At 33.8% G+C, this 57671-nt stretch carries 50 protein-coding genes (2 of these 50 running past the window's edge); 24 read left to right on the forward strand and 26 right to left on the reverse strand.

Annotated features, from left to right (window positions below; all coding sequences use genetic code 11):
• Positions 1-645, forward strand: partial view of a hypothetical protein gene (locus ACXHHC_RS03245; protein WP_458228217.1) — the 3' portion only. Its footprint begins 39 nt before the window's first position; only the last 645 of its 684 coding nucleotides appear in the window; its start codon lies off the left edge, out of view; the stop codon is at positions 643-645.
• An 18-nt stretch (positions 646-663) separates the two neighbouring features.
• Here ACXHHC_RS03245 and ACXHHC_RS03250 read toward each other — a convergent pair whose 3' ends face one another.
• The 5 genes from ACXHHC_RS03250 to ACXHHC_RS03270 form a co-directional block, all read right to left on the reverse strand.
• On the reverse strand, positions 664-1128 hold the full coding sequence (locus ACXHHC_RS03250) for a DUF1456 family protein (RefSeq protein WP_458228218.1): 465 nt from the start codon (positions 1126-1128) through the stop codon (positions 664-666).
• A 3-nt stretch (positions 1129-1131) separates the two neighbouring features.
• Positions 1132-2067: an NAD(P)H-dependent flavin oxidoreductase gene (locus ACXHHC_RS03255; protein ID WP_458228219.1), complete on the reverse strand. Its 936-nt coding sequence runs from the start codon at positions 2065-2067 to the stop codon at positions 1132-1134.
• Between the two features lie 2 nt (positions 2068-2069).
• Positions 2070-2450: a RidA family protein gene (locus tag ACXHHC_RS03260; RefSeq protein ID WP_458228220.1), complete on the reverse strand. Its 381-nt coding sequence runs from the start codon at positions 2448-2450 to the stop codon at positions 2070-2072.
• An 11-nt stretch (positions 2451-2461) separates the two neighbouring features.
• Positions 2462-3652: a tRNA 2-thiouridine(34) synthase MnmA gene (gene mnmA, locus ACXHHC_RS03265; protein ID WP_458228221.1), complete on the reverse strand. Its 1191-nt coding sequence runs from the start codon at positions 3650-3652 to the stop codon at positions 2462-2464.
• An 87-nt stretch (positions 3653-3739) separates the two neighbouring features.
• Positions 3740-5677, reverse strand: coding sequence for a hypothetical protein (locus ACXHHC_RS03270; protein WP_458228222.1), 1938 nt, complete (start codon positions 5675-5677; stop codon positions 3740-3742).
• A 157-nt stretch (positions 5678-5834) separates the two neighbouring features.
• Here ACXHHC_RS03270 and purB point away from each other — a divergent pair, with 157 nt between their 5' ends.
• The 4 genes from purB to ACXHHC_RS03290 all read left to right on the forward strand — a co-directional run bounded on the left by purB (position 5835) and on the right by ACXHHC_RS03290 (position 9045).
• Positions 5835-7178 (forward strand): adenylosuccinate lyase, encoded by a 1344-nt coding sequence (gene purB / locus ACXHHC_RS03275; RefSeq protein WP_458228223.1) that lies wholly within the window; start codon positions 5835-5837, stop codon positions 7176-7178.
• Between the two features lie 4 nt (positions 7179-7182).
• On the forward strand, positions 7183-7554 hold the full coding sequence (locus ACXHHC_RS03280) for a hypothetical protein (protein ID WP_458228224.1): 372 nt from the start codon (positions 7183-7185) through the stop codon (positions 7552-7554).
• Positions 7555-7936: 382 nt separating this feature from the next.
• A complete protein-coding gene (locus ACXHHC_RS03285; RefSeq protein WP_458228225.1) occupies positions 7937-8503 on the forward strand; it encodes a Crp/Fnr family transcriptional regulator in 567 nt (188 codons plus the stop codon).
• A gap of 65 nt (positions 8504-8568) precedes the next feature.
• Positions 8569-9045, forward strand: a complete 477-nt coding sequence (locus ACXHHC_RS03290) for a DoxX family protein (RefSeq protein ID WP_458228226.1) — start codon at positions 8569-8571, stop codon at positions 9043-9045.
• A gap of 100 nt (positions 9046-9145) precedes the next feature.
• Here the strand turns inward: ACXHHC_RS03290 and ACXHHC_RS03295 are convergent, their stop codons facing one another.
• The 9 genes from ACXHHC_RS03295 to ACXHHC_RS03335 all read right to left on the reverse strand — a co-directional run bounded on the left by ACXHHC_RS03295 (position 9146) and on the right by ACXHHC_RS03335 (position 19015).
• Positions 9146-10303, reverse strand: a complete 1158-nt coding sequence (locus ACXHHC_RS03295; RefSeq protein ID WP_458228227.1) for a hypothetical protein — start codon at positions 10301-10303, stop codon at positions 9146-9148.
• A gap of 8 nt (positions 10304-10311) precedes the next feature.
• On the reverse strand, positions 10312-11304 hold the full coding sequence (locus tag ACXHHC_RS03300; protein ID WP_458228228.1) for a hypothetical protein: 993 nt from the start codon (positions 11302-11304) through the stop codon (positions 10312-10314).
• A 94-nt stretch (positions 11305-11398) separates the two neighbouring features.
• Positions 11399-11938 carry a hypothetical protein gene (locus ACXHHC_RS03305; RefSeq protein ID WP_458228229.1) on the reverse strand — a complete coding sequence of 180 codons (540 nt, stop codon included), beginning with the start codon at positions 11936-11938 and terminating at the stop codon, positions 11399-11401.
• A 15-nt stretch (positions 11939-11953) separates the two neighbouring features.
• On the reverse strand, positions 11954-12304 hold the full coding sequence (locus tag ACXHHC_RS03310; RefSeq protein WP_458228230.1) for a hypothetical protein: 351 nt from the start codon (positions 12302-12304) through the stop codon (positions 11954-11956).
• Positions 12305-12333: 29 nt separating this feature from the next.
• Positions 12334-13554, reverse strand: a complete 1221-nt coding sequence (locus tag ACXHHC_RS03315; protein ID WP_458228231.1) for an adenylate/guanylate cyclase domain-containing protein — start codon at positions 13552-13554, stop codon at positions 12334-12336.
• Between the two features lie 184 nt (positions 13555-13738).
• Positions 13739-14656: a PGN_0703 family putative restriction endonuclease gene (locus ACXHHC_RS03320; protein ID WP_458228232.1), complete on the reverse strand. Its 918-nt coding sequence runs from the start codon at positions 14654-14656 to the stop codon at positions 13739-13741.
• Between the two features lie 789 nt (positions 14657-15445).
• Positions 15446-16312 (reverse strand): hypothetical protein, encoded by an 867-nt coding sequence (locus tag ACXHHC_RS03325; RefSeq protein WP_458228233.1) that lies wholly within the window; start codon positions 16310-16312, stop codon positions 15446-15448.
• Between the two features lie 86 nt (positions 16313-16398).
• A complete protein-coding gene (locus tag ACXHHC_RS03330; RefSeq protein WP_458228234.1) occupies positions 16399-16659 on the reverse strand; it encodes a hypothetical protein in 261 nt (86 codons plus the stop codon).
• A gap of 751 nt (positions 16660-17410) precedes the next feature.
• On the reverse strand, positions 17411-19015 hold the full coding sequence (locus ACXHHC_RS03335) for a hypothetical protein (RefSeq protein ID WP_458228235.1): 1605 nt from the start codon (positions 19013-19015) through the stop codon (positions 17411-17413).
• Positions 19016-19318: 303 nt separating this feature from the next.
• On the opposite strand from ACXHHC_RS03335, the gene ACXHHC_RS03340 reads away from it, so the two are divergent.
• The 3 genes from ACXHHC_RS03340 to ACXHHC_RS03350 are packed head-to-tail and all read left to right on the forward strand — an operon-like array spanning position 19319 to position 22188.
• On the forward strand, positions 19319-20131 hold the full coding sequence (locus ACXHHC_RS03340) for an SDR family NAD(P)-dependent oxidoreductase (RefSeq protein WP_458228236.1): 813 nt from the start codon (positions 19319-19321) through the stop codon (positions 20129-20131).
• Between the two features lie 33 nt (positions 20132-20164).
• Complete coding sequence (locus ACXHHC_RS03345) at positions 20165-21430, forward strand: NTP/NDP exchange transporter (RefSeq protein WP_458228237.1); 1266 nt, start codon at positions 20165-20167, stop codon at positions 21428-21430.
• Between the two features lie 35 nt (positions 21431-21465).
• Positions 21466-22188 carry a ThuA domain-containing protein gene (locus tag ACXHHC_RS03350; RefSeq protein WP_458228238.1) on the forward strand — a complete coding sequence of 241 codons (723 nt, stop codon included), beginning with the start codon at positions 21466-21468 and terminating at the stop codon, positions 22186-22188.
• A gap of 59 nt (positions 22189-22247) precedes the next feature.
• Here the strand turns inward: ACXHHC_RS03350 and ACXHHC_RS03355 are convergent, their stop codons facing one another.
• Positions 22248-23117 (reverse strand): helix-turn-helix domain-containing protein, encoded by an 870-nt coding sequence (locus ACXHHC_RS03355; protein ID WP_458228239.1) that lies wholly within the window; start codon positions 23115-23117, stop codon positions 22248-22250.
• Positions 23118-23248: 131 nt separating this feature from the next.
• On the opposite strand from ACXHHC_RS03355, the gene ACXHHC_RS03360 reads away from it, so the two are divergent.
• From ACXHHC_RS03360 to ACXHHC_RS03380, 5 genes are all read left to right on the forward strand, one after another.
• On the forward strand, positions 23249-26491 hold the full coding sequence (locus ACXHHC_RS03360) for a DUF1553 domain-containing protein (RefSeq protein ID WP_458228240.1): 3243 nt from the start codon (positions 23249-23251) through the stop codon (positions 26489-26491).
• A 25-nt stretch (positions 26492-26516) separates the two neighbouring features.
• The gene (locus tag ACXHHC_RS03365) at positions 26517-28034 is read left to right on the forward strand and encodes a DUF1501 domain-containing protein (protein ID WP_458228241.1); all 1518 of its coding nucleotides are present in this window, start codon (positions 26517-26519) and stop codon (positions 28032-28034) included.
• An 84-nt stretch (positions 28035-28118) separates the two neighbouring features.
• Positions 28119-29255, forward strand: a complete 1137-nt coding sequence (locus tag ACXHHC_RS03370) for a twin-arginine translocation signal domain-containing protein (protein WP_458228242.1) — start codon at positions 28119-28121, stop codon at positions 29253-29255.
• A gap of 128 nt (positions 29256-29383) precedes the next feature.
• Complete coding sequence (locus tag ACXHHC_RS03375) at positions 29384-30760, forward strand: c-type cytochrome domain-containing protein (RefSeq protein WP_458228243.1); 1377 nt, start codon at positions 29384-29386, stop codon at positions 30758-30760.
• A gap of 7 nt (positions 30761-30767) precedes the next feature.
• Positions 30768-31919 (forward strand): cytochrome-c peroxidase, encoded by a 1152-nt coding sequence (locus ACXHHC_RS03380; protein WP_458228244.1) that lies wholly within the window; start codon positions 30768-30770, stop codon positions 31917-31919.
• A 7-nt stretch (positions 31920-31926) separates the two neighbouring features.
• Here the strand turns inward: ACXHHC_RS03380 and ACXHHC_RS03385 are convergent, their stop codons facing one another.
• Positions 31927-32313, reverse strand: coding sequence for an SRPBCC domain-containing protein (locus tag ACXHHC_RS03385; protein WP_458228245.1), 387 nt, complete (start codon positions 32311-32313; stop codon positions 31927-31929).
• Positions 32314-32601: 288 nt separating this feature from the next.
• Between ACXHHC_RS03385 and ACXHHC_RS03390 the strand changes: the two genes are divergently transcribed.
• From ACXHHC_RS03390 to ACXHHC_RS03410, 5 genes are all read left to right on the forward strand, one after another.
• Positions 32602-33180, forward strand: a complete 579-nt coding sequence (locus ACXHHC_RS03390) for an RNA polymerase sigma factor (protein ID WP_458228246.1) — start codon at positions 32602-32604, stop codon at positions 33178-33180.
• 172 nt (positions 33181-33352) lie between these two features.
• The gene (locus ACXHHC_RS03395; protein ID WP_458228247.1) at positions 33353-34471 is read left to right on the forward strand and encodes a FecR family protein; all 1119 of its coding nucleotides are present in this window, start codon (positions 33353-33355) and stop codon (positions 34469-34471) included.
• Between the two features lie 115 nt (positions 34472-34586).
• A complete protein-coding gene (locus ACXHHC_RS03400; protein WP_458228248.1) occupies positions 34587-37940 on the forward strand; it encodes a TonB-dependent receptor in 3354 nt (1117 codons plus the stop codon).
• Positions 37941-37957: 17 nt separating this feature from the next.
• Positions 37958-39547, forward strand: coding sequence for a RagB/SusD family nutrient uptake outer membrane protein (locus ACXHHC_RS03405; protein WP_458228249.1), 1590 nt, complete (start codon positions 37958-37960; stop codon positions 39545-39547).
• Between the two features lie 178 nt (positions 39548-39725).
• Entirely contained in the window at positions 39726-43037 is a 3312-nt protein-coding gene (locus ACXHHC_RS03410) for a VCBS repeat-containing protein (RefSeq protein ID WP_458228250.1), read from the forward strand.
• A 54-nt stretch (positions 43038-43091) separates the two neighbouring features.
• On the opposite strand, the gene ACXHHC_RS03415 is transcribed toward ACXHHC_RS03410, so the two are convergent.
• The 9 genes from ACXHHC_RS03415 to ACXHHC_RS03455 all read right to left on the reverse strand — a co-directional run bounded on the left by ACXHHC_RS03415 (position 43092) and on the right by ACXHHC_RS03455 (position 50802).
• Positions 43092-45191, reverse strand: coding sequence for a thioredoxin domain-containing protein (locus ACXHHC_RS03415; RefSeq protein WP_458228251.1), 2100 nt, complete (start codon positions 45189-45191; stop codon positions 43092-43094).
• A 71-nt stretch (positions 45192-45262) separates the two neighbouring features.
• Entirely contained in the window at positions 45263-45511 is a 249-nt protein-coding gene (locus ACXHHC_RS03420) for a hypothetical protein (RefSeq protein WP_458228252.1), read from the reverse strand.
• A 343-nt stretch (positions 45512-45854) separates the two neighbouring features.
• Positions 45855-46676, reverse strand: a complete 822-nt coding sequence (locus ACXHHC_RS03425) for a prohibitin family protein (protein WP_458228253.1) — start codon at positions 46674-46676, stop codon at positions 45855-45857.
• Positions 46669-46950, reverse strand: a complete 282-nt coding sequence (locus ACXHHC_RS03430) for a hypothetical protein (protein ID WP_458228254.1) — start codon at positions 46948-46950, stop codon at positions 46669-46671. The genes ACXHHC_RS03425 and ACXHHC_RS03430 overlap by 8 nt, the downstream gene beginning before the upstream one ends.
• Positions 46951-47016: 66 nt before the next feature.
• On the reverse strand, positions 47017-47481 hold the full coding sequence (locus ACXHHC_RS03435) for a MaoC family dehydratase (protein WP_458228255.1): 465 nt from the start codon (positions 47479-47481) through the stop codon (positions 47017-47019).
• Between the two features lie 20 nt (positions 47482-47501).
• On the reverse strand, positions 47502-48095 hold the full coding sequence (locus ACXHHC_RS03440) for an NUDIX domain-containing protein (RefSeq protein ID WP_458228256.1): 594 nt from the start codon (positions 48093-48095) through the stop codon (positions 47502-47504).
• Positions 48096-48178: 83 nt separating this feature from the next.
• A complete protein-coding gene (gene fabG / locus ACXHHC_RS03445; RefSeq protein ID WP_458228257.1) occupies positions 48179-48928 on the reverse strand; it encodes a 3-oxoacyl-[acyl-carrier-protein] reductase in 750 nt (249 codons plus the stop codon).
• Between the two features lie 25 nt (positions 48929-48953).
• The gene (sucD, locus tag ACXHHC_RS03450; RefSeq protein WP_458228258.1) at positions 48954-49838 is read right to left on the reverse strand and encodes a succinate--CoA ligase subunit alpha; all 885 of its coding nucleotides are present in this window, start codon (positions 49836-49838) and stop codon (positions 48954-48956) included.
• A 178-nt stretch (positions 49839-50016) separates the two neighbouring features.
• The gene (locus ACXHHC_RS03455; RefSeq protein WP_458228259.1) at positions 50017-50802 is read right to left on the reverse strand and encodes a 3-keto-disaccharide hydrolase; all 786 of its coding nucleotides are present in this window, start codon (positions 50800-50802) and stop codon (positions 50017-50019) included.
• 150 nt (positions 50803-50952) lie between these two features.
• Between ACXHHC_RS03455 and ACXHHC_RS03460 the strand changes: the two genes are divergently transcribed.
• From ACXHHC_RS03460 to ACXHHC_RS03485, 6 genes are all read left to right on the forward strand, one after another.
• Entirely contained in the window at positions 50953-51972 is a 1020-nt protein-coding gene (locus tag ACXHHC_RS03460; protein ID WP_458228260.1) for a helix-turn-helix domain-containing protein, read from the forward strand.
• 157 nt (positions 51973-52129) lie between these two features.
• Complete coding sequence (locus ACXHHC_RS03465; protein WP_458228261.1) at positions 52130-53290, forward strand: MFS transporter; 1161 nt, start codon at positions 52130-52132, stop codon at positions 53288-53290.
• A 42-nt stretch (positions 53291-53332) separates the two neighbouring features.
• Complete coding sequence (locus ACXHHC_RS03470; protein WP_458228262.1) at positions 53333-54475, forward strand: Gfo/Idh/MocA family protein; 1143 nt, start codon at positions 53333-53335, stop codon at positions 54473-54475.
• A gap of 12 nt (positions 54476-54487) precedes the next feature.
• Positions 54488-55540: a sugar phosphate isomerase/epimerase family protein gene (locus ACXHHC_RS03475; protein ID WP_458228263.1), complete on the forward strand. Its 1053-nt coding sequence runs from the start codon at positions 54488-54490 to the stop codon at positions 55538-55540.
• Between the two features lie 2 nt (positions 55541-55542).
• A complete protein-coding gene (locus ACXHHC_RS03480; protein ID WP_458228264.1) occupies positions 55543-56277 on the forward strand; it encodes a 3-keto-disaccharide hydrolase in 735 nt (244 codons plus the stop codon).
• Positions 56278-56302: 25 nt separating this feature from the next.
• Positions 56303-57274, forward strand: coding sequence for a ThuA domain-containing protein (locus ACXHHC_RS03485; RefSeq protein WP_458228265.1), 972 nt, complete (start codon positions 56303-56305; stop codon positions 57272-57274).
• A 44-nt stretch (positions 57275-57318) separates the two neighbouring features.
• Here ACXHHC_RS03485 and ACXHHC_RS03490 read toward each other — a convergent pair whose 3' ends face one another.
• Positions 57319-57671, reverse strand: partial view of an AraC family transcriptional regulator gene (locus tag ACXHHC_RS03490; protein WP_458228266.1) — the end only. The gene runs 559 nt beyond the window's last position; only the last 353 of its 912 coding nucleotides appear in the window; its start codon lies beyond the right edge, outside the window — the gene reads right to left on this strand; its stop codon occupies positions 57319-57321.

Consider the following 57671-nt stretch of genomic DNA (forward strand, 5'->3'; position numbering starts at 1 on the left):
TTATTTTCGTGTAAAAAGAAAAGTAGCAAGCCTAAAGTACAACCTGGACAAGCTACATTAATTTCACCTGCAAACAACGAAAGCTGTAACCAAGGAAACGTGTTAAGCGATCCTGATTTAAGTACCGTTAGTTTTAGTTGGTCTGCAGCTACCGAAACAGATAGTTACACCATAGTAGTAACCAACTTAGGAGACAATTCTAAAACTGAAAAAAGCTTTACTACCAATTCTGCACAATTGGATATAAAAAGAAATGCCAACTTTTCTTGGTATGTAATTTCTAAAACTTCAGAAAGTGATTTAACAGCACAAAGTGCTACTTGGAGTTTTTACAATGCTGCGGAGGGAGCAGTAAACCACGTTCCTTATCCTGCCTCATTGGTAAGCCCAACAATGAATGAAACCACTACTGGTAAAGACGTTACTTTAACATGGTCTGGAAGCGATAATGACAACGACATTGACGAGTATGAAATCTTTTTAGGAACTAACAAAAACAACTTAACATCTCAAGATACTAGTACCAACGAGACGTTAGCGGTTTCTTTAATCGCAAATACAGATTATTTTTGGAAGGTACACACCAAAGATGCTGCAGGAAACATATCCATTTCCTCAATTTTTGAATTTACAACAGGAAACTAAACATAAAAAAAACAACCCTTATTTAGGGTTGTTTTTTCTATATAAACCATTTAAAAAGTTTCTTAACACCTGATCCTGACATCTCTTATAATGATGATGGCTTGGTTTTCTAAAGAAAGCAGACAACTCCGACTTTCCAAAATTCAATCCAGCTAGATTTAACAAGGACAAGATGTCTGTATCTTTTAAATTTAAAGCTATTCTTAATTTTCTAAAAATTATATTGTTATTCAACTCCTTTTCTGCAACAGGAGTTACCCCTTCTTTTTTTCCTCGGTAGTGAATAATCATACCATTTAAAAAATGTGCCAATTGCTCGTCTTCTAACGAGTTATTCTCTTTCTCTTCTGTATCCTTTTCTAAATACTTAGATATATGTTCCTTTTGTACCGTTACTCCTACATGTCCAAAAAAAGAAATTAAGGTCTCTGGAGTATAGTTAAAAGCATATTTTAGTCTACGAAAAACATCGTTATTTGTCATCTTCTATAAGTTTTGTTTCACCCAATTGTATTCGTTAATCATTTCCTCTATCAATACTTTGGTAGTAGGAATAGAATGAATCAACCCGGCAATTTGTCCAATTTCTAATTTACCATTTACTACTTCTCCATCAAAAATCCCTGTTTTTAATTTAGCAGCATCGTAAAAGCTTTTTAATACCTCTTTAGAAGGATTTGTTAGATACAACTCTAACAGCTTTTGGTAATAATCATTTTTTATAATTCTAACAGGAGCTAATTCTTTAAATGTTAACTGCGTATCCCCATCTTGCAACTGGGTAATTAACTTTTTAAAATTCTGATGAGCCGAAGACTCTTGCGTTACCGCAAATCTACTTCCAATTTGCACACCATCTGCTCCCAGTACTTGTGCTGCCAATATCCCTTTTCCACTTGCAATTCCTCCAGCGGCAATTAATGGCACATTTATCTGCTCTTTAATCATAGGAATTAAAGTAAACGTTGTGGTTTCTTCTCTTCCGTTATGCCCACCAGCTTCAAATCCTTCGGCTACAATGGCATCTACACCAGCCTCTTGTGCCTTTAAAGCAAACTTTATGCTACTTACCACATGTACTACTTTTATTCCTAAAGCTTGCAATTTGGCTGTCCATAACTTAGGATTCCCTGCAGAAGTAAATACTATTTTAACCCCTTCCTCTATTACAATCTGCATCAATTCATCAACCTGAGGGTACATTAGTGGTATGTTTACTCCAAAAGGCTTGGACGTATTTTGTTGGCACTTTTTAACGTGTGCTCTAAACACATCAGGATACATAGAACCGGCACCTAACAAACCTAATCCTCCTGCATTGCTAACAGCAGTCACTAGTTTATGTCCACTTACCCACACCATTCCTCCTTGAATTATAGCATAGTCTATTCCAAAAAGTTCCGTTATTCTATTGTTTTGCATCCTTACTTCTTAAGTGCAGTTACCTGAATCTCTATTTTCATGCTCTTATCCGCCAAACCCGCAGCAAACATTGTAGCAGCAGGCTTTATAGCTCCCAAATACTTTTTCGTAACTGGCCAACAAGCTTTAAAATCATCGGCATTGGGCAGAATATAAGTAACTCTTACCACATCTTCTAAAGTAGCATCTGCTTGTGTTAAAGCATCTATAATATTCTTAAAACACTGTTCTGCTTGCGCTACCACATCATTACTAATGGTCATAGTAGCATAATCGTAGCCTGTAGTACCAGAAACAAAAATCCAGTTTCCTTGTACCACCGCTCTTGAATAACCAATGTTTTCTTCTAAAGGTGAACCTGAACTAATTAATTTCTTTTCCATTTGGATTTTTTTTATGCTATTACTCCAGAACCTAACAATTCTTCGTTTAAATACCAAGCCACAAATTGCCCTTCTTGAATAGCAGATTGTGGATTTTTAAACTCCACATACATACCACCATTTACTTGGTGTAAAGTTGCTTTTTCTAAAGGCTGACGGTAACGAATTCTAGCTTCTACTTCCATACTTGCTCCTTCTTTTAAAGCTAAATCTTCTCGTACCCAATGTAATTCATCGTTTCCAACAAACAACACCTTTCTATACAGTCCAGGATGTTGCTTTCCTTCTCCTGCAAAAATTATATTTTCTTTTACATCTGTTTCTATAACAAACAAAGGCTCTTGGGTACCTCCTACAGCCAATCCTTTACGTTGACCTTTGGTAAAATAATGAGCTCCTTGGTGCTTGGCTACCGTTTTACCACTCTCTAAGTTATACGTATATTTTTGTCCATAAAAAGCCAACTCTTCCTCTTTGCTCTCAAATTGAGGAATTTCTCTTTGATAGCTCTCATAATCTTTAGCCACCTGTACAATAACTCCCTCTTTAGGTTGTAATTTTTGTTGTAAGAATTCTGGCAAACGTACTTTCCCAATAAAACACAACCCTTGTGAGTCTTTCTTTTCAGCGGTTACTAAATCTAGTTCTTTGGCAATTTCTCTTACCTCTGGTTTGGTTAACTCCCCTATAGGAAACAACGCTTTAGACAACTGCTCTTGAGACAGCTGGCATAAAAAGTAAGATTGATCCTTGTTGTTATCTACCCCTGCTTTTAGTTGGTAAATTTCATCTCCATTGACATTGGTTTCTACCGCTCTACGGCAGTAATGTCCCGTAGCTACATAATCTGCTCCTAAGTCCAATGCTATTTTCATAAACACATCAAACTTAATTTCTCTATTACATAGTACATCTGGGTTTGGGGTTCTCCCACGTTCGTATTCGTTAAACATATAGTTAACAATACGCTCTTTATATTCTTCGCTTAAGTCTACCACTTGGAAAGGAATCCCTAATTTCTCTGCCACTAACATGGCATCGTTACTATCTTCTAGCCAAGGGCATTCATTAGAAATGGTTACAGAATCGTCGTGCCAGTTCTTCATAAAAAGACCTATTACTTCGTATCCTTGTTGCTGTAATAAATAGGCTGCTACACTACTATCTACTCCTCCAGAAAGACCAACGACTACACGTTTCATATTCAAAAAATTTAAGTGCACAAAGATACGACAAAAAAGTAGGAACTTAAAACAAGTAGAAAGCTGTCTTAACCAAACTAAAAGATGTTATTTCTTTGATTTATTTTTTTTACCAATATTCTCCAAAATCTGTTCGTCTGTAAGTTTTTGTGATTCTTTTTTTACAGGAATCTTCTTCTTTTTTTTCTGTATGTTCTCTAGAATTTGTTCGTTGGTCAATTTTTGTGTTTCCTTTTTTACAGGAACTTTCTTCTTCTTTTTCTCTATGTTTTCTAAAATCTGTTCACTGGTTAACTTTTGTGCAGATTTCTTCTTGTACTTAGCCTCGTTCTTCTTTTTTATATTCTCTAGAATCTTCGCATCTTCCAACTTCTTTTCTTTGATAGCCTCATCCATTTTAGAAGAAAGACTTTTTAAAATATCATCATCCGATCTCTTATCGTATTTAGGTCTGGTTTCTTCTATACGCTTTTCTTTAATTTTTGCCAGAATCTCTTCATCAGTCATTCTTTCATATTCAACTTGCTCTTTTTCTTTAGATTTTATATTGGCTAGAATTTCATCATCAGTTAGCTTAGAATACTCTTTAATTTCTTGTCTTTTAGATTGAATACTTTCTAGAATTTCATCATCAGACATTTTAGCATAATTATTTGTTTGAGCTTCTACTTTTTGTTTTGACTTGATACTTACCAAAATTTCTTCATCACTTAACTTGCTGTAAGATGTACCTACTTCTCCTCTTTTAGCTTTAATATTATCTAAAATTTCTTCATCCGTTAGATCATCGTACACCATTTCATCTACCACTTGCTTGGCTCTGATGTTTGCTAAGATTTCTTTATCCGTAAGTTTACTAAACTTCTTACCTGTGTCTTCTTTACGTTTCTCCTTTATATTCTTTAAAATCTCATCGTCTGACAAGGCTTCATATTCAATTTCATTAACTACTTGTTTGGCTCTAATATTAGCTAGTATTTCCTCGTCTGTTAATTTAGCATAGGCAGATTTTTCTTCTTTTTTCTTTGAACGAATATTCTCTAAGATCTCCTCATCAGAAAGTTTAGCATATTTTTCATCCTCTTCTTTTTGTTTCGCTCTAATATTAGCTAAAATCTCATCATCCGTTAACTTTTCGTAGGTAATTGCCTCTTTTCTTTTTGCTTGTATGTTCGCCAGTATTTGAGCATTGGTTAACTTTTTGTAGCCTTTGGTAGCGTTTTCCTGTTGTTTGGCTCTAATATTGGCTAAAATTTCTTCATCGGTTAACTTTGCATACCTTCTAGGAGCATTCTCTTCTGCCTTACCTTCTATGCTTCGCATGATTTCATCATCTGAGGGCTTATCTCTTTTAAGATTGGGTTCTTTGTATCCCATATACTCCCCATCTATATAATAATCCCATCGTCCTACCTTATAATCTTTATAATACAGCCCAGACTCTTTAATCTTACCATTGGCTTCGTAAAAATTACATCTTCCGTGTAGAATTCCATTTTCATAAGTCATTTCGTGCAACTTAACTCCTTGGTTAGACCACCTGGTGCTTACACCATTTATAATTCCGTTCTGATAATGGATTTCTTCGGAAACTTTTCCATTCTTATGATAGACTGTTTTTTTCCCATTTAAAATTCCATTCACATAATTCTCCTCTAAAACTAATTTGTTTTTGTGTCCAAAAAACTGCCAAAGCCCTTCTCTTTTCTTTCCCTTAAAAGCTCCTTTGCTCTGTAAATTCCCGTAAAAATCATAAAAAGTTGTTTCGCATAGGTTAGAACCTTTGGTAAAAACTCTTTTAATAGAAGGAAAGTTGTTTTCTATTTTGTTTTTATAGAACAAAAAAGTCCCTACTTCTTTTCCGTGTTCAAACACCCCAGTGTAACGCACTCGTCCGTTGGCATATCTTTTCTCCCAGTATCCGTCACGTTTTCCTTGCGCATCTAACTGATTGATGTTTTCTTTTTGGGCTGAAGAAGATGTTGAAAAAAGGATAAACAACACTAAAAACTGTAGTAATTTCATGCAGTATCTATTTTGAAATTTTAGTTTTATTTGACACTTAAAATCAAATGAATTTAAGCTTTGATTGTTTGCTAAAAGTACAAAGTTACAGGTATATAAAAAACATCTTTTTACTTTTCTTAATTTGATGTACTTTTGCATCCTAAACAAAAAGAAAATGAGTTTATCAAGTTTAAATGCCATTTCTCCAATTGATGGAAGATATAGAAGTAAAGTAGCTTCTTTAGCCGCTTATTATTCTGAGGAAGCATTAATTAAATACAGAGTAAAAGTAGAAATTGAGTACTTTATTGCATTGTGTGAAATTCCATTACCACAACTAGAGGACTTTGATACTTCTTTATATGATGCTTTAAGAAAAATTTACGAAGATTTTTCTGCTGAAGATGCTCAAAAGATAAAAGATATTGAGAGTGTTACCAATCACGATGTAAAAGCTGTTGAATATTTTATTAAAGAAAAGTTTGATGCTTTAGAATTACAAGCATACAAAGAATTTATTCACTTTGGTTTAACATCTCAGGATATTAACAACACTGCTATTCCATTATCTATTAAAGATATGTTTACAGAAGTTTACAACGATTCTTTACAAGGAGTTGTAGACAAGTTAAAGGAATTGGCTATAGAATGGAAAGATATTTCTATGTTGGCTCGTACCCATGGACAACCTGCTTCTCCTACCCGTTTAGGAAAAGAAATTATGGTGTTTGTAGAACGTATAGAGCAACAAGTTAAATTGTTAGAAGCAATACCACACGGAGCTAAATTTGGAGGTGCTACAGGAAACTTTAATGCACACCATGTTGCTTATCCAAACATAGACTGGAAGTCTTTTGGAAGTGATTTTGTAGAAAATATTTTAGGGTTACACCACTCTTTCCCTACAACTCAGATTGAACACTACGACCATATGGCTGCTATTTTTGATGCCGTTAAACGTATTAACACAATCTTAATTGATTTAGATAGAGACGTTTGGACTTACGTTTCTAACGATTACTTTAAGCAAAAAATTAAGAAAGGTGAAGTAGGTTCTTCTGCAATGCCACACAAAGTAAACCCTATTGATTTTGAAAACTCTGAAGGAAACCTAGGAATTGCAAATGCTATTTTTGAACATTTAGCGGTAAAACTACCTGTTTCTAGATTGCAACGTGATTTAACAGATTCTACCGTTTTAAGAAATGTTGGAGTTCCTTTTGGACATACTTTAATTGGTTTTGCATCTACTTTAAAAGGATTAAACAAGTTGTTAATTAACACCGATGCTTTTGCAAAAGACTTAGAAAACAACTGGGCTGTTGTTGCAGAAGCAATTCAGACAATTTTACGTAGAGAAGCTTACCCAAGTCCTTACGAGGCATTAAAAGGGTTGACTCGTGTAAATGAAAAAATTACAGGACAAACTATTGCAAACTTTATAGATACTTTAGAAGTATCTGAGGCTATAAAACAAGAATTAAAAGCCATTACTCCAAGTAATTATACTGGAATTTAATTCTATGAAAGGTCTTATCTACACTCTAGTAACATTCGTTTTTATTTCCTGCAACACAGGAAGTAAAACGGATGTTACTGTTTTTAAAGAAGGATATTTTAAGACCTATTTGGGAGAACGTAAAGACAGCTCTTACTTTTACAGAGATGCACACTACCAAATAGAAACCTACCGTAACCAAGTAGATACTTTTAAAATATCTTGGACCTCTAATTTTGAATACGAGTTAAGAAAACTGAATCCTAACTCTAAATTAGATAGCATTCCTTTTATTGTTAAAATAACCGGTTTAAAAGAAAACTCTTATCAGTTTAAAGGATCTTACAAAGGAAGCAACTTTAAACAAGAGGGAATCACCTATAAGCTAAAGAAATAGCATGTAACTCTTCTTTTTATTTCTTTAAACTTTATACAAAAAGAATAGGTCCTTTAAAGCCCCACCTTCATAAAACTAAAAGAGGTTATTTGTGTTTACTTTTACTACAATATTACACTTATAAGAGTTGTTAAAAACTCGTCAGCAAAAATATCCCCCAATTAGTGCATTTTCGACTTTGTTTCTAGCCTTTAGTTCCCTACTTTTAAACTGGGTTGGCCAAATACCTAAGTTATTAAACCTGTTGGTGGATAATGTAAATACTAAATACAAAAACTGCATAAGTAGTTCTTTAGTATAGATGATTACGATCATTTCCAGTATAACATCTAAATCAATTCCTTTACAGCCTTTTTAGTAACTTGTCTTTTAAAGAATAGAAATGGAAAGACTAAAACTTTTTTTTGATGAAATAGCACCTATGTCTGTTGCCGACTGGGAATTATTCTCCTCCTATTTACACAAAGAAGTATTTCCTAAAAAAAGTAAGTTGCTGGCACAGGGAAATACAGAAAAATACATTTCGTTTATAGAAAAAGGAATGGTTAGATATTACATCCCTAAAATAGACAACGACCTTACTTTTAGTTTTGTATTTGAAAATGAATTTACAACAGGGTACGACTCTTTTATCTCACAAAGTCCCTCTTTATACGAGATTCAAGCATTGGAAGAAACTACCGTTTGGAGAATCTCTTTTGCAGATTTACAAAAAGTATATAAAAACACGCTTGTGGGAAATACCATAGGAAGAAAAATGGCTGAAGCTATATTTCTTGTAAAAGCAAAAAGAGAACTTGATTTATTAAACAAAAGCCCCGAAGAAATGTATCTGGAACTTTTAAAAACACGTCCAAGGTTATTCCACGACATTCCTTTAAAATACATTGCCTCTTATATAGGAATTACACCACAAGCCTTAAGTAGAATTCGCAAACGAATTACTTAACCCAGATTCATTGTTTGCACTTTAAAAGTATCTGAATTTTGTAATCAATCTTAAAATCAGATACAATGAAACCTTTATTCGTTCTTTTAATTAGTTTTTTAGCAGCCTTATTTATTTTAAAACGTAAAAACAAAACAAACTCATTATCTAGAGCTGCTAAAATTGCCATGTGTATTATGTTAGTCTTTACAGGAGTTGCTCATTTCCCTTTTGCCAAAGGAATGACTGGTATGCTACCCAAATTTATTCCCTTTAGAGAACTACTTATTTATGCGACTGGTGTTTTAGAAATTCTCTTTGGAATTGGCTTGCTTGGCAAATATTCTAAACAAACCGCATGGCTATTAATAAGCTTTTTGATTTGTGTACTACCTGCTAATATTTATGCTGCCGTACACACCATTAACTACCAAACTGGTGCCACCAACGGACATGGTCTTAGCTATCTATGGTTTAGAGCTCCCTTACAGCTTTTCTTTATAGCATGGGTGTATGTTAGTGCTATTAGAAAAAGCACTAACAAATACACCTTCTTTATCTAAATGTTTAAAGTCAAAAAACTTTTCTCCTTATTAAGAATACTTATCTTAAAAAGTCAAAATAATGTTTTACCTTTTTTACACTACATAAAAAGCAATGCTACTATTTCAATCTCAAAATCCTTTCCTTCAACTCAACTTCGGTGATAGGTTTTAATTCAAGTTCTACAATACTATCAGTACTAAAATCAACACCCTTCTCTACATACAAAGGTTGCTCATTTTCTAAAGCAATTGCAACAATGGTTATCTCTTCGTTAAGAGGAATACTGGTAAACTCTATATTTTTCTTGGTGTGCTTAAAATAAGTTTTAGAAACAATACTATTTAAATTTTTAAAGACAACATATAACTTAGCTTCTGCTATTTCGTTTTCAATTTTAAAAAACAAGGTACGTTTTGGAGTTTCAGGTCTATAAAACCGATCTACATTTATCCAGCCGAAATTTAAAATTTTAATGGCATTATAGGTTTTTAATTTTTCCTTTCGTTCTTTCAATTTTCGATAGTAATTATTCAATGCTTTTAAATAAACTTGATACTCTATATCTGTAACATCTTCCTTTCTAACCTTTTTTGGTTTCCTTACTATTTGCTCTTTTATACTTCCAGATTCGTTATAATCAATCGTTGCAATTTCTGCTGCTATTTCCTCTTTTGCTCGAATCGGTTTCTTTGGCACAGGAATTCTCTTAACTAAAAACTTTTCTTTTACAGGTATCCAGTTCATTTGATTCAAGCTATCTCTCTCCCCTAAAAACAAAAACATCTCCTTTTTTGATAGTTTAGGGAACTCAACTTTTAAACCAGCTTTATTCAGTTGTAAGTTTTCTCCGTTTAAGGTCATATTTATATAGTATGCACCTCCGGAAACCAATAAATTATTGTTAGATACCGTTGGAGCATTATTCCATATAAATTCTGATTTCTGGTGCAATTCTATCAACTCAACAGTAACGGTTACATTGCTTGGAATCTTTCCTCCATTAGCTGTACGTAAGTTTTTAGGTTCAAAATAGATAATGGTTCCTCTTTTTCCTCTAATTACCGAGCTCTTTCCTGAGTTTACCATAAACCGTTGTATCTCTTTTTGTTTACTCAACAAGCTATCAATCAACTTAATTGAAGTTAACGGCTTAATCTCCTCCAATTCTTCCTGTATTGTTCTTGTGAGTTTCTCTTGTTTTTTGGCTTCCTTTTTACAAGAAACTACTAATACGAGCAAAACGAATACAAAGCCTATTTCTTTTAAAAGTTTCACAGCATTTTTTATTTAAGATTCAACAACTCCTTCAATTCAGACAATTCAATTTTCTCTAAAACAACTTTTAGCTTTTCTTTCTCCTCTAGCCTTACTTTTGTAGCATACAACTGTTCGTTTTTGCAAGCTGCAATAATCACATAGGTTTCTCCTTTTATTACTGGAATATTTTTAAACGTTACTTGATTATTCAGATGGTAACTAGACACAAAAGAGTTTAAATTTTCATAAATAACATACGAATTAAGCTGCTCAAAACTATTTTGCATAATTACTAGAGTATACGACCTTTTCTCAGTTGTTCTTACAAAACGATCTATATTAATCCATTTTAACTTTTTTAGAAAAATAGGTGAACGACCTAGAGCATATACTCTTTTTTTCCTGATGATTCTCGAGTAATCTCCATTACTAAATCCAACTGTGTCTACTATTTTTCTTTCTGACTCAACGAAAATTGGATTCAAAGTTGTTCCCCTATTCTCTACCCAAATTTCAGTGCGTTCACCTAATACAGGCTTTGCCTCTTCTAATGTATTCCATTTAAACTGTCCTAGGGAATCTACACGAGCAGCAAACAATTGGTTATCTTTTAATTTTGAATCCGGTATAACAACCTCCAACGCTCGTCCTTCCTTTAATATCACTTCTTTTCCTTCACTTTCAAAAGATATATATAAAACTCCAGAGCTTTCTAACAACTCTCCATTATCCGTTAAGGTTTGTATATTGTTTAGAATTAACTCTTCTAGCGTATAAAGTTCTTTTAACTTTAATTGAATTGGCTGTCCGTCTTTTATGTTAAAGTCTTCTCGTTTAAAAATTATTTTTGTGCCTAGTGTTCCTGTAATTTCCTTTACAGCTAAAGTGTCTAAATCGAACTCCTGCAATGTGGTTTTAGATATTTCTTGGAGTTTATCTACTGTAATAATTCTATTTGAATCTGTAGCACAGCTAATAAGTATAGTGAGCATACCTAAAAAAAAGACAATCTTTTTCATAACAAGCAACGGGGTTTAAATAAACAATTTTATACGAAAAGTATGAATACTTTTTTTCAATCTCTCAAAAATAAAGCCAAGAAAACACATTAAATCACTTAACCGCCTTACTTCTAACCCTCTCCTTCACAAAAGCATAAAGAAACACTACACTCAAAAACAAACAGATTTTAAACAAAAAGCCCAGAATGAATTCTCCCAAATAAACATCCCAAACAACACCATCCGCACGCATCCAAGTGCTAGGTAAACGACCTTTGCTTAATAGAATGACTATAATATCAAAGATTTCTAAGTTGACGAGTAACAAAACAGCCACTAGAAACCTAGGGAATAAATACTTTTGTACAAATTGAATTCTAAGTAATTGACTGGCCAAAAACCAAAACACACCTTGTATCCATATAACAAACCAATACTGAGATTCATTTGTTAGCAACCAAAAAAACATTTCTAAAGAAAATAGCACTATCCATAATACACCTCCATAAATCACAACTTGAATAGCATTGGCATCAAAAGCTTTTAATTGTTGGTTCTTTCTAAAAAATGGAAGTAATAAGAAGTAAAATAATGAATATACTCCTATGGTAGCGAGTAGATCTATTCGAATAAAGTCTGTTATAAACACCATAAAACCTAGCTAATATTAATTAGTTTTAGTAACTAAATCCCAACCTAGCTCTTCTATATTTCTTAGAATCCAAAAAACTTTTCTATTGAAATTATTTTTTTGCTCTATTTCTGCATAATGAGCTACGATTTCACCCATTTGCTTTTTCATTTCTATTTTCTTTTGCTCCTTGGACAATTCACTACCTTCAATACTTGCCTGTATCAAAAATACACTTGGACCATCAACACTAGGTTTCAACTGACACCTAATTTCATTTCCAAATTTATTACGAACCATTTCATGATTGATTCGTTTATATAGATATATCGAACAATACAAAACAACCAGAAGTAAGGTAAAGCCAAAAATTGTTCTCTTTTTCATTTCACTGCAATTTTAAATATAGCGTTCTTTTACTCCACAAAATACATTTCCAAGTCCCCTTTTCCTTTGGCAAAAACCTTTCCACGAGAAAGACAACTGAATTTCTGTTTTACAAGTTTAAAAGTAGATGACGATATGTTTATTTTACCAGATGCTCCTGCAGATTCTATTCTACTAGCTGTATTGATAGTATCCCCAAAAAGGTCGTAGGCAAACTTCTTTTTACCCACCACACCAGCTACTACCGTTCCTGAATGTATTCCGACTCTCATTTTCCATTGTAACTCATGGTTTTGATTCCTTTCCTCAAGGTAGGATAGCATCTTTCTTGCAGCTATTACACAGTTTACAGCATGATTTGTGTTTTCATCTTCCAACCCACAAGCAGCCATGTAGGCATCTCCAATGGTTTCTATTTTTTCAATACCTGTTTCCTCCATAATTTCATCAAATCGTCCAAAGATTTCATTGAGTTCATTCACCAAAGTAATTGCCGAGGTAGATGTTACCAACTCAGTAAAACCTTCAAAATCGGTGAATAATATGGATACGTTTTTATGCCTTTTAGGAATGGTCTTTCCACTTTCCTTTAAGTCTTTTATAATGTTTGCTGGCAGGATATTATGTAAAAGATCATCCGATTTTTTTTGTTCTGCAATTAATGAATCTTCGGATCTATCAATCAGCACAGACAAACTCCAAATTAAAGCAAGACAAATAAATGCCGTCATCCCTACATTTACAATTTGTGACAAATAAGTATTCATTCCCTTATTATGCGCATAGAATTCTGACTGAAAGACAACTGTAACTAATAAAGTAACGCAAGCCAATAAACCAAACCCATGAGCAATTGCTCTTGCCTTTCGTGGGAAAGTCATATAAGGAGAGATAATAATTAAGAAACAAACCGTTGTAATGCCCGAATGATATCCTGACAAATACAAAAATACCAGTACTGATGCGTAAGCGGAAACAGCCAACCAAACAGAAGCAGCAACGCGTTTTCCTTTATGGTTTAACACCAATACTAGTAGAAATAAAATGCTTAATAGTACATTCCACACCGCACTGATAGTTTCCGAAATAGAGATCGCTATAAATAGCCACAAGATGTTAAACAACACTCCTAATATTGCTGCAATATTAGAAACCTGTAAATACCTTTTCTCGGTTCCTAAGAATCCTTCTTTAAGACCAATATTAGCCACTCTTTTAAAAAGACTTCCTTTTGTAGTATCAACAGCCATTTTGTTATTCTTGTTTTGTTTAAAAGTAGTAAACTTTAAGGAAGTAGTAAAGTGCTACCCTCTACGAATTCATTCTTAATTACCCCGTCAAAAACGTATTTAAGAACAAGCCACCGCGTGGCGATATATTACTAACAACAACATACCACATGTAAAAAAAGCTCCAGAGGAGCGACATGTTTCTTTAAGAAACTTTCCCAAAATACCTTCTTTCAAATTTCTCCATGATGGAGGTTATTTCTTCTACCTCACAAGAAACCGCCCTATCAACTATGTCCTCTAGAGAGATTTTAAAAATTGATTCTTGTTTTTTTAAAAGTTCTGACTGTAATTTTTGAATCTCTTTTAACGAAAGTTCATCTTCTTTAGGAGACACAACTACATTTGCAAAGTATTTAAAATTGTTCTTTTTTGCATAAGTATAAGTCAACAAATAATTACGATGTATCTGTTGATAACCTTTGGTTTTTAATTCATTTACCAGATGAGTACTGAAAATTTTATGATTAGAAATTAACTGATTCTTAGTCTCAACATTAGAAGAAGAATTACTCCCAAGCAAGTCGGTGTATTTAGTTTCTACACTAATTAATCCTTTTTTTCCTTTACTATCTTCAACCAATATCATTGCATCAAACGCAGATTTATCATTTGTATAATCTGATATAGGAACAGGAATAAACTCTACATCTATAAAGGTAACCTTATGAATCCATGCTAACTCTTTAAACATAGCAGCAATAACTTTAGATACTATTTCCTCATTACCTATCAACAAACTTCTTAAATCACTAAACAAGTTAAAACACATAGGCATGCTGCTTAACATATTATTAAACAGCCTATATTCTTCTATGGTTAAATTCTTATTAACCTGTTTATCTAACACTTTTTGTTGGGCAAAACGAAAGGCCGACTCTGATATAAAATTAGCTCCTGTAACTTCTCCATTTACAAGCATGTTTCCATACTCGTTATCCGAATTTCTGGCAGGTCCTTTCCCATAAGGTTGTTTTAAAACATTTGCTCTATACTCCGACTGTATGAGCCTATATTTCTTTGTAAAAGAAGTATCGGAATCTACCTGATTTCCTATTTCCATAATAAAATATATATTCGTTAAAAATAATGGGGGAAAGGACCAGTTTTAGAACCTCTAAAGCCTAGCTTCCCTAAAAATAGAAAACTTTAATAAGATTTTCAAATAGAAGTTTTTGTTATTTGTTTCTTAGCCCACCAATAGCCACTTCTAAAAGCCACAGCGTGGCGATACATTACTAACAACAACATACGACATGTAAAAAAGCTCCAGAGGAGCGACATGTTTCTTTTTACCAAAACCAAAACGCTAGCTGTCGCTCCTATGGAGCTATACATTAACAACATTACAAATTGCTATTTATATTTCGCTCCTAACGGAGCTAACAAGACGAACTTCCCTCTCTCTAGACATCGGGATTATTTTAAATACTTTTTTATTCACTTCACAGCAAAAGCTACAGCGTAGCGATATATTACTAACCAAACAAGCCTCAACATATAAAAGCTCCAGAGGAGCGACATATTTCTTTTTACCAAAACCAAAACGCTAGCTGTCGCTCCTATGGAGCTATACACTAACAACATTATAAATTGCTATTTATATTTCGCTCCTAACGGAGCTAACAAAGCTAACTTCTCCTCTCTTTAGTCATCGGGATTATTTTAAATACTTTTTTATTCACTTCACAGCAAAAGCTACAGCGTAGCGATATATTACTAACCAAACAAGCCCCAACATATAAAAGCTCCATAGGAGCGACATATAGTTTTGTGGGAATATAGGCTATACGCTTTAAAATAGTAAATCTTCAATATTTTGAGAGAGAGCTAAATTGAAAGTATTATACTTTTAAAAACACAAATAAATTCCATATTTATTTTCATAACCTAACAACTTCTCAGAATATATAGGAGGAAGATAAAGTATTTCATTATAAACTTTCAAATCCTTGTTTTTAATAAAATCTGTAAATAAAATTTCTTCACCTTTAAAGAACACCAAAGGCAGATAATCTGAATCAAATAAATAATCCGCAGAACCTACATAAAAGATATCAGGTGTAGATTCAAAAAGAAACGGCTTAGATATATCCTCTTTATTTAACACTGTAAACTGATTATGGTTAAAACAGATAGCGCAAGAATCATTGCTTGCATCTTCAATGGATTTATATTCGGGGATAATAATATCCTCAAAAGAAAACCTAACAATATTACTATTTGCTATAATCTCATTAGGTATAATCAAACTAAACCTACCCTTTTTATCCGTGTATGTTGAATAAATTTTGTTTAACGTAATAAATTCAACTTTAGCATTATAAATCTTCCTTTTATATAAGGTATCATAAACAGTTCCTGTAAAATTTGTTATTTTCTCTTGTATTATACTCGCAACATTATGACTATCTATTCTTTGTAGTTGATTTGCATGTAAATCATTTATAGAACTTGCCATAATAATTGAAGCTGTTGTTATAATTCCTATTTCTTTTAATGAATAAGTTATCAAAGGAGCTTCAATCTGTGAATTTGTTATTCTAGCACAAAGAGTTTCTTTATTATTTCTAAATTCATTTAAAATCTCTGAACTGTTGAGCTTTGTGAAATCAATTACCTTGGTTGAACATTTCTTACAAAACTTCCCTTTTTCTTCATTAGTCATTTTGTCCCAATCTTCAGAACAAGATTTATTTTTAACTTTAATAAGTTTCATAGTTTTTTTTGTTGTTACGTGGTATAAGCTTTTAAACAGTATAGGTTCTCAAAGAGATTCGAGAACCAGAATGGTATAACATGAAGTTAAATGTTAATAGTTAGTCCAGGAAACTCTGTTTCGATTGTCTCAATAAGACCATGAAAATCTTCAAACCATCTAAGTTTTTCATCTTTATAATTTTTTTCTTCAAATACATCATTACCATCGAAATTGAAAGTGTGCAATTGAAATAATTCTCTTTTAAAATCTAATCGAATTGTATAACTTTTATTATTTAGAGTGTGGTAGAAAGTCTCTATCCCTTTTCCGTTTTTAAGCCTATTATAAATTCTTTTTTTGTTCATTTCAATAATCTACAATTACTAAACAAGCATAGCATTACCCTTATTCGTTTTATTCTCCTCATAAATATACCACATCCAACCAAAACGAATAACAATTATCAAAAAAAACCATTCATATTTTATCAACAGTATTGTGTAAGTACACTTTTTTGTATATCTTTAGGTAAAACCCCAAGACCCCAATTAACTTATGAAAAACACTACCTCTAACCCAGCCAACAATACCAATACTACTGTAGAACAACCAAAAGGAACCTATTTTCCTTTTTCGGTGCAAGCCATAGACGACCATTTGTCTTAGGGATGGTATTACACTATGCTATCTATTAGAAAGACTGCATAGTTAGTTATTTCTAAATACTTCGGCAAGCTCTGTACAAGCTGCTTAAAAACCGAACGAATAAGAACTCTAAAAGCAGATTTCGATACTTCGGAAAAAGATGCTGAATACAAAACAACCAAAAAACTTGAATTTAAGAATGGTTTTCTCTCAAGAATTGGGATGCCAGAACACCATTAAAAATATTTTTTCACCTCTATATTTAAATTACCGCAAGGTTCCGGCAAGCGTGTCGCAAGGCAGCAATTGGGCAACCGGAACCTTGCTATCTTTTTGCCCCAACGTTGCGGCAATCAAGTTGCAGCCTTGCAACTATTCAACCGGAACGTTCCCGTTCGTCCCAGCCCTTTGTTTAACTGGGTTCTTTAAAAAGTGGAAAAAAATGGAATCTAGCTATATTCTTAGCTAGTTTTAAGACAAACGCATAATCAACTCAGACAAATCTTCTTCCTTAGACAGGTTCATTTTTTTACGCAATCTATAACGAGACGTGTTTACACTTTCGTTAGAAATCCCCAATAACAAAGCAATTTCTTTGCTAGAGAAATTCAGTTTAATCAATGCACACAATCTATGATCTTTACGAGTTAGTTTTGGGTATTGCTCGCTCAGCGTTTTGTAAAAAGACTTATTTACCATGCTAAAACGCGCATTAAACTCATTCCAATCGTAACTTTTATTTACTTTTATCTTGGTTAAAATAGTGTTTATAGGTGTTCTGTCTTGGGCATCTACCCCCACAATTAACTCCTTAATTTCATTAATCAACTCGTCTTTATGAATTAGCTGTAAGGCAGAAGATGTCAGTTCTTTGTTTTTAAAGTTCACCACCTCATCGTTCTTTTCTTTGGTTAACTGCTGTTCGTTGGTAAAAGACAAATGCTCCGATTTTCTTTTTTTATTTACATACCACACAATAGCCAAAGCAATTACTGCTATAAACACCACAGAAATGGAAAGTATGGAGTTTCGTAAAAACAAAATCTTCTTTTGCTGCTCCAGCTCATGGTTTCTTACTTTCTCTAAGCGAAATTTTTGGTTCTGTACCTCTTTTCTATAATCGTCCTTAATTTCTATAACACTTTTGTTATTGGTTCCCTTAGCTCCAAAAAGTTCCTCGTTTAAATCTTTGGCTTTTTCTAAATACTCATAAGCCAAGGAGTACTTTTTTGTTTTTAAATAGATTTTAGAAAGTTGGTAATAATCGTTAGGAATGTAATTTTGATGAGACTTGTAAGTATCAAAAGCTTTTAAAGAGTTTAAGTAATACTGCTCACTCTTTTTAAAATCTCCTTTGGTTAGGTACAAATCTCCCAAGAAAGAAAACAATAGTACTTGGTAAGGTTTATTGTCCTCTCCTATCATACTTTCGGCAGCTAACAAGTTCTCTTCGGCCTTTTTTAAATCTCCTGCCCCCAAGTGTATATAACCTTGGGTAGCATTTACTGTGGCTGTATTTATATCTCTATTTAAACGAATACGAATGTTTTTACAACTGTCTAAATAGGTTTGTGCCAATCCATAGTTTCCATTCTCTCGGTTGTAATTGGCAAACACATAATAGGCATCGCTTAATCCTTCTTGTGCCTTTACGTGTTTTTTACCAAAAGCATTTAAAACCTTTAAAGAAGAGGTAAAGTACTTTTCAGCATCGGCATTTCTACCAAACACTCCATACATCATTCCCAAACTTCTGTAAATCTTCCCCAAACGAAGTGAATCTTTATATCGACTTGTATAAATCAATGCTTCCCAAAAACCATCGTACGACTTTGCATAGTTTCCATTTCCTCCATACAATCTAGAGGCTGCTACAATAACATCTACGGCTTTTAGCGTATCTCCTTCTTGCAGTAACTTTTGCTTTAAAGCTTCTAATCTAAGTATTTGTCTATCTGAATTTAAGTCTAAAACAGTTTTTGTTTTATTAGTTGTTAAATCCTGAGAAGAAAGCTTTGCAGAAAAAACCACAAAGAATATTAAGAAAAGAAAAGTATTTAAAAGTTTTAAACTCATTTCATTAGTAAATAAATAACAATCTAAAATAAAACTGTTATATCAAAAACTCGTGTTTATTGGGTTAAAATTCATTTTGTCTATTGAATTTCTATTAAAAACACCCTTCTGTCTATAGGGTTACCATCGCTTTTTAACTCCTACAGCTTAGAAACGAGATAATTTTGTGAATATCAGAAACGAGTTTTTCTATCCATCTAAAAACCGTATCCCAAAATCAACGCACAGCTTACCAAACAGGATACCTTTTTTACATAGCAGTAAAACTCAAAAAAATATTCACTAACACATACTTAATTAATTATGTTACAGATTAAAAAAATCGTTCGTCGAAACGCTCCCTTAGCGTTCGCAATTATTATGGGGCTTTCTCTTTGTTCTTTTGGAACCAAGAATACTCCAGAAACTGCAGCTGCAAAAAAGGATTCCAAAACAGCTATTGTTACCGGTTCTAACAGAGGAATGGGATTAGGTTGGGTAAAGTACTTTTTAACAGAAGGATACCAAGTAGTTGCTACGGCTCGTAAACCAGACAAAGCAACCGATTTAATTGCCCTTAAAAAGAAATACAAAAAGCAATTACATATTGTAAAGCTAGATGTTACCAACGAGGAAGACCAAAAGGTTTTAGGAAAATTCTTACAAAAAAAGAAAATTAAAATTGATGTAGCTATTAGCAACGCAGGGGTTACCATACAAGAAGAATTTGGAAATTGGACCGCCAAAGGAATTGCCATCAACTTTAACGTAAACACTATGGGGGCTGCTTTATTTGCACAAACCATTGCCCCTAGTTTAAAAGACGGTGCTAAGTTGATACAATTGTCTTCTGGTGCTGGGAGTATTACCTATCAAAAGAAGAGTAACGGATTGGATGCCTACTGTATTAGCAAAGCGGGTGTAAACATGTTAACTAGAAAACTTTCTGCACGTTTAAAAGACCGTAACATTATTGTAATCTCTATTGTTCCAGGAGGTGTAAAAACGGACATGAACCCTAATGGAAAACTTTCGGTTCCCCAAGCTATTGGTATTATGTCTAAAACAGTGGCTGGCTTAACTATGGAGCACAGCGGTACTTTTATGAATAATAAAGGGAAAAAAATGCCTTGGTAAGACTTTTCTTACCTCATCTTTAAAAATCACACCATGATTAAAAAAATATTACACAAAGCTTCTGACATTGAGCCCAATGAAATAAAGTCTACAGCACTTTCATTTCTGTTCATATTCATACTAATGCTTTCTTATTACATTCTAAGACCCTTAAGAGATGCATTGGCCAGTGATTGGTCCGATACAGAAGTGAGCCAGTTATGGTCTTTAAACTTTTTTATTAGTGCTGCAGTAGTAGCCATTTACGGTTTTATTGTTTCTAGAGTAAAACTACAATACCTTGTTCCTGGGGTGTATACCTTTTTTGCGGGTGTATTCTTCTTGTTCTATTTCTTTATGACTTCGTTTTCTGATGTAGTTTTAATAGAAAAAACATTCTATGTATGGTTAAGTGTATTTAGCATGTTTCACTTGTCTGTATTCTGGAGTTTTATATCCGATTTGTTTAACAAAGACCAAGCAAGAAGATTATTTGCAACCATTGCTGCCGGTGCTAGTGCAGGTGCTTTAATTGGACCAATGATACCTACATTCTTTGCAGGTGCCATGGGAACAAACAACCTAATGTTGGTAGCTGCGGTTATTTTGTTATTCCCTATTCCTATTATTTTTAAACTGAGCAAACTTAAAAAGGCAGAGCTAGGAAACGACGATGAAATTAGCACCAAAGGAAAATCTACTTTAGGAGGAAATCCTTTTGCAGGATTTAAAACCTTTGTAACCGATCCTTACCTGTTATCTATTGGTATTTTCATTTTACTATACACTATGATTAGCTCTTTTGTATACTTTGAACAAAAGCACTTATTGGCAGAATACGACAGAGCAACACGTACTCAAATTCTAGGTAGTCTGGACTGGATTGTAAACGTTTTAACCTTTACCATTGCCTTTTTTGCGACTTCTAGAATTATTAAAAAAATGGGAATGGGCTTTACATTGGCCTTGATGCCATTTTTAATGTGTGCTGCTATTTTAATACTAGCCTTTGCCCCTATTATGATTATTCTTTTAGGATTGCAAGTTGTACGTAGAGCAGGTAACTATGCACTTACAAGACCTGCCAGAGAAATGCTATTTACAGAAGTAGACAAAGAAAAAAGATTTAAAACCAAACCTGTAATAGATGTAGTGGTTTATAGAGGAGGAGACAGTCTTACGGCTTGGTTATTTACAGGTCTTACCGAAGGTTTAGGTCTTGGTATGACAGCCGTTGGAGTTATTGGTGCAGGTATTGCTGCCATATGGGCCGCACTGGGTATCTATATGGGGAAACTGTACAACAACCAAAAAGCATAATTCAAAACACAAACATTCAAACAAAAATTTAAACGATGAAAAAAATATATAACATCCTATTGTTACTAATTGCAGTGATTACTTTTAACACTGCTACAGCACAAAAAACATCTGTATTGGTTGTAAGAGGTGGACACCCATACGACACTCCAGATTTTGAAAAAATGTGTAATAAATTAAAAGGAGTAAAAGCTGATTTGGTGTTAGATGCGCATTTTAAAAGCATGAAAATAGATGCGATTACAAAAAAGTACGATGCCATCTTATTTATGAATCAGAACAAATACTTTGAGGAGTCTAAAAGAACTAAAAAGTTATATGCAGATTTAACCAAAGCTGGTGTAGGAATGGTATTTATGCACTTTACACTATCTTCTCAGCCAAACTGGGATGAGTACCACAAAATAGTTGGTGGTAAATGGCACTTAGGTAAGTTTACCAAAGACAAAAAGAAACGTTCTACTTACTATATGAATATGACGGTAGATGCAAAAGTGGTAGATCCTAAACATCCTGTAACCAAAGGAGTAAAAGATTTTAAAATGACCGATACTTTTTACGGAAACATTACCACAGAGTCTGATTTAATACCTTTGGTAACTACTACAGAAAACAAAGTACACAAGGCAATTGTTTGGACACATACATACAATAAGTCTAAAGTAGTTTACATTATGCCTGGATTTACTAAAAAGGCATATACCAATAAGTCTTACAAAAAATTAGTAGCGAATTCCCTTAAGTTCGTGGGTAAATAATTGGTTCACTTACATTCATACGCACTCCCCTACTTTGTTTTTAAGTTGGGGAGTTTTTTTTATATCTCCCAACCGTCTTTTCTGTATTGTAAAGGGGTAGTTCCGGTAATTTTCTTAAACACTCTAGAGAAATAAGACATGTTAGAAAACCCTACTCTATCCGATATTTCTTGCAACGTATTGTCTGTAGATGCTAATAATAACTGAGCTCTTTCCACCCTTTTTTTCTGAATATATTCATTGGGGCGTAGCCCAAAAGTATCTTTAAAAATCCTTGAAAAATAATCCACATTTAAGCTCTGAGCATCTGCCAATTCTTTTACCGTAATTTCTGTATGCAAATTTAAGTTGATGTATTCCTGAACCGCATTTAGTTTAAGGTTCTTTTTTTTATGAGACACATCGTTGTTGTACAGCACTACAAACTTTGATAAAATACATTTTAACAATCCTGCAGTTTCTATATATGCACTCTCAGAAAGTCGCATGTTTTCAGTTTTAAAAGACCTAAACACCTTCTCGTTGTCATACACTCTAGGATCATCGTTAGAATAGTTCCTATTGGGATTTATTTCTAACAATCGTTTAAAATACATCAAGCTAATACTGTCTGCTTTTACCTCGTAAATAAAGTTCAGTTTAGAGAAAATTGACAGTCCCGATTCTGATATTTCTACCGCACTAACATAGTACTGTGTCATATGCACATCGCACTTGTATCTACTAAAAGTAAAACTGGGAATTAAATACATAAAACCAGGCTTTAAGGTGTACTCTTCTTTATGATGATACACTTTGGCTTCACCGTCGGTTATGTAATACAATCTAAAAAAAGGACTCATTACATTTTTATAATCCCAAGTACTATCTAAGTTAGCATATCCTACATTTAACAAAGATAATGTTACATTTTCTACAGATTTATACATATTTAGCTATTAATGAACCACTACAAAAACCACACAAGTCGGATTTGTTCAATATTATATCTGACAAATATAATAAAACGACTTTGGTTGACGAGTAATTTTGTAGATAACGAAAACAACGCAACTACTAAATGAAACAGTTCTTTTATTCGCTTATTGCGATTACCATCATTTCTTGTGGCCCAAGCATACCTTCCGAAGTTGAAACTGCTTATAAAGATCTTCCTAAAAAGTTAGATTTCAACCAAGACGTAAAACCTATTTTATCGGACAAATGTTATTTATGTCATGGTCCTGATGAGAAAAAAATATTAGGTGGAGTACAATTACATACGGCAGAAAAAGCATATGCAGAATTACCAGAATCTCCGGGTAAGTTTGCCATAACTCCAGGTAGCTTAAAGAACTCCGAAATGGTGCACAGAATTCTTTCTGATGACCCTAAATACATAATGCCTACACCAGAGTCTCACTTAAACTTAAGTAATTACGAAAAGGCTGTTTTGGTAAAATGGATAAAAGATGGTGCTGAATACAAAAGACACTGGGCTTTTGAGGCTATAGATAGCAAACCAGAAATTCCAGAAGTAGAAAAAGAAGATTGGGTACAAAGCCCTATAGACAATTTTGTATTTAACAAATTGACACAAAAGAAATTAACACCTTCTAAAAAAGCAGATAAAGAAACATTATTAAGACGTGCTTCTTTAGATTTAATTGGATTGCCTCCTACAGAAGCAGAAATTAAAGCATTTGTAAATGACACATCAGAAAACGCATTTGAAAAACAAATAGATCGTTTGTTAGCTTCTCCACACTACGGGGAACAAAGAACGTTGGACTGGATGGACGTGGCACGTTATGCTGATACACATGGGTATAGTAACGATTATTATAGAGATGTTTCTCCATGGAGAGACTGGGTAATTAAAAGCTTTAACGAGAACATGCCCTATGATAAATTCATTACTTGGCAGCTGGCAGGTGATTTATTACCAAATGCTACACGTGAACAACGTTTGGCAACTACTTACAACCGTTTGCACCCTCAAAATATAGAAGGAGGTATTATAGACGAAGAATTTAGAGTAGAATATGTAGCAGATAGAACAGCTACGGTAAGTCAAGGTTTATTAGGTTTATCATATGCTTGTGCTAAATGTCACGATCATAAATACGACCCAATTTCACAAAAAGACTACTACGAGTTGTTTGCGTTCTTTAACAATGTAGACGAAACAGGATTAATTCCTTGGGACAGAGCAACACCAGTTCCTGCCATGTTATTACCCACAGAACAACAAGAAAAAGTGTTGGCTTACTTAAAAGGTATTACAGAAGAAACGGAAAAGAAAGTGGAAACTATTGCTGCAACAGAAGCGAAAAAAGCCGAAAAATGGATTGCGAGCAATGGACATAAAAAGATTACGAATGGTATTAGCAAAAAAGGATTGGTAGCTCATTTTGACTTTAACGATGGTAAACTTACAAACCGAGTAAGAACTAAACACAAATTAAAGTACCAAATGAGACAGCAATTTGTGCGCAACGAGCCTATAGTAATGAAAAAAGGAAAAACCGGAAAAGGCTTGGCCATGGATGGTGATACTTGGATGGATTTAGATAGTATTGGAATTTTTCAAAGAAACCAGCCTTTCTCTATTGGTATAGAAGTATTTATTCCTAAGGACTTAGACGATGGTGTTATTTTCCATAAAATGAACAGTCCAGAGTTACACAGTTTTAGAGGGTATCATCTAAAAGTAAAAGACAATAAGTTAGAGGCTTTATTGGCTCACGTATACCCAGACAACGCAATTGTAGTACAAACATTAAACGAAGTTCCTAAAGAGCAATGGGTTCACTTAACCATGACTTACAACGGTTCTAGTAAAGCAAACGGTGTTGGTATTTACATGGATGGTAAAAAGCAAGAGACTACAACTATACACGATAATTTATACAAAGACATTATCTTTCACGGATTGCGATTGTATGGAAACAAAAGTCCACGCATAGAGCCTGCTTTAAGAATTGGAGCTGTATGGAGAGGTAAAGGTATTAAAGGAGCTACTATAGACGACTTAACAGTTTACAAAAGAACGTTAAGCGATATTGAAGTAATGCAATTGGCAAAAGCAAATGAACTAAAGGAATTAAAGAAAGTAAACTTTGCAAGCTTGTCTAACGAGCAAAAAAATAAATTAACACAATACTACTTGTCTGCAAACTCTTCTGCTTACAACAAAGTATTGAACCAATTAGAGAAAGACAGATTGGCTTATGTGGATAGCATTAACAACGTAAAACAGATTATGGTCTTAAAGGAAAGTAAGTTAAACCGTCAGGCTTATGTGCTAGACAGAGGTAACTATGACTCTCCTACCGACTCTGTATTCCCGAATGTTCCAGAAAGAATTTTCCCAATTGATGAAAGTTTACCAAAGAATAGATTAGGACTAGCTAAATGGATTACCGATAAGAAAAACCCATTAACCGCTAGAGTTACTGTAAACAGGTATTGGCAACATTTATTTGGACGTGGTATTGTAAACACATCCGAAGATTTTGGAAACCAAGGAGAATTACCAACACACCCTAAATTGTTAGACTGGTTGGCTACTTCGTTTGTAGAATCTGGGTGGGATGTAAAGAAATTACACAAAACTATTATGTTGTCTCATACTTACCAACAAAATTCGGCAGTATCAAAAGAACTACAAGCAGTAGACGGAGAAAACAAATGGTTGGCTAGAGGACCTGCAGTAAGATTATCGGGAGAAATGTTAAGAGACAATGCTTTGTTAGCATCAGGATTGTTAAACAAAACTATTGGTGGGAAAAGTGTAAGCCCATATCAGCCTAAAGGATTGTGGAGAGTAAACGGTGCTACCTATAAGCAAGACGAGGGTGATAAATTATACAGAAGAAGTATGTACACTATTTGGAAACGTACAGTTCCACACCCAACCTTAGCAACGTTTGATGCTCCATCTAGAGATTTATGTACTTCTAGAAGACAAAAAACAAATACACCGCTACAAGCTTTAGTAATCTTAAACGACCCTACCTATGTAGAAGCATCTAGAGTACTAGGAAAGCAAATGGCAGATGCAGATAGCATTACTGAAGGAATTCAGTCTGCTTTTAGAAAGTTAACAGGTAGAAGTATTTCGGATAAAGAATTAAAAGTATTAACCGATTTGCAAAAATCAGAATACGAGAAATTTAAAAACAACCCAGAAAAAACAAAAGGTTGGTTAAATACAGGTGAATTTAAAGTGAGCGACAACGATGACAAAGCTTTAATAACAGCCAATGCAATTGTAGCAAGTACCATTATGAACGCTGATGCAAGTATTACGAAAAGATAATTGTTAACCTCCAAACAATAAAATTATGTGCAACAACCACGAATTCAACAAACTTAGATCTAACAACAAAGATCTACAACAGATAGAAAAACAAATAGATAGAAGACACTTCTTAAAAAAGACTTCTCTAGGACTAGGTGCCTTGGCACTAGGTAATCTATTAGGTGCAGAAAAAATGTGGGCTGCTGGTAATCAAGAGCAGGCTACAGAAAAGATATTAGAAACCTATAATAGAAATAGATTAGGTTTACCACATCACTTACCAAAAGCAAAAAGAATTGTTTACTTGTTTCAAAGTGGTGGTCCATCGCAAATGGATATGTTTGACTACAAGCCTAAGTTAAGGGACATGTTTGGAAAAGAAATTCCTGAATCTGTAATAGGAGGAACTAGATTAACAGGAATGAGTGGTAGTCAGAGTTCACTACCCGTTGCTCCATCTAAATTTAAGTTTAAACAATACGGAGAATCTAAAGCATGGGTAAGTGAGGTAATGCCCCATACTGCAGAAATTGTTGACGATTTATGTTTTATTAAAAGTATGCACACCGATCAGATAAACCACACTCCTGCTATTAATTTTATGCAAACAGGTCATCAATTACCTGGTAGACCATCTATTGGTTCTTGGTTAAGTTATGGTTTAGGTTCTGACAACGAAAACTTACCTACATTTATTACCTTGGTTTCTAAAAATGGTAAAGGTCAGCCTTTAAATGCAAACTTATGGGGGAACGGTTTCTTACCTACAGAACACCAAGGAGTTCAGTTTAGATCTGGTAAAGACCCTGTTTTATACTTGTCGGATCCAGAAAACTACGACGGAAACGACCGTAGAAATATGTTAGACTACTTAAATCACCTAAACAATATTCAAAGTGACTCTTTTGGTGATCCAGAAATTCAAGCAAGAATGGCTCAGTACGAAATGGCATTTAAAATGCAAACTTCCGTACCAGAGGTAACAGATATTAGCGATGAACCAGAACACATTTTTGAAATGTACGGTAAAGACAGTAGAGATCCTGGAACCTATGCTGCTAACTGTGTTATGGCTAGAAAGTTATTAGAAAAGGGGGTTAAATTTGTACAATTGTACCACCAAGGATGGGATCAGCACAACAACTGTCCTGGAGGAGTTAAAAACAACTGTAGAAAAACAGACCAACCAACAGCTGCATTAATAAAAGATTTAAAGCAACGTGGTATGTTAGAAGATACTTTAGTAATTTGGGGAGGAGAATTTGGTAGAACTGTATACTCTCAAGGTCAATTAACTAAGAAAAACTATGGTAGAGACCACCACCCTGCAGCCTTTACAATGTGGATGGCTGGTGCTGGAGTGAAACCTGGATTTACATACGGAGAAACAGATGACTTTAGTTACAATGTAGTAAAAGACCCTGTACACGTTCACGATTTCCACGCTACATTAATGCATTTAATGGGAGTTGATCACGAAAAACTAACCTTTAAACACCAAGGTAGACGTTATAGATTAACGGATGTGCATGGTAATGTGGTAAAGGATTTACTATCTTAAACAGAAATGAGCTTTGAGATATGAGAGACTAGAAACACTACCACTCCTATCTAACTATCTAAAAACTAACATCTAAAACAAACTATGTCTACTAGAAGAGATTTCTTAAAAAAAGCAACAACAGCTTCTGTAGTTGCTGCTACAGCTCCAACTTTTGGAGCCTCTATTATATCTAAAAAAGGAGAATCAGAATCTGATTGGTTATTAAACGAAAGTGAAACCATTTTAGGTCATGGAGATTACAAATACAAACTAGAAAAAAACTGGGCTAAAATTAATGCCACTAAAACACCTTTGTTAAACTGTCACGAAATGGTAATGGACAGTAAAGGTCGTTTAATTATGATAGGAGACCATCCTCAAAACAACATTCTAATCTTTGACAAGTCTGGAAAGTTATTGGATTATTGGGGAACGGCCTACCAAGGTGGTCATGGACTAACCTTACACAATGAAGGTGGGGATGATATGCTGTATATTACCGACTCTGGTTGGGCTATGAGTGGAAATGAAAGTAAAATGATTCCTCATAATGGTAGAGTCTCTAAAACCACAGTAGATGGTAAAGTAATTTTTGACATAGGACATCCAATGCAAATTGGAATATATAAACCTACCGAAAGTTTTAGACCATCGGAAACTGCTATTGGTCCTAACGGTGATATCTATGTAGCTGATGGTTATGGTATGAGTAGAATTATACAATACGATGCCAACGGAAGATACATTCGTCACTGGGGTGGAAAAGACAATCCAGACCCTAATTATAGATTGGTAAGTGCCCATGGTGTTGCCATTGATTATAGAGACAAAAAGAACCCTATGGTGGTTTGTACCTCTCGTGTAGAGCAATGTTTTAAATTCTTTACCCTAGATGGTAAATACATTAAAACCATAAAAATGCCTAACATGCAAGTAAATAGAGCTGTTATTGATGACATCAATCTATATGCTGGTGTGTGTTGGTCTCAACCTAAAGAAGGAAGAACAAACTGGAAAGACCACACTGGCTTTGTTACAATTCTTGAAGGAGATAAAGTAGTTTCTAATCCGGGAGGAACACAACCTGTTTACCAAAACGGAGAACTACAAAAGTCTTTCCAATTACCAAACAAACCTATTCTACACGGACATGATGTATGTGTAGATAACGATAAAAACCTATATATCTGTCAGTGGAACGCAAACCACTCGGCACCGTATAAATTAACAAGAGTTTAATTAGTAATTAGTACAAAGTAGTTAGACAACAACTTATTACTTTGTCCTGAATACTCTTTACGCTGTACTCAATATAAAAACAACTAAACTTTGTGTTCTTGTTGAGCACTTAATACGATCAAAAACAAATGAACGAAGTAGCTGATATTGTAATATTTTTTGGAAGATTCCATCCACTAGTGGTTCACTTGCCTATTGGGTTTATTATGTTCGCTTTTATCCTAGAGATTTTAAGCAAATGGAAAAACTTAAATGAGCTGAGAGCTGCCATTCCATATGCATTATTGTTTGGTTTCTTAACCGCTGTTAAAGCCTGTGCATTGGGATACATGCTTTCTATGACAGGAGAATATGATGGCCCTATGTTAGACGGTCACTTTTGGTTTGGTATAGCAACTACCGCAGTTACGTTAATTGCTTGGTTAATTTCTATTGATAAAATAAACATTGCTGCTTTAAAGTCTTTTAAAGGGAATATTGCAACTTTAACTTTATTAGTTGTGTTAATTAGTATTACAGGACATTACGGTGGTAATTTAACTCACGGTTCTGATTACTTAACTAAATATGCTCCTTTTGGAGAAAAACCAAAAGAAATTGAAAAGCCTAAAACGGCAGAAGATGTGGCCATGTACGACCATATAGTAAAGCCTATTTTAGAAGAAAAATGTATTAGTTGCCACAACACTTCTAAGAAAAAAGGTAGTTTGGCTTTAAACAATTGGGAAAATATTTTAAAAGGAGGAAAAGAAGGAATTGCTGTTGCACCAGGAGATATTTCTAAATCTGGAATTATTCACCGTGTAACATTAAATCCTCATGACAAAAAGTTTATGCCTCCAGATGGTAAAACACCATTAACAGAAGAGGAAGTAAAATTATTACGCTATTGGGTAGCTAGTACTAAAGAGGATTACAACTTTATGCTAACTGCTGCTCCTAATAAAGACGAAATTTTAAAAATCGCCTTGGCTTACTTGCAGTTAGACGGAAGTGGTGATGAAGCATTGCCAAAGGTACAACCAGTAGATAGCGTATTTGTTGGAAGCTTAATCAACAAAGGATTTACTATTAGAGAATTGGTATATGACTCTAGTATTCTTGAGGTGGTTTTACCATCACACACTGCTAAAACAACTGCTGAAGCAAAGCAATTAGTAGATGAGCTGGCTAAGATAAAAGACAATATCTTCTGGCTTTCTTTAGAAGACAATGCTGTTAGCGATGCTGAATTAAGCACTATAGCCACCTTTAGCAATCTAAAGCAATTACACTTAAATAAAAACGAAATCACAAATGCTGGTGTTTCTAAATTAAATACTTTAGAGAAGCTAAAATCATTGAACCTTTACGGTACCAAAGTAGATGCTGAATGTTTACCAATACTATCTAAATTTAAAAACTTAGAAAAGGTATACTTATGGCAAACAGATGTTAGCAAAGAAGCCATTAAAGGATTTAAAACCGAACATGAAAAACCTGTGTTAATTTCAGGGATTCAATAAATAAACTATGAAGCACTACATATACGTCCTTGTTGGATTGATTCTTTTTTCTTGTCAAGAAAAGAAAACCAAAATTTTAACAGAAGATAAGGACGTATATTTACCACTTCCTGCTGTAATTCACCCCAAAGACAACCCCACTTCTCCTATTAAAGTACAATTAGGTAAATTATTGTACTACGACCCTATCCTATCAGGAAATAAAGATATAGCCTGTGTTAGTTGTCATCATCCTAAATTTGGTTACGCAGAAAACATAGACCTTTCTATTGGTGTTAACGGAATTGGATTAGGTCATAACCGTCATTTTAAAAAAGGGAATAACATTCCTATTGTAAAAAGAAATGCACATACCGTTTTAAACACTGCTTACAACGGAATTAATACCAAAGGAAAATACACTCCAGAAGATGCTCCTATGTTTTGGGACAACCGTGCGCTTAGCTTAGAAGAGCAATCTTTAAAACCGATTGGTTCTTTGGAAGAGATGAGAGGTGAAAATATATCCGAAGAACATATTTTAGACACTGTTGTAAACCGATTACAAAAGATCGTTAAGTACCAAGAACTGTTTAGCGAAGCTTTTCCTGAAAACCCTACTATTAATAATGCAAACCTTGGAAAAGCCATTGCTTGTTTTGAACGTAGTTTGGTTTCTCCAAATTCACGCTTTGACAGGTATTTAAAAGGAGAAACAACAGCTATATCCGAAGCTGAGAAAGAAGGTTTTAGACTCTTTAAGAAAGCCAAATGTAATTTATGTCATTCTGGCCCTATGTTTAGCGACTTTAAGATTCATACACTGGGAATGAAAGATAACACCAAACTGGGCTATTCTGACGACGGTTTTGAAAAAACGTACGGATTTAGAACTCCAACACTTAGAAACCTAAGACAAACTGGGCCTTACATGCACAATGGAAAATTTACAACGCTTATGCAAGTGTTAGAGTTTTATGAAGATATTTCTACTGGTATTTCTCAAAACCCGCTAGTAGATAACCAGCAAATGGATTCCTTAGTTCCTAAGATCAATATTAAAGTGAAAGACATGTCCATGATTATTTCTTTCTTTAATACGTTAAACTCTGAGGATTACGATAAAGAAATTCCAACGGAAGTACCAAGTGGATTAACGGTAGGGGGAAATATCAATTAAGCATTGACTATTGATTATTAAAATACGTTTGCATCGGCTCAAAATAGTGTGCTATCCAACCTTTTTTATAACGTTCTTCGCTTTGAAACAAATTGGTATGGATTAATGTAAACTCAGTTTCACGACCTATTTCTTTTAAAATAATTTCAATTTTAGAGTCTTCTACATCTGGTTCAAACTCAGTGGTTCTCCAAGACTGCACAATTCTTTTGTAAGGCTCTAATACTAAATTAGTTCCCGTAATATAATCATCCCAAGTAGTAAACTTCTCTCCTACTTTGTCTGTTACTATCGCTTCACCACCAGTCATTTCTGAATGCTCTTTGCTAGATAACCAAGCTGTATACACTTCTTTTGGTGCTGCTTTAAACGTAGTCGTTATTGTAAATTCCATGAACCTATAATTGATTGATTTAGCATATCTTATAAATCTAAAATAGTGTTTAAATAATAAAAAAAAACTCCTTTATGACTAGTTTACACTATTCTATTTTTAAAAAAATGGTTAGATGCAAACCTATAACCAATTAACAAAAGCATTATTTAAACCTAAAAGAAGCACAAAATTGACACATCTAAGCTTTTGTTAATAAATAAATCACATCAAAAACTCCACAACATTACATTATTGTTAATTTTTACATATATTTAGTGGCTACTTAACAACTATACTAAACTTAAAATGACTAACTCTGCTTCTAACAACAGTCTTTTAAACGAAATAAGTAATGGTAATTATCAAGCCTTTAAAAAAGTGTACGACACCTATTCCAAGGAAATGTACTACTATGGTTTAAAAATTCTCGATGATAAAGAAGTTTGTGAAGACTTAATTCAGAATATCTTTATCGACCTATGGTCTAAAAGAGAATCCCTTAAGGTTAAAAACCTAAAAGGTTATTTGTTTCAATCTGTGAAATATCAAATATTCAATCATTTAAGAAGTAAAAAAATTACAAAGGAAGATTTAACGCGCTTAAATTTAATTGATGTTTCTATGAATGCTGCTCAGAAAATGGAGTATCACGAATTGGAAGAAAAAATTAAAACGATTATAGAAAGTGAATTGCCCCAAAGATGCAAACAGATATTTATACTCAGTAGATTTGAGCACAAAACCAATCAGGAAATTGCAAACGAATTGGGAATTACAATGCAAGCAGTAAAAAATCAAATCTCTAAGGGAATTCAGAAAATTAAATTATCCCTACAAGCAGAAGAAATTATTTTATATTCTTTTTTACTTTTTATCTCATTTTAAAAATACCCAAACAAACCAATAAAAACCTGCATTATACACACTATTTCAATACGAAAAATAACAATCCGAAATTAATTTCGGATTTTTTTTGCAAAAAAACAACAACAGACGTGTACCAAAATATCTTTTTGGTTACTTATTACTATACACACCTTTTTAGTCTCTATTTATCATGAACAAAAAACAAGCCAGAGAGCTTTATAAAAAATACCTCAACAATGAGTGTACAAAGCAAGAAAAAGAATTATTAGAACAGTTCTTAGACTCTTTTCAGGACAAAGAACTTATTTTAAAAGATCTTAATTACGATACTGAGATTAAAGAGAGGTTATGGTCTAAAATAGTTTCTGATACATTAAACATTAAAAAGGAAACCAAAAATCCCATTTACAAATATCTAAAATATGCGGCTGTAATTGCAATAACTATTAGCGCAACCACTTTTTGGATAACAGACACTAAAGATGAAACTTTAGAAATAGCCGATGCTTCTATTATTTTAAAAACAGCTGATAATAAAGAGATTGTATTAGACAATAGTTCACAAAGAGATGTGTATAATGGTGAGACTAAAGTAGCACAACAAAAAGGTGACATTATTAGCTTTGAGACTAAAGCTCCAATACAAGAATTGGTTTACAACGAATTAAAGATTCCCAACGGAAAGAACTTACAGTTAAAATTATCGGACGGAACCTTGGTACACTTAAATGCAGGAACCTCTATAAAATTCCCAGTAAACTTTATAAATGGAAAAAACAGAGAGGTTTACCTAGATGGTGAAGCTTATTTTGAAGTTACTAAGGATGCAAAACACCCATTTATTGTAACTACCGAAAAAATGGGGGTAAAAGTATTGGGAACTCATTTTAATGTGAATACTTATGATCAAAAAAAGGTGCATACAGTTTTAGCAGAAGGGAGTGTTGCTGTTTATGACCAAAAGAACAAAGAGGACTTACAAACGCAAACTATAATAGTACCTGGTCAACGTGCCATACTATGCAACAACCAAATAACAGTTAAAAAGGCAAATGTCAAACGTGAATTAAAATGGAGAGAAGGGCATTTATTTTTTAACAACGACAACTTTATCAATATCATAAAAAAAATAGAACGTAAATACAACGTAACTATAGTTAACAATTACACAGAACTAAACGATCATCATTACAAAGGAACTTTTAAGGATGAAACCATTCTAGACCTAATGAATACTTTTAAAGAAAGTGCTGGGTTTAGTTATGCTATTAAAAACAATCAAATTATTATTAACCAACCAAAACACTAATACAAACTATATGAACTGAAACTTTTAACTAAAAAAAATGTCGAGGAATGCTGCAACATTCCCCGACTGAAATTGATTTAACGAAAGAAATTACTCATCAAAATCGTACAAAATTATGAAAAAAACTTACAGGTTTTCTAAATCACTAGGAAACTATCTTAAAAAGAACAGAGAAATGAAGCTAACTATCATGCTTTTTGTTCTGGTATTGTTTAATGCAAATGCAACAACATCATATTCTCAGAACACAAAAGTTTCTCTTGACGTTAAAAAAGAAGCAATAGAAACCGTACTGGATAAAATTGAAGACCAAAGCGAATTCAAATTCTTTTATAAAATCGGAGAAATAGACGTAACTAAAAAAGTATCTCTTACCGTGCACGAAACTCCTATTAAAGATGTTTTAAGCATGTTATTTAACAACTCCCCTGTTACATACAACATGGTTAAAAACCAAATTGTATTAAAAAAAGGAGCATTGGAAGAGGTAAAAAACAACAAACAACAAATTACAATTGTTAAAGGAACCATTACAGATACAAATGGAGAACCTTTACCAGGAGCTAGTGTTATAGAAAAAGGAACATCTAGTGGAACCGTTTCTGATTTTGACGGAAATTTTTCTTTAAAATTAACAACTAGCAATCCTATTTTAACCGTTTCTTTTATTGGATACAAAACCAAAGAAGTAACCGTTAATGGACAAACTACGGTAAACATTCAATTAGACGAAGATGCTGCTAGCTTAGACGAAGTAGTGTTAATTGGATACGGTAGTGCTAAAAAGAGTGATTTAACAGGTGCTGTTGCACAGGTTACTGCCAAAGCATTTGAAGACCAACCAATGACAAGAGTAGAAGATGCATTACAAGGTAGAGCCGCTGGGGTTACTGTATCAAGATCAGGTAATCCAGGAGGAAATGTTAAAGTTCGAGTTCGTGGTGTAAACTCAATTACTGGTAATAATGACCCATTAATTGTAATAGATGGTGTTTTTGGTGGAGACTTAAGCACATTAAACCCTAATGACATAGCTACTTTTGATGTGTTAAAAGATGCATCTGCCTTGGCTGTATACGGTTCTAGAGGTTCCAATGGGGTTATCTTAGTAACTACAAAAAGAGGAAAAGGAAAAGGAAAAGTGTCTTTTGAACAATTTTATTCTTTTGCAAATGTAAATAAACGTTTAAACACCTTAAGCTCTGGTGATTTTGCTGAATTAGAGAACGAAGAATTCTTAGCAATACCAACTAACGATCCGGCTAATGTACCTTATAGCGATGAACAAATAGCTGCTTTCAGAGCTAATCCAATAAACTATCAAGATTTGATGTTACAAACTGGTGTTACTAAAAACACTCAACTATCATTTAGTGGAAGTACTGAAGATAACTTAAGATACTTTTTATCTGGTAACTATATGGATCAAGAAGGTACACAAATCACTACTAATTTTACTCGTTATTCTTTTAGGTCTAATGTTAGTAAAAAGTTCAATGATAAACTATCCGTTGGTGCAAATGTTACAGCAAGTAGATCTATAACAACAAACAATCCTGATGCTTTTGGACGTTCTGATGGTAGTGGATTATTAAGAGCAATTACCTGGGATCCAACAGCACCTGTTAGAGATGAAAATGGTAACTACATCTTAAGATCTCCAAGAGAGGTAGCCAACAATAATTACAACCCTGTTAGAAGACTTGAGTTAAGTAATCATGAGGTAACTTCTGATAGATTAAACATAACTCTTAATGGTAAATACAAATTTACAGACAACTTTAGCTACAACGTTATTGGTGCTGCAACAACTGTTAATAGAAATACTGAATCTTTTAGAGTTGAAGGAGACCCAGAGTTAGTAGGATACAATAATGTAGGGTTTAGTAATTTTAAAAGTACCTTCTACCAAGTAAGTAATATTTTAAACTGGAACAAAGATTTTGGCGATGATCATAATATAGATTTAACTGGAGTATATGAATTCCAAGGGACTAGAAACTTAAACAATAGTTACAGTACAATCGATCAAAACGTAGGAGGATTGTATTTAGCTGATAACGGAAGTACTGAAAGCTTCGCTAATTCAGGAAGTGAAGAAGCAATTCAGTCTTTCTTGGCTAGAGGTCAATATAACTATAAAGACTTTCTTTTATTAACAGCTTCTATGAGAGTGGATGAATCTTCTAGATTCTCAAAAGGAAATAGAACTGGTTACTTCCCTTCAGGAGCACTAGCTCTTAATTTTTCTGATTTTGATTTTATTGAAAACTCTCCTTTATCTACTTTAAAAGTAAGAGCTGGATGGGGTAAAGTTGGAAATCAAAACATTAACACATCTGCAAGATTCTCTTTAAACGATAGTGCAGGGATTTACAGTTTTGACGGTGAAACTACAGAAACAGGAGATGTACAGTCTCAAGAAGGAAACCCTAACTTAACTTGGGAGACAACTACTCAGACAAACTTTGGTCTTGACTTTGCGTTTTTAGAAGGAAGAATTAGAGGATCTATAGATGTCTTTAACAAAGATACCGAAGACCTATTACTTGCCACAATAATACCAGGAACGTCTATTAGAACATTCATTAATGCTGGAGAAGTAAACAATAAAGGTATTGATTTCTCTATTACTGCTGATGTAATAAACAATAAAGATTTTAACTGGAATACTAGTTTAAATTTATCACGTATTAAGAACAAAGTAACTAAGCTTTATGATGGACAAGACTTTATTGTTGGTAATGTGAATGGTATTGGTGGCGGTGGAATAAAACTTGATATGATTAAAGTAGGAGCACCTATTGGTACTTTCTATGGTTATACCGCACAAGGTACATGGAAATCAACTGACGATATTCCTGTTGATGCAGATAACAATCCTCTTTTCCAACCAGGTGATGAAAAGTTTTTATTAGATGAAAATAATGAAAGAGTACTTGGAGCTATTGGTAGTGGTTTACCAGACCTAACCTGGGGATGGAACAATAGTTTTACATATAAAAACTGGGACTTAAACATATTCATTAATGGAGCTGTTGGTTTTGACGTTTATAATCAAGTAACAGGAACAATAAGCGGAAATGGAGGTAACAGAAGTAACCTGTCTCCAAATGTTCATGACAGATGGACACCTACAAATGAAACTGAAATTCCTAGAGCTGGTACTGGTAACGTTCTTAACAGTTCGCGTTGGGTAGAAAAAGGAGACTTTATAAGATTAAGCAACCTTAAAATTGGTTATACATTCGATAAAGACCTTGTCAAAGGTATTGATAACTTACAATTATACGCTAGTGGTCAAAACTTATTTTTAATATCAGACTATAGTGGGTACGATCCTGAAGTTTCATCTACAATTAGAACAGATGCCGGAACATCGTCTAACGCAGATTCAGGTGCAGGTATGGACATTGGAGCGTATCCAAATCCAACAACCTATACTCTTGGAGTTAAAGTTCAGTTTTAATTAAAAAAATAGTAGATATGAAGACACAAAATTATAATTTTTTATACAAAAGAACTTCTATGCTAAGACTGTTCTTTTTAACAAGCATCGTTTGTTTTTTAGCACAAAGTTGTGCTGACTTAGATCCTGATCCAACAGAATTTAATCTACCTCCCGAGTCATTTGGTAGTTTAGAAGAAATGGACAAAGGAATTGGAGGTGTTTATAACTCTGTAGTAAGTGCTGCACGTATGACGACCTTTTATGCTCCTGCTTGGGGAGGTGATGATATAACAACACATATTGCTTTGAATAAAGCTGACTTTAGAGAATTTGATCAAAGAGCTGTTTTATCATCTAACAATAGACTCTTAAGAAACTGGAATGATATTTTTGATGCTGTGAATGCAATTAATGGTGTATTAGATCGTTCTTCTGGTTTAATCGGTTTAGAAGTTGTAGATCAAGATAGATTAAGTATGTTACTTGGAGAAGCTTATTTTTTGAGAGGTATGTTATTTTATCAATTATCAAGGGTTCATGGAAGAATTCCTTTACCTTTAACTAAATTTCCAGATCCAAATATTACAAGATCTAGTCTAGAAGAAGTTTATCAACAAATTGAATCTGACTTCTTAGAAGCCGAAACTAGATTACCGGACATATACCCTGGTGTATCGGCTGGTGCACCAAGACCTAACAGAGGTTCTGCCAGAGCTTTTCTAGCTCGCTTATATATGGACTGGGGAGGATTTCCTATAAAGGATAACAGCAAATATGCAGATGCCGCAAGTAGTGCTAAACAAGTTATGGATAATGCTACAAGTTACGGATTTGGATTAGTTAATGATTTAGAAGATTTATGGAAAGTAGATAACAGGTTTAATGACGAATCAATGTATACACTTGTTTACTGTTTAAGTTGTCCAAACAACAGTATTGCAAATAGAAAATTTGGTCGTCTTGGTTTACCTGCCGATTTAGGTGGTTGGAACGAAACCTTTGCTGAAATTAAATTCTTTGAAGACTTTCCTACAGGAGCCAGAAAAGAAGCTACTTACAGAACAGATTTAGATTGGCAAGCATTTAATGCTCAAAAGAATCCTATATTCAAAAAAATTGCTGGACCAATAGGAGACTTACCTGAAGGAGCATTTCAGACTGCAAGAAATGACTACATGATGCGTTATGCTGAAATATTATTAATCTATGCTGAAGCATCTGGTTTAGCAGGAAGCGTTTCACCAGACGCTTGGGAGGCATTAAACAAAATACGAAGAAGAGCTGCTGGTTTACCTTTTAATACAGCTGTCACAACTCCAACTCCTCAAAAAATATTAGATGAGAATGGAGTATGGGTAGAACACCCTACGCTTACCTATGTAGATATTACTTCTGGAGACATTGCCGATTTAGCTTTCACTGAGCGTAAATGGGAATTTGCGGGAGAATACATTAGGTGGTTTGACCTTGTTAGAAGAGAAAAAGTTAAGGAAGCTCTTTCTGACAGAGACCCTGTAGGTCCTATACCTGTTCAAAATCCAATTATTGGTAGCTTAGAAACAAGTAACTACTTAGCTCCAATACCTGCTGATGCGGTTTCAAGAAACCCCAATTTAGCAGATTAATAATTTTTTCATTTTTTTAAGTTTCATTCAAACGGTTAGGTTATACTATATAACCTAGCCGTTTATTCATAAACTTTCTTTTGACAACCTTAAAAAAGAACTTATTTTTATAATAAGCTATACCGTAAAAAACTAGATGAACATGATCCAAACTCAATCTAAAACTACTCTCTTTTTTTTGACATTAACTCTCTTACTTTCAATTACTTCTTGTAAAAAGAAAGTATCAAAGAACCTAAACAATCAACAACAAAAAGAAACTCAAAAGCTTTTTACGGAAATTTCTTCTAAAGATACCGGAGTAGATTTTATCAATAGATTGGAAGAAAATGTTGATCTAAATTACTTTCAATACAATTATACATATATAGGCGGTGGAGTAGCAACGGCAGATTTTAATAACGACGGATTCGTTGATCTATTTTTCACCTCTAATTCACATCAAAATAAATTATACCTGAACCAAGGTAACTTAAAGTTTAAAGACATCTCTATAAACGCTGGTATAAAACAAAAGCCTGGCTTTAATACGGGGGTCTCTATTGCAGACATCAACAACGATGGATTTTTAGACATCTACATTTGTAGAGGTGGGGCCAAAAACACCAATAATCAGTTTGAAAACTTATTATACATTAACAATGGGGATTTAACATTTACAGAAAAAGCCAAAGAATACGGTCTAAATGACAACAACAGAAGTATTAATGCTGTATTTTTTGACTTTGACAATGATAATGATTTAGATGTATATGTATCTAACACTCCTGATATTACTGGTAAGACAAAAATCATAGATGTAAAGAAAATCCAATCAGATCCTAACACTCTTAAACAAAAAGGTAGTGATCAATTGTACGAGAACGATGGAACGGGACATTTTACAAACATTAGTAAAAAAGCAGGTATAAAACCAGACCTTGGTTTTGGCTTAAACCCAATTGCCATGGATATGAATAATGATGGATTTCTTGATATCTATGTATGTAACGATTTTAACTCTCCAGACATTAACTACATAAATAACGGGGATGGTACTTTTACAGAAAAAAGTATAGAAACCCTAAAACATACTGCTTTTAATAGTATGGGAAGTGATGTGGCTGATATTAACAACGATGGTCTTTTTGATATTACTTCTCTAGACATGAACCCTGAAGACTACATTCGATCTAAAACAACCATGGGAATGGTTTCACTAGAACAATACGATAAAATGATTAAAAGTGGTTACCATAACCAATACATGCACAATGTTCTACAATTAAATAATGGGAATGGTACTTTTAGCGATATCAGTCAGCTAGCAGGAATTGCCAACACCGATTGGAGTTGGGCAATACTATCAGCAGATTTCGATTTAGATGGTTGGAATGATTATTATGTAACCAACGGTGTTTATCGTGATGTTATAGACAAAGATAAAAACAACGATATTTTACAAATTCTTAGGCAAAACGGTAGAAAACCAACAAAAGAAGATTTCTTACAATTTGCAAAAATGCTACCTCAACAAAAGCTTAAAAATTACTTTTTTAAAAATAATGGGGATTTAACTTTTACCAATACCTCTGACAAATGGAACAACACAAAAGCTACTTTTTCTAATGGTGCAGCCTATGCCGATTTAGACAATGATGGGGATTTAGAAATTGTAGTTAACAATATTAATGAAACAGCAACTATCTTAAAAAACAATGCTATTGAGCAAAAAAAAGGAAATTTTCTTGAAATTCAGTTTAAAGGAACCAACTCTAACAAACTTGGAGTAGGAACAAAAGTAACTTTACGAATGGAGGATGGTAAAAAACAAATCCGTGAATTAATGAATACCAGAGGGTTTTTGTCATCTTCGTCTCACAAACTTCACTTTGGTCTTTCTTCCAATCAACCTCTAAAAGAATTAAAAATAGAATGGCAAGATGGAAAAACACAAATCATTTCTAAAGTTACACCAAATCAACTTTTAACTATAGATTACAACAATGCTAACAAAACAGCTGCTGTTACTAAAGAAAAGAAAACAACTCCCCTATTCCAAGCGATAAATAATTCAATAGCTCATAGAGAAGAAATTTACAACGACTATCAACATCAAATTTTACTGCCTCACAAACTTTCCCAAACAGGACCTGCAGTTGCTAAAACAGACCTTAACGGAGATGGAATTGATGATCTATATATTGGAGGAGCAAAAAACAAAATGGGGAACATTTACCTAGGTCAATCAAATGGACAATACAAAATAAAACCCAATCGTTCTTTCTCTTTAGACAAAAGATACGAAGATGTTAACGCTTGTTTTTTTGATGCAGATAACGATGGGGATCAAGATTTATATGTGGTGAGTGGTAGCTATGAATTTGTAGGGAAACCTAAACTACTTTTCGACAGGCTTTATATAAACAATGGAAAAGGACAGTTTACAAAATCTAAAAACTTACCTCAATTCTCTTCTGCAGGTTCCGTGGTTGCTCCAGCAGATATAGATAACGATGGAGATATAGACTTATTTGTAGGAGGTAGAGTTATACCAGGAAAATACCCATACCCTCCACAAAGTCATATTCTAATGAATGTAAATGGAAAATTTACCATTAAAACTACCGAAATTTCTCATGAATTAGAAAGAATAGGAATGGTTACAGATGCGGTATGGCACGATATAAACAATGATAAAACGTTAGATTTAATTCTTTGTGGAGAATGGATGGGAATACAGGTATTTATTAACCATAAAGGAAAACTTGTAAAAACAAATGCATACAAGACATTAAGTAACGCTATTGGTTGGTGGAACAAAATTCAAATTACCGACATTGATAAGGATGGTGATGATGATATCATTGCTGGAAATTTAGGGTTGAATTACAAATTTCACGCCTCTAAAAAGAAACCTTTTCATATTTATACTAAAGACTTTGATTACAATGGAGTTGAAGATATTTTCTTAGCTAAAAACTATAATGAAAAAATTGTTCCTGTAAGAGGTAAAGGTTGCACCGCACAACAAATGCCTCATTTAAAACATAAAATTAAAAGCTATGGTAGCTTTGCTAATTTAGATGTAAAAGGGATTGTAGGACCAGGTATTAAAAATGCGTTGCATTATGAAGCATCAGAATTTAGATCTGGTATTTTTAAACAAAACAGGAATGGAACTTTTGACTTCACTCCTTTTGTAAATGAAGCTCAAAAATCTCCTATCAACAGTATTTTATATGATGATTTTAACAACGATGGTACAAAAGATCTTTTGTTGGCAGGAAACAACTATATGTCCGAAATAGAAACAACCAGAGCTGACTCTGGTATTGGTACATATTTAAAGGGAAATAAAGACGGCTCTTTTGAATACATAGACAATCTAAAAACAGGCTTCTATGTAGATAAAGATGTAAGAAGTATGGTGCTCTTACAAAATAAAAAATTCAAAACAGTATTTGTTTTAAACAACAACAACAAACACAGTGTGTTTAAAGTGAAATAAGAAAAAGCCCTTTATAAAAATTTATAAAGGGCTTTCTTTGTTATCCATAATTATTTATTTCATCAGCTTTATAGCTTCTTTTACCGTAGTAACAGGTAACTTACAACTTCCTTCCTGACAAACATAAATATACGTTTGTCCGGCTACATACCTATCCTCTAACAAGGGAGCATTGCTTTCCGTTACGCTCGCTACAATTAGTTTATTTGGTAAATAATTTTTATTTAACTCTTTTATGAATTGTTTCGCATTTTCACCTACAATAGCAACCTCATAAAAACTTGTAGCATTATCTGCATACAACTGTAACCAATTAGAATAACCTGACGGATACTGTACAGCATCATTTTTAATATTATTTAACATCTGTTTACTAGCCTGTAAGAATTCTTTATGTTCAAAATACAAGCCTAACTTGGCTAAATTTCTTGCCATCATAGAATTAGATGATGAAATTACATTATCTGCTAACTCCATCTTTCTTGTAATTAAGGCTGGATCTTCATCAGAAGTAAAATAAAACATCTTTTGCTCTTCATTGTAAAAATGCTCCCAGCTGTAAGTTGCTAAACTTTTAGCCTCCTCTAACCAACTCCTATCTAAAGTAACTTCATACAGACTCATAAAAGCATCAATCACAGATGCATAATCCTCTAAGTACCCGTTAATAGAACTTTTTCCACTTTTATAGTTATGAAATAAAGCTCCATTACTCTGTAATTGTTTAGACTTTATAAAAGATGCATTTTTTATAGCAGCATTTAAAAAAGCTTCATCATCAAAAACCCTGTAAGCATTCACCAATCCTTTTAGCATTAAACCATTCCAAGATGTAAGTACCTTATCGTCCAATGCTGGCTTTTCTCTTTTCTCCCTATTTATTAATAATGTTTTCTGCCAGCCTGCTATTTTCTCCTTTAGCACTGCTTTAGAAATATTTAACTCTTTTGCTAGTTCAGTATTCGTTTTACTCTTTATCAAATGATACTTTTCATCCTCCCACAAACTGCTTTCATCAATAGGAAAAACTTTCGTAAATAAATTAAACTCCTCTTTTAGAAGACTCAACAACTCTTGTTGCGTCCACACATAATAAGCTCCCTCTTCAGACTCTCCAGATTCTTTTCTAACATCAGCATCCAAAGAAGAATAAAACGCTCCATCGGTGCTCATCAATTCTCTTTGCACAAAATCAAAAGTCTTATATACAACTTCTTTGTATAAGTCACTCTTATGAATTAAGTATGCATCTGCATACAAGCTAATTAATTGCGCATTGTCATATAACATTTTTTCAAAATGGGGAATGTGCCATTTAGCATCTGTAGAATATCTTGCAAAACCACCTCCAACATGATCATACAAACCTCCTAAAGCAATTTGATCCAAAGTATTATATACATGTGCTTTTAAGTCACCATCATTTGCCTGTTCTGCATAACGCATTAAAAAGCTATAATTATTAGGCATTGGAAACTTAGGAGTTCTGTTATATCCTCCTAATTCTAAATCAAAATCCTGTTTCCATTTTTCTGTCAACAACGCTAACTCTTCTTTCGAAAAATCAATAGCTGAATTATTAATGGTTACCAATTCAGATTGTTGAATACCCTGAGTTAAATTATCTGCAAATTCTTTGATTTTTTCAGGTTCGTTTTGATACATTTCAGAGACTTGAGCAAGGATCTTAGCCCATTGTTCTTTAGGAAAATAGGTTCCTCCCCAAAAAGGTTTGCCATTGGGTAAAGCAATACAGTTTAAAGGCCAACCACCATTTCCAGTCATCAGCTGAACTGCCGTCATGTATATTTGATCTATATCCGGACGTTCTTCTCTATCAACCTTGATGTTGATAAAGTTTTCATTCATAATTTTAGCAATAGAGTCATTCTCAAAACTTTCATGTTCCATGACATGACACCAATGACAGGCAGCATATCCAACGGAAATAAGAATTAATTTATTCTCTCTTTTTGCTTTTTCTAAAGTTTCTTTATTCCACGCATGCCAATTTACGGGGTTATGGGCATGTTGTAACAAATAAGGGCTTGTTTCGTGAATTAATTGATTGGTATGTTTGTGCTTTGGGTCATTTTTAGAATTACATCCAAAAAATATAAAAGTGAGCAGAAAACACCTTATAAAGTTCTTCATTTTTAAAATTTGAGAACTAAATATAAAAAAACTAGAATAGTTTATGCCAAAAGTAGCTTATATAAGTAGTATTAATACTTAAACCTTCTCTTTTTTAGACCTAAATCATGTACTTTTCTAGCATTGGTTATAATGTATCTCCACAATCCACTTCCTCTAGAAGCTAATGACTTCATTTTTTCAACTTTAGTCTTTCCAGTGTTTTCGTATGAATACTCATAGTCTTCTCCTGTTTTAGACAATTTAATTATAATAAAATTCTCTCCAATTTCGAAAGCTTCAATATCAGATTGACCACTAATATTATTGTATTTCTCCATAGTTTTAGTTTAATTTTTAACAACTTTGTATCTATTCATTAATAAAAAGACAGCAAAATCATTATCCCCACCCTTAATTATTAAGTTTAAACGAATAACATGTATACACGCGTTAAAAACTTAATTATTCTTTGCTTTTAGTTTAACACAAAACTAACATTTATCCATTGATTAATTATTCTTTTAATCAACAGAAATACACACATTAATCATTTATTAACATATACTAATATTGGATGGGAACGGTTCATAGCTTTTTTCTAAAAATAGGTATTTTTACGATAGTTTAAAACAAAAAAAACAGGATATTAATAATATCCTGTTTTTTTTAAGTTAATTTTTATTAGTTGCCTAAAATTAATGGTAAACCGTCTTTTCCAGACCCCACTACCACAACTTTTGTGTTAGGAGACTGTGCCAACTCTACAGTTGCCTGAATCCCTTTTTCCTTTAAAATATTTTCTGAAAGAGAAGCGTTTAAAATTCGGTTAGCCTCTGCTTTTCCTAAAGCATCAATTTTTTGACGTGCTGCTTCCTTTGTTGCTTTTTCTAACCTAAATTCATACTCCAAAGATTCTTGTTCTTGCTTTAACTTATTTTCTATTGCAGTTTTAATCGTAGGTGGCAAAGTAACATCTCTTACTAAAACCCCTTTCAATTCAATATACTGTCCTTCTAAAAGTTTCTTGGTTTCATCAAAGATCTCACTTTGAATAATATCTCTTTTACTTGAGTAAATTTGCTCAGGTGTATAACGTCCAACCACAGAACGTGCAGCCGATCGTAAAGATGGTTTTAACACTGTTTCTAAATAACTCTGTCCTTTTTCTTTTAACAACAGCCCCAATTTCTCTTTCTTAGGAAAATACCATACACTAACTTCCAAAAGAATATCTAGCCCATTAGACGATAGAACTTTCATTTTTTCAAACAATTCTTGTTGCCTTACATCATATTCATAGACTTTATTCCAAGGAGCTATAAATTGCAAACCTTCTCCTAAAGCTGGTTTTTCTGTCTCTACTCCACCAATCATTTTAAAAACAACTCCTGCTTTTCCTGGTCCAATTGTTTTTGCTGTTCTAGAGACAAAAATAACACCCAATACTACCATTATTATAATGAGTGGCAATCCTTTAGGGATTTTTAAACTTTGATTACTCATAGGATTCAAATTTTATGTTATTATTTTTTATGATTACTTTTTTAGGTAATCGTTTCTGTTCTTCCTTTCCTGGAATAAAACAACACCCTGCCCTATCTATGGTATATAAAATATGCAACTTTACAACCTCTTCATTATTGTTTACTTGTTGATCGAAAACTGCCAGCTCTATATTATTAAGATTGGGCCAACCTCCATCCGAAACAAATTCAGAGATTTTTATTTGTCCTATATGTTCTTGAACAAGTACTCTTATTTCTTCAGTATTCCTCATCTTTTCATTTTTAAACATTTACTACCTCCAAAATAAGTCGATAAAAAACCAATTGATAACAACAATCTAATTTACAAAATGATACAAGAAAATAATATCTGCATCTACAGCCGATTTGCGCTCTCCTTCTATTTCTATCTTAATAGAAAGTATCGCTTTAGAAATTCCTCTTAAGTTTTCTATAGATTTTAGCTTAACCGCCAGTCTTACTTTATTACCTACTAAAACAGGTTTGTTAAACTTCAACTTTTCAATTCCGTAATTCACCAACATTTTACTATTGTTCACTTCTACAATTTGCTCCCACAAATAAGGAAGTAACGAAACGGTTAAATAACCGTGTGCTATTGGAGCTCCAAAAGGTCCGTCTTTTGCTTTTTCTTCATCGCAGTGAATCCATTGATGATCTAAAGTAGCATCTGCAAACTTATTGATACGCTCCTGAGTTACTTGTAAATACTCTGAGTTACCGATTTCTTTTCCTTCAAATGCCTTAAATTCTTCAAAACTGTTGATTACTACCTTTGCCATTATTTGTCTTTTTTAGTTATTCATATTGTATATGCATCCAACAGACCATTAATCCATGCATGTTGGAGCAAAATTAAAGTTTTACCATCTTTTATCTCATTGTTTCTAATGCTTTTTTTTATGGCATCAAAACTCATTTCAAATATAACAATGTCTTCTTGTTCATCTGCAAGCCCACCTCCTTTAGACACTTTCATATTTTCGTCGTAAGTAGCCACAAACATATGTGTTACTTCTGTCACTGCTCCGGGAGTCATGATTACATCACACACAAAATCTACGTTCTGAATTCTGTAACCAGTCTCCTCCTCTATTTCTCTTTTTATAGCACTTTCTGGATAATCTCCATCTAACATTCCTGCAGGCACCTCTGTTATAATTCCATCACCATTACCTACATTATTTACATATGCTGGCATTCTAAACTGCTTGGTCATTAAAACCTTTTGTGCCGTTTTGTTATACATAAAAACAGCAGCTCCATCTCCTTTATCATAAACCTCTCTTTTTTGAGTCATAACGCGACCATCAGAAGCCGTATAATCGTAGACAAATTCTTTTAAAGGTTTCCAAGCATTTGCTAAGACCTTTTCTTTAATATTAGAAATTTTCATAAAGATTATTTTTGCATAAAAATAAAAAACTGCTCTTAAAGAAATCTTCAAGAGCAGTTTTTTATTTATTTAGAATGTTGTTTTTAAGCAGTAATCATACCACCATCAACATTTAATGTTTGACCTGTAATATAAGCAGACATATCAGAAGCTAAAAACACACATGCATTTGCAATATCTTCTGGCTGACCACCTCTTTTTAATGGAATTCCTTGTCTCCAACCATCTACAACAGCTTCGTCTAATTTAGCTGTCATTTCAGTTTCAATAAATCCTGGAGCAATAGCGTTACAACGAATGTTTCTAGAACCTAACTCCAAAGCCACAGACTTTGTAAAACCTAACATACCTGCTTTAGATGCAGCATAGTTTGTTTGTCCAGCATTACCTTGTACACCTACTACAGAACTCATATTAATAATAGAACCTGCTCTTTGCTTCATCATAGGACGAATTACAGCTTTAGTTAAGTTGAAAACTGACTTTAAATTTACTTCAATAACCTTATCAAAATCTTCTTCTGAGATTCTCATTAATAAGTTATCTTTCGTAATTCCGGCATTGTTAATCAATGCATCAATACTTCCAAACTCTTTTAAAACTTCAGCAGCTAAATCTTGTGCAGCATCAAACTCAGCAGCATTAGATTGGTAACCTTTTGCTTTTACTCCCATAGCAGACAGCTCAGCTTCTAAAGCTTGTGCAGCTTCTACAGAAGAACTAAAAGTAAAGGCAACATTAGCTCCTTGTTTAGCAAATTCTAAAGCAATTCCTTTCCCAATACCTCTAGTAGCACCAGTAATAATTGCTGTTTTTCCTTCTAATAATCCCATAAAATATTCAGTCTTAATTTACTTCTTATTTAGCAACTGCAGCTAAAACCTCAGCAACAGCCTCTCCAATTTTTGCAGGAGATTCTACTACTTTAATTCCGTTAGCAGCTAATATCTCCATTTTTGCTTGTGCAGATTCTCCTTCTCCACTAACAATAGCTCCAGCGTGTCCCATTGTACGTCCTGCAGGTGCTGTTTGTCCAGCAATAAATCCTACAACTGGCTTTTTATTTCCATTGGCACTTACCCACTTAGCTGCTTCTGCCTCTAACTGACCACCAATTTCACCAATCATTACAATTGCATCTGTTTCTTCATCATTCATTAATAACTCTACAGCTTCTTTAGTAGTTGTTCCAATAATTGGATCTCCACCAATACCAATTGCTGTAGTAATTCCAAATCCTTGTTTTACAACTTGGTCAGCAGCTTCGTAAGTTAAAGTACCAGACTTAGAAACAATACCTACATTCCCTTTTTTAAAGATGAATCCTGGCATAATTCCAACTTTAGCTTCTCCTGGAGTAATAACTCCTGGACAGTTAGGTCCAATTAAACGAGCATCAGAATTATCAACATAAGCTTTTACTTTTACCATATCAGCTACAGGAATACCTTCTGTAATACAAATAATAACTTTAATACCTGCATCAGTAGCTTCCATTACTGCATCAGCAGCAAATGCTGGTGGTACAAAAATAATAGTTGTGTCTGCTCCTGCTTTATCTACAGCTTCTTGAACTGTGTTAAAAACTGGCTTTCCTAAGTGTTCTTGTCCTCCTTTTCCTGGAGTAACTCCACCTACGATGTTTGTACCGTATTCAATCATTTGAGAAGCATGGAAAGTTCCTTCACTTCCTGTAAATCCTTGAACTATGATTTTAGAATCTTTATTAACTAAAACACTCATTTAATTATATTTTTTTATTGAAAATTCGTTGCCAACAAATATAAATATTTGTTCAGTATATCTACCTTTTTTACTTTTTTATCACAGAATTTTAAAACTCCTACAATTTTATAACAAAAAACTTATTGCACAATACCTTTTTAGGAGTTTGTAATTGGTGTCTAAAAGCACAAATATGCTACAATTCCAATAAATAAATATTTCTAAATTCTACAGGATGACTTTCGCTTTGCAATGAAAAAAATCCTTTTTCCAACAAGGTTCCTACTTTAGGCTCCCAATAGTCCTTATTCTCTAACATAGTACCTCCTATTTCTGGTTTGGTATATTGCAATACTTCTTCTCCATTAATTCTATGTAGTATCAAATCATTGCCATGCACCTCTATCTCTACTTGTACCCATTCATCTCCATAATATGTTGACGAAGTAGATTTAACACAGTGCGAAGTCTCATATTTACCATCTATCATAACATTGGTCCCTGGGGTACAAACATTTGCAGTTGGTCTTGACTCCTTTTTATCTATACCTCCTAATAATTGTACCTCTATAGACATGGGGAATAATTGGTCTTGAGTCATATTATAAGGACTCTCGCAATGAATCATAATTCCACTATTGCGTTCTGCCCATCCTAAACCTCCTTTTACTTGCTCTCCAACAAACCTATAGTCTAGCTTTAACTTATAATGTGACAATTCCTTATTATAAAAAATATGACCAAAAGTCTTGTTAAAATTGTAGTCCTTATCATATTGCACACTAAGAAGACCGTCTTTAATCTGAAAAGTATTTTTATAATTATCTCCCACAGGGTGTTTTGTTATCTTAACTACCCAATTCTTAGCCTGTTCTCCCTCTAAAAGATTCACCCATTTTTCTACTTTTACTTTTGGACTTGTAGAACACCCCATAAATAGAAATACTGTACTAGTTAAAATACAAGCTAAATATCTTTTCATACATCTTATAATTTTTCACTCAATGCAATTTATGTATTCTTTTCACTTATTTTATATTTATTTTTAAAAAAAAGACACCTAAACTCGACCTTTTGATAGTATTAGAAAACTATCCATAGTATTTTCATATTTTTTGTTTAATTTTCTTCAATGAAAACTTCTGAACAAAAAATCATTTCTTTCAAAGGCAACGGTATTGTTTACCATGTAGATACCTGCCTACCTTTAGTGGATGCATCCGAACGTAAAAAGGTAGATTTCAAAGCATTAGCAAGACACTCATATCCCGGAGATCGTTTAGACGACAACACACTTGGACTAAATAGTATTGGGTACTGGGATGCCAGCACCCCTCAAGATTGGGGACTAGATTGGCACAGAAACGAAGGAATTGAGTTTCACTTCTTAGAATCTGGCTCTATGCCTTACTCTCAAGAAAACTCTCAAACCATCTTAAAGCCAGGAGACTTAACAATTACACGCCCTTGGGAAATCCACAGAGTTGGAAACCCAAACGTTGGCATAGGAAAATTCTATTGGGTTATTATAGACCTAGGAGTACGCAGACCTCATCAAGAATGGGAATGGCCAGAATGGATTACATTAACGCCCAGCGACTTAGACAGACTAACCACTGCTTTAAGAAAGAACGAAAAACAGATATGGAAAACCAACGCGAATTTTAAAGATTGTTTCTCTAAAATTCACAAAACCATACACCAAGACAAAGAAGGAAGCAGTGCTTCTTCTATAAGACTACTTGTAAATTACCTACTCGTATTAATCTTAGAATTAATTGATAGTGAAGAAATCCCTTTAAACGAAACACTTACAGATAGCTCTAGAAGTGTAAAAATATTTCTAGACGAACTGGAAAATAATCTTCAAAAAAACTGGACTGTAGAAGAAATGGCAAAATCTGCCGGTGTTGGACTAACCAGATTTACATACCATTGTAAACAAATAACAAATCTAACTCCTATGAAATACCTAAACATCAGGAGACTAGAGCTTTCTAAAGAACTTTTAATTAAAGAACCTACTACCAATATTACAGAAATAGCTTATAGTTGCGGGTTTACTTCTAGCCAATATTTCGCCACACTTTTTAAAAAATACGAGAAATGTACTCCAAACGAGTTTAAAACAAAAGAACTAAACCAAGAGTAGTTTGTTTAATTTTCTTCACTGTAATATTCTAAACATTATTTTTAAATAGTTGATTATTTTTACGTGAAAACAGACTATTTATATAGATTCAGCATTAGTACACCCCTTAAAAGTATCAAATCGATAAACTTAAACAACAAACTAAACAAACATAATTATGGAAGGTATTAACAAACAAAGACTTTTTATCGCAAGTTGTCTTGCATTAATTACAACAGCAATGACCTTTGCTATTAGAGCAAGCTTAGAAACTGTTTTTGGTCCCGAAGGAATTGGATTAACGCTAGAACAAATTGGTTGGGCATTTACACCTGCATTTTGGGGATTTACTTTAGCTATGATTATTGGTGGGCCTTTAGTAGATACGTTAGGAATTAAAAAGATTACTTGGATTGCATTTACAACCCATATTGTAGGTATTGTTTTAACCATTACCGCAAGCTCTATGACCTCTTTATTTATTGCTACTTTATTTGTTGGTATTGGGAACGGAATGGTAGAAGCTGCACTAAATCCTATGATTGCATCTGTCTACAAAGATGAAAAAACAAAAATGTTAAATCGTTTCCATGTATGGTTTCCAGGAGGAATTGTGATTGGAGCCTTAGTTGGATGGCTATTTATGGAAGTTTTAGGGCTAAGTTGGCAAATTATGACTGCAACACTATTTATCCCTACCATTGCTTACGGTATTATGTTTTTAGGTCAAAAATTTCCTACTACAGAACGCGTACAATTAGGTATTAGCTACTCGGATATGTTAAAGAGTATTGGAAAACCATTATTCTTATTTATGGCTTTTTGTATGTTGTTAACTGCAGCATCAGAATTAGGAACCACACAACGTATAGATTCATTGTTAAAAAAATCGGTTAGCTCACCATTGTTAGTACTAGCTTTTATTAATGGAATTATGGCCTTAGGTAGATTGTCTGCTGGTAATGTAGTGCATAAGTTAAAGCCTTCTGGAATGTTATTATATTCTGCCATATTAACCTTTGCCGGACTCTGGTTGTTAACCATTACTTCTGGAGGAATGACTTTTGTAGCTGCAGCCGTATTTGCATTAGGAGTTACTTTTTTCTGGCCAACCATGCTTGGTTTTGTAGCCGAATACCTGCCAGAAACAGGAGCCTTAGGATTGTCAATTATGGGAGGTGCCGGAATGCTATCTGTTTCAATCGTTCTTCCAATTATGGGGAACTTAATGGATAACTCTAGTGCCAACCAAGCATTACAAATTATGTCTATACTTCCTGCAATCTTAATTTTATGCTTTACAGGATTATCAATTTACATGAAAAAGAAATCAAATTAAAATAGAAAATACACTTAACTAACCTACAACGTATACAACAAAATGAAAAAATTAAAAATGGGAATGATTGGTGGTGGTGCCGGCTCTTTTATTGGAGACGTACATCGTAAAGCATCAAGCATTGATGGAATGATTGAACTGGTATGTGGTGCTTTTAGTAGTACTCCCGAAAAATCTATTTCTTCGGGAAAAGATTTAGGTATTCCTTCGGACAGATGTTATGCAAATTACCAAGAAATGATAGCCAAAGAAAAAGAACTTCCAGAAAACGAAAGAATGGACTTTGTAGCTATTGTTACTCCTAACCACATGCACGTTCCTCCAGCAAAACTAGCTTTAGAAAACGGATTCCATGTAGTATGTGACAAACCTGTAAGTTTAACTTTGGACGAAGCCATAGAATTAGAAGAAGTAATAAACAATAGCGGAAAACTATTTGCTTTAACCCACAACTACACAGGACACCCTATGGTAAAACAAGCCAAAGCGTTAGTAGACAATGGGTCTATTGGTAAGATTAGAAAAATTCAAGCGCAATACCTACAAGGTTGGTTATCTACATCCATAGAAAAGGACGGTCAAAAACAAGCCGCTTGGAGAACCGATCCTAAAAAATCTGGAATTGGTGGTGCTTTAGGAGATATAGGTACCCATGCAGAAAACTTAATTGAATACATTACCGGTTTAAAAATTGCAGAAATAGCTGCTGATTTAGGAGTATTTGGTGCTGGTAGAACCTTAGACGATGACGGAAATATGTTAATCCGTATGGACAATGGTGCCAAAGGTACCATCTCTATTTCTCAGATAGCACTAGGGGAAGAAAACAACCTAGCCATTAAAGTCTACGGAGAAAAAGGAGCCTTAGAATGGCATCAAGAAAACCCGAATGAACTATTAACTCGCTGGTTAGAAGAACCACAAAAAATCTATACTCCTAACGGAAACGGATTGTATCCAGAAGCTTTAGAGGTTTCTAGAATTCCTGCGGGACACCCAGAAGGGTATTTAGAAGCTTTTGCAACTATCTACAAAAACTTTGCAACACACCTTAATGCTATTAAAAAAGGAGAAGCTGTAGAAAAAACAGACTATCCAACTATAAAAGATGGTATTAGAGGTATGAAATTTATCTACGCTGCAGTAGAAAGCGACAATAACAATGCCGCTTGGGTAAAAATTTAAAAAACTACAATTATGAGTACAATTAAAGGGCCTGCTGTTTTCTTAGCTCAGTTTATGGGTGATAAAGAACCATTTAACAATTTAGATTCATTGTGTAAATGGGCTGCAGATTTAGGATATAAAGGAATACAAATCCCTACATGGGAATCGGCATTAATAGATTTAGACATTGCTGCAGATAGTCAGACCTATTGCGACGACTTAAAAGGAAAAGTAAATTCTTACGGATTAGAAATCACAGAACTTTCTACACACTTACAAGGACAATTAGTTGCGGTAAACCCTGCTTACGACACTATGTTTGATGGTTTTGCTCCAGATGCTGTAAAAAACAACCCAAAAGCAAGAACCCAATGGGCTATAGACACGGTTAAAAAAGCAGGAACTGCAAGCGGAAAGTTAGGATTAACATCGCACGCTACTTTTTCTGGAGCTTTAATGTGGCATACGGTGTACCCTTGGCCACAACGCCCAAATGGATTGGTTCAAATGGGATTTAAAGAATTAGCAAAAAGATGGACCCCTATCTTAAATCACTTTGACGAGCACGGTGTAGATGCTTGTTACGAGTTACACCCTGGTGAAGACTTACACGATGGAATTTCTTTTGAACAATTTTTAGAAGCTACAGGAAATCACAAAAGGGCAAACATCTTGTACGACCCAAGTCACTTTGTACTACAACAACTAGACTATCTAACCTTTATTGACTATTACCACGAGAGAATAAAAGCTTTCCATGTAAAAGATGCTGAGTTTAACCCTACTGGTAAACAGGGAGTTTACGGAGGTTATACAGACTGGGCAGACAGAGCTGGTCGTTTTAGATCTTTAGGTGATGGACAAACAGATTTTGGAGGAATTTTTTCCAAACTAACCAAATACGATTGTGATGTTTGGGCAGTAATGGAATGGGAATGTTGTATCAAATCTCCTGAACAAGGTGCAAGAGAAGGTGCTCCATTTATACAAAAACACATTATAGAGTCTACCGGTAAAACATTTGATGATTTTGCTGGTGGTGATACGGACCCAGAACAATTAAAAAATATTTTAGGAATATAATTATGAAAAAAACAGTCTTCTTTTTCCTTGTAACAGCTATCTGTCTTGCACAGGAAAAAAAAATAGATCCAAAAAAAACTGAAGTATGGGAACCACAACCTCCTAAAGTAACTCCAGGTAAAAACAACAGCGCACCAAGCGATGCAATTATTCTTTTTGACGGATCTAATTTTAACCAATGGACAGGGAAAGGGAAGACCGTAAATTGGACTCTTAAATTGGATGGTTCTATGACCGTAAAACCCAAAGCTGGTGGTATTAAAACCAAACAAGATTTTGGAAGTATGCAATTGCACATAGAATGGAAGTCTCCTATAAACATCCTTAATAAAAAAGGGCAACAAAGAGGAAATAGCGGTATTTTCTTACAAGGACGTTATGAAATTCAAGTATTAGATAACAACAACAATAAAACCTATGCCAATGGTCAGGTAGGATCTGTGTACAAACAGTCTATCCCATTAGCCATGGCATCTGTCCCTACGGGCGAATGGAATTCTTATGACATTATTTACCATCAACCTAAGTTTGATAAGAATGGAGCTGTCGTAAAAAAGGCCACAGTTACTGTTTTACATAATAATGTATTAATACAAGACAACGTGACTATAGAAGGCCCAACCGTGTATAGAGGTAAACCAAGCTATAAAGCTCACGAAAAAGGACCTATATACCTACAAGATCATGGTAATTTGGTAAGTTATCGTAACATTTGGGTAAGAGAACTAAAAGAGTAAAAACTTTATTTTAAAAGAAACAAGAATGAAAAATAGAACTTTTAAAACATTTTTGATCATAAGCATGGTTACTTTAACAGGTTGCTTAGGGCAGAAAAAAATAAAAGCATTGATTATAGATGGTCAGAACAATCATGCTGTTTGGCCTAAATCAACCATTATGATGAAACAATATCTAGAAGAAACAGGAATGTTTACTGTTGATATTGCACGTACCAAATACTTATTTAAGAGTACTCCTAAAAAAGCTTGGTTATCTTACGCAGAAGGTGTTCCTAATGGTACCGAAGGAAAACCAAAGACAGACCCTGATTTTCTACCTAACTTCTGTAAGTACGATGTTGTTGTCTCTAACTTTGGTTTTAGAGCGGCTGATTGGCCTAGCAAAACCCAAGAAAAATTCGAGAAATTCATGAAAAAAGGTGGAGGATTTGTTAGTATTCATGCTGCAGATAACTGCTTTGCTAACTGGACGGCTTATAATGAAATGATTGGTATTGGTGGCTGGGGAGGTCGTACCAAAAAACACGGCCCATACCTTTATGTAGACAAAAAAGACAATGTTAAAGTAGACAACGCTGCAGGACCTTGTGGACAACATGGTAAACGAGAAGAGTTTTTAGTTACAACCTACAAAAACTCACATCCCATAACCAAAGGTTTTCCTAAGCAATGGATGCATACAGCAGATGAGTGTTACGCTTATTTAAGAGGACCCGCTAAGAATGTTACCGTATTAGCAACTGCTGTATCAACTAAAAAGCCTGCTAACTCAGGACAAAAGGAACCAGTTGTAATGACCATTAAATATAAAAAAGGTAGAATTTTTCACACAACTTTAGGACACGATGAAACTGCATTCTCATCTGTAGGCCTAATCACTCTAATTCAAAGAGGAACAGAATGGGCAGCTACTGGAAAAGTAACTCAAAAATTACCTAAAGACTTTCCTAAGGCAGTAAAAAGCTCTGCTAGAAAGTTTACTTACAACAAATAATAAAACTATTTAAGTAAAATAACTACATCTAAACCAACTATAGATTAGTAATTATTACTGATAAAAGAAGTGAAAGAACTCCTGTATTGCTCAGGAGTTTTATTACACGTTCTCTTAAACATTCTATTAAAATAAGAGCTTTCGTTAAAATTTAGCACATTAGAAATGTGTTTAATTGGAAGTTCTGTATGTAAGATTAATCTCTGAGCTTCTAAAATTAATCTATCTTGAATCATTTCTGAAGGAGTTTTATTGAGTACCTTTTTACACATATAACTCAATTGTTTTATAGACAAACTCATCTTCTCTGCATAAAAAGGAACCGGTTGATGTTCTTTAAAATGCTCTTCTATTAAACTTTCAAAAACAGTTAATTGTATCAGTTCATAATTAGACA

The sequence above is a fragment of the Wenyingzhuangia sp. IMCC45574 genome, from assembly GCF_054182685.1.

Excerpts from the sequence above, each read along its gene's own strand:
- fabG (WP_458228257.1), bottom strand. The coding sequence starts at position 48,928 with ATGGGATTATTAGAAGGAAAAACAGCAATTATTACTGGTGCTACTAGA.
- ACXHHC_RS03420 (WP_458228252.1), bottom strand. The coding sequence starts at position 45,511 with ATGGAGAAATACAATAATATTAGTGGTCAATCTGATATTGAAGCTTTC.
- ACXHHC_RS03330 (WP_458228234.1), bottom strand. The coding sequence starts at position 16,659 with ATGAACAAAAAAAGAATTTATAATAGGCTTAAAAACGGAAAAGGGATA.
- ACXHHC_RS03375 (WP_458228243.1), top strand. The coding sequence starts at position 29,384 with ATGAACGAAGTAGCTGATATTGTAATATTTTTTGGAAGATTCCATCCA.
- ACXHHC_RS03360 (WP_458228240.1), top strand. The coding sequence starts at position 23,249 with ATGAAACAGTTCTTTTATTCGCTTATTGCGATTACCATCATTTCTTGT.
- ACXHHC_RS03385 (WP_458228245.1), bottom strand. The coding sequence starts at position 32,313 with ATGGAATTTACAATAACGACTACGTTTAAAGCAGCACCAAAAGAAGTG.
- ACXHHC_RS03300 (WP_458228228.1), bottom strand. The coding sequence starts at position 11,304 with ATGAAAAAGATTGTCTTTTTTTTAGGTATGCTCACTATACTTATTAGC.
- ACXHHC_RS03395 (WP_458228247.1), top strand. The coding sequence starts at position 33,353 with ATGAACAAAAAACAAGCCAGAGAGCTTTATAAAAAATACCTCAACAAT.
- ACXHHC_RS03270 (WP_458228222.1), bottom strand. The coding sequence starts at position 5,677 with ATGAAATTACTACAGTTTTTAGTGTTGTTTATCCTTTTTTCAACATCT.
- ACXHHC_RS03310 (WP_458228230.1), bottom strand. The coding sequence starts at position 12,304 with ATGAAAAAGAGAACAATTTTTGGCTTTACCTTACTTCTGGTTGTTTTG.
- ACXHHC_RS03465 (WP_458228261.1), top strand. The coding sequence starts at position 52,130 with ATGGAAGGTATTAACAAACAAAGACTTTTTATCGCAAGTTGTCTTGCA.
- ACXHHC_RS03405 (WP_458228249.1), top strand. The coding sequence starts at position 37,958 with ATGAAGACACAAAATTATAATTTTTTATACAAAAGAACTTCTATGCTA.
- ACXHHC_RS03480 (WP_458228264.1), top strand. The coding sequence starts at position 55,543 with ATGAAAAAAACAGTCTTCTTTTTCCTTGTAACAGCTATCTGTCTTGCA.
- ACXHHC_RS03430 (WP_458228254.1), bottom strand. The coding sequence starts at position 46,950 with ATGAGGAATACTGAAGAAATAAGAGTACTTGTTCAAGAACATATAGGA.
- ACXHHC_RS03485 (WP_458228265.1), top strand. The coding sequence starts at position 56,303 with ATGAAAAATAGAACTTTTAAAACATTTTTGATCATAAGCATGGTTACT.
- ACXHHC_RS03305 (WP_458228229.1), bottom strand. The coding sequence starts at position 11,938 with ATGGTGTTTATAACAGACTTTATTCGAATAGATCTACTCGCTACCATA.
- ACXHHC_RS03315 (WP_458228231.1), bottom strand. The coding sequence starts at position 13,554 with ATGGCTGTTGATACTACAAAAGGAAGTCTTTTTAAAAGAGTGGCTAAT.
- ACXHHC_RS03380 (WP_458228244.1), top strand. The coding sequence starts at position 30,768 with ATGAAGCACTACATATACGTCCTTGTTGGATTGATTCTTTTTTCTTGT.
- ACXHHC_RS03390 (WP_458228246.1), top strand. The coding sequence starts at position 32,602 with ATGACTAACTCTGCTTCTAACAACAGTCTTTTAAACGAAATAAGTAAT.
- ACXHHC_RS03280 (WP_458228224.1), top strand. The coding sequence starts at position 7,183 with ATGAAAGGTCTTATCTACACTCTAGTAACATTCGTTTTTATTTCCTGC.
- ACXHHC_RS03470 (WP_458228262.1), top strand. The coding sequence starts at position 53,333 with ATGAAAAAATTAAAAATGGGAATGATTGGTGGTGGTGCCGGCTCTTTT.
- ACXHHC_RS03320 (WP_458228232.1), bottom strand. The coding sequence starts at position 14,656 with ATGGAAATAGGAAATCAGGTAGATTCCGATACTTCTTTTACAAAGAAA.
- ACXHHC_RS03250 (WP_458228218.1), bottom strand. The coding sequence starts at position 1,128 with ATGACAAATAACGATGTTTTTCGTAGACTAAAATATGCTTTTAACTAT.
- ACXHHC_RS03460 (WP_458228260.1), top strand. The coding sequence starts at position 50,953 with ATGAAAACTTCTGAACAAAAAATCATTTCTTTCAAAGGCAACGGTATT.
- ACXHHC_RS03435 (WP_458228255.1), bottom strand. The coding sequence starts at position 47,481 with ATGGCAAAGGTAGTAATCAACAGTTTTGAAGAATTTAAGGCATTTGAA.
- ACXHHC_RS03350 (WP_458228238.1), top strand. The coding sequence starts at position 21,466 with ATGAAAAAAATATATAACATCCTATTGTTACTAATTGCAGTGATTACT.
- purB (WP_458228223.1), top strand. The coding sequence starts at position 5,835 with ATGAGTTTATCAAGTTTAAATGCCATTTCTCCAATTGATGGAAGATAT.
- ACXHHC_RS03455 (WP_458228259.1), bottom strand. The coding sequence starts at position 50,802 with ATGAAAAGATATTTAGCTTGTATTTTAACTAGTACAGTATTTCTATTT.
- ACXHHC_RS03325 (WP_458228233.1), bottom strand. The coding sequence starts at position 16,312 with ATGAAACTTATTAAAGTTAAAAATAAATCTTGTTCTGAAGATTGGGAC.
- ACXHHC_RS03440 (WP_458228256.1), bottom strand. The coding sequence starts at position 48,095 with ATGAAAATTTCTAATATTAAAGAAAAGGTCTTAGCAAATGCTTGGAAA.
- ACXHHC_RS03255 (WP_458228219.1), bottom strand. The coding sequence starts at position 2,067 with ATGCAAAACAATAGAATAACGGAACTTTTTGGAATAGACTATGCTATA.
- ACXHHC_RS03340 (WP_458228236.1), top strand. The coding sequence starts at position 19,319 with ATGTTACAGATTAAAAAAATCGTTCGTCGAAACGCTCCCTTAGCGTTC.
- mnmA (WP_458228221.1), bottom strand. The coding sequence starts at position 3,652 with ATGAAACGTGTAGTCGTTGGTCTTTCTGGAGGAGTAGATAGTAGTGTA.
- sucD (WP_458228258.1), bottom strand. The coding sequence starts at position 49,838 with ATGAGTGTTTTAGTTAATAAAGATTCTAAAATCATAGTTCAAGGATTT.
- ACXHHC_RS03345 (WP_458228237.1), top strand. The coding sequence starts at position 20,165 with ATGATTAAAAAAATATTACACAAAGCTTCTGACATTGAGCCCAATGAA.
- ACXHHC_RS03355 (WP_458228239.1), bottom strand. The coding sequence starts at position 23,117 with ATGTATAAATCTGTAGAAAATGTAACATTATCTTTGTTAAATGTAGGA.
- ACXHHC_RS03290 (WP_458228226.1), top strand. The coding sequence starts at position 8,569 with ATGAAACCTTTATTCGTTCTTTTAATTAGTTTTTTAGCAGCCTTATTT.
- ACXHHC_RS03335 (WP_458228235.1), bottom strand. The coding sequence starts at position 19,015 with ATGAGTTTAAAACTTTTAAATACTTTTCTTTTCTTAATATTCTTTGTG.
- ACXHHC_RS03400 (WP_458228248.1), top strand. The coding sequence starts at position 34,587 with ATGAAAAAAACTTACAGGTTTTCTAAATCACTAGGAAACTATCTTAAA.
- ACXHHC_RS03365 (WP_458228241.1), top strand. The coding sequence starts at position 26,517 with ATGTGCAACAACCACGAATTCAACAAACTTAGATCTAACAACAAAGAT.
- ACXHHC_RS03425 (WP_458228253.1), bottom strand. The coding sequence starts at position 46,676 with ATGAGTAATCAAAGTTTAAAAATCCCTAAAGGATTGCCACTCATTATA.
- ACXHHC_RS03475 (WP_458228263.1), top strand. The coding sequence starts at position 54,488 with ATGAGTACAATTAAAGGGCCTGCTGTTTTCTTAGCTCAGTTTATGGGT.
- ACXHHC_RS03285 (WP_458228225.1), top strand. The coding sequence starts at position 7,937 with ATGGAAAGACTAAAACTTTTTTTTGATGAAATAGCACCTATGTCTGTT.
- ACXHHC_RS03370 (WP_458228242.1), top strand. The coding sequence starts at position 28,119 with ATGTCTACTAGAAGAGATTTCTTAAAAAAAGCAACAACAGCTTCTGTA.
- ACXHHC_RS03415 (WP_458228251.1), bottom strand. The coding sequence starts at position 45,191 with ATGAAGAACTTTATAAGGTGTTTTCTGCTCACTTTTATATTTTTTGGA.
- ACXHHC_RS03260 (WP_458228220.1), bottom strand. The coding sequence starts at position 2,450 with ATGGAAAAGAAATTAATTAGTTCAGGTTCACCTTTAGAAGAAAACATT.